Source organism: Candidatus Brachybacter algidus (assembly GCF_016707225.1).
GTDB classification, from domain to species: domain Bacteria; phylum Bacteroidota; class Bacteroidia; order Chitinophagales; family Saprospiraceae; genus Parvibacillus; species Parvibacillus algidus.
The window spans coordinates 1-42,356 of record NZ_JADJID010000012.1 but is presented as its reverse complement, the minus strand read 5'-3'; the positions used below and the strand labels follow the sequence as shown (position 1 = coordinate 42,356).

The following is a 42,356-nucleotide window of genomic DNA, read 5'->3' as shown; positions in this document are numbered from 1 at the left end:
GGTAGAAGAATAAATGGATATTCAGGATATGGCCGGCTGATAGATCGGCTTTGCATGCGAGCATTATTTTACGGCCATACTCGGTTACCAAAAACCCAATGTTGATCATATAATAGTTAGGGATGCGCAAATATGCAGATGCTAATGTGTCGAAAAGCATGTTGTATAAAAGTCCATTTTGAAGGAGCGTGTTTGTGCCTGACATGCGTCTATTGGTGCAGCAATGGACCCAATATCGACTGATATGAAAGATTGTGCTTATTCTTTTGGCAGGTCGGTAGCGATAGAACCATTGATCAAAAGTAGGTGACAATCATTCAAATAGGGTTTCCTCCAGGCTTTGATTCCAAATTATTGACTATGCACTTAGTATAGGAGAGGAGATGTTTGTTTTTAAATTCAAAACCCAAATGTAAAATGAAATATATGCATACTATAATTGCTATTATGATTTTGGTTGCTATGCGCATGGACAAAGCGACAGGATGAAGATAGATGATGAAGAATTTATGATAAATATTTGGAAATCAGACGATGTCATAAAGATATCTATCGATGATAAACAAGATTTAACAATGAATGGAAAAAGTGGAAATGTATGAGCGAAAGAGAGGAGATGGCTATGAGTATTGCATGATTGAAGTCGATCGGGACAATATTCGCTCCATGAGCTGCAATGGGTGCTGCAATGCTATAATAGGAGTGACAAATGGAAAGCCTCCTTCATTTTCTTTACAGTTATCGGAAGGATTCGATTGGAGGAGATCCACTCTGATATCTTGAAGCCATTTGAGATGCATGTTCGCCTTCCTTGGACAAATTTGAGGTGGATCAATGATACTGAATTTATAAATCTAAAATAAAAATACAGAAGGCAGTTATCGATTCAAAGGAGATAGTAAAATGTTTAATATCCGATCGCTGACTCCTTCGGATTCAAGGTGGTATAAAATCAAAGCGCCAGGCAGGTTAAAAGCCAAGCAAATACAGACCCAATAAGCACGTCAGGAACTGGGTTAAAATCCTGAATATTTCGGCGTTTATACAGAAGTAAGGGTAACTATTATCGAATTCCTCCTTCAACAATGCCCTTAAAGATTATTTGCTTACTAATATGAAGAAAGTCATTTAATTAAACTCCATGTCAACTTGCCTGTGGACGTGGGAAAACAAGTTCAAAAAAAACATCTTTTTGGCTGTTGATAGCCTCCTAGGAAGTTTTATGAAGTAGATAGAAACCAGGTAACATTCTTATTGGAATGGATCAGGCTGATCAGATAAATGTCGCAGGGCTTATGTATTCGCTGCCCCATTGGTAACAAACAATAATACGCCGGCATTTATGGTATCAACCCCAGGGGCTGGTACTACCCATACACAACCCGGAAGGTTATCGTGCTTCCCGGCCCATTAGAAATGGTTCAGCCGTCCGGTGGTAAGACACTTAGCACAAGCTCAATAAAAGTACAATATCCTCCCCTTAAGGGGCAGGTTGGTACGGGCCAATTTCGGTGGGCAAATGGTATATTGTACATGCTATCCAGCCGTATAATGCAATTTGATTTTGAGTGTATAAACAAAAGAATTATTCCTTAAAGTACTTAGTTTTTTCGCAGCAAGGGAGTCGAAATTATTAACAAGACAACCTATACATTTAGGAGGAGAAACAAATATTTGCTGTGGCGATGGTGTCGGTGGGAGTGCAGATGGGTTTCTTGCGAGCAATATGGTTGTAAATAGTCTCCAAAGCCAATATCCGGGGGCATGCGACTCTCCACGACAAAGACTCCACAGGAGATTATTTATTTGATGTGTTGGGCGCATTTCGACATGACCAATTTGAGAGAAATAGAGAGTGACAATGACCTTTTTGACCATTGTTGGGTCAACTGCTTTTTTTATACCATGTTAAGATTCAAGGATATTTTACATCAGCCGTCCCAGCAAGTGGTATGTGACGAAAGATCACTCCTTACGTTGAAGAACTTTTCGAAGCGGGAACATTCTTACTTCCGAAAATGAAATAAGAACACACCCCCTATGAGAAACAGAATTACCAAAGTCATTTCTAATACAAATCCCTTCACAACAAGATATAGAAATAGAAAACAATCCATGATGTATTGCCAGGCGACATGTCTCCATGTGCTCCGACGGTATTGGAAAGTTTTTCCAATGAAGATTTGGTTATCCTTTTCTGACAACCATATACCATTAGACCTGCAGGAACTCACTTTCAAGAAATTTGTGCTCAAAATTCGAAAGATAACAACACAATCTTAGTAAGCATATGAGTAAGATAATGATTACGCTTTTGATATTTGCCTCTTTGGACCATTGATGGAAAGTGTTTTATATTGATCGAAGAGGGAATTTGTTATAAATTGTCATTGAATCAAATTATTTTAGCAAGTTATTTCAACTTTCTTTGGAGCCATTACCTTCTGCCACTTTCTGCAGCTGCCCAATGCTCCCATCCTGACTATGACGCCCTTATTGAATTATACGACTCTACCGATGGACCACATTGTATGATCCAAGTCAAAACAGGCGCAAAGAGGTAAGGCGGGGACCAGAATTGTGATCCGTGTACTCAGAGTTTGGAGTAAAGTGCAATGGAGATGGAAGGGTAGAATCATTGGATCTAACAACAGGCGCTCAAAGGGCCATTGATCGATATCAATCTACCGAGCTTAAAATCTTAAAAACTAGCAGGGGAAATTTCTCTTCCCCATTTTCAGATTTTCAAATATGCCTGAATTGACCTATCTCGAATTGTGGGTGTGCAACTTAAGTGGCTCATTCCGGATTTTTCAAATTTAGGGAAATGACCTTTATGGATCTTAGGAGAAATAATCTTGGAGGAAATTGCCCTAATTTTAGTAATCTCAAAAGCTTAATTACTCTTGCTTTGGAAGGAAACTTTCTTTCTGGTCCAATACCTTCTTTTGACAATTGTCGAATCTTAATACACTACGATTTGGGACATAATCTCTTTCAAGGACTAATTCCAGACCATAATCACCTTGACAAGTTGCAGTATGCTGATTTTAACAATAAACTTACAGGTTTAATTCTGATTTGGAGTGGAATGAAAAGTCTAATCGGCTGGTATGTACAAAACAATAATTTGTCTGGGTTGTTATCCAGACTTTATTTGTGATGTATATCTTTTCAATTCAACGAACAATCCTCCTTCCTGGGAAAGGTGACCATATCCATTCTGCAATGGTGAATCCCAAGTCGGGGCAGACAGTGATGAAATTCAATGACTACAGCTGATAGTATTAGTGTTGATTGTAAATGTGTGAAACCTTGTTTTGACTTCTGCTCAGCAGGTCTCCATCTCTAATGGCAGTTATTTATCCATCGGTGATCACATATGTGATGCGCCCGGAATCTACACTGATACTTTATCCACTGCTAGTGGTGAGGACAGCATAGTAATCACTACACTTACAGTATTAAATAAGCTTTGAACTCAGTCCTGAAAAGCTACATGTCCGGCGATACTTTTTAATATTGGCCAATGTCGATTACTTTGCTCCTGCAAGTTTTTCAACCACACAAAGTCAAGTTAATGGATGTGATAGCATTTAAACTATTCAATCACTTATAATTCGGATATCATATGTGGGGTTTAGATTGTAATGTTTTTATACCAAATGTATTCACTCCAAACGGGAGTTTAATGAATATTTTTCCTGTTTTCTCACCTACATTTAAAGTCTCTGAATTATTAGTTTATGATCGAAAGTCTTCATTGATCTTCAGAGGTGATAAGACGTCAAATCATGGACGGTACATTTCGGAAATAAATTAATGCCATCTGGGGTCTATATTTATTTTTTTAAAAGGAAGCTGTGGTAATGGAGAGATTAAGTCTTTAAAGGGGATGTGACATTGGTGAGGTAATTTTAATGAACTCAACTACTAAAATGAAATTAATTTTATTCTTATTCTTTGCGGTATCAGTGCACAATATGATATCTGCCCAGTGCCGCCTGCAGGCTAAGGTTATGCCTGGCAGAAAAACGCAGATGATGAAAGTGAAATAATAATCATGGGGTTTTTAGTGGGGCTCCTCAGATCCAATTCCTACGAAAGACCGTTTTGGAAATGATAATAGCCCTATGAATTTGGTGGATTCTATAATAAAAATTGGATCCGTATACCTCATAGTGGTATTTTCAATTCGATAAGACATTCCCGACTTTCTTTTGGTTTAAGCAATGTTCATTTGCAGGAATGGATGGAAATGGAGTGTTTAGTCCCAATGGTTAGTTTCATCACTATTGCTAAAAACGGAGATGGTATATCAGCCTCACCGGGATTATGGTTTTTTTTTAACATACAGACGTAAACAATCAATTAAATTTAAGTTTTAGCAATGCAAACTGGTTCAGCCTTTACAAATCTAAATTTTCTGAAGGTGATAATTTTGATTGTTTTGATCCATGCGAATGGGCTCACTGTGTTGTCGTTATTAATGATACCTTATGGCAAATGCAAATCAATGGTCAATTAAGAAAGCAGGTAATAATAAAATCAGCCGATTTTAGCGTAGCGAATACACAAGATTTATTAATAGGCAAAATGGATAATGGAGATTGGTACCTTTTCAATGGCATCATAGATGACATAGACATTTATAATTGTGCACTAACATCCGCTGAGGTTGAGAATTTATTTGATGGATATGTTGATCCCTTGTCCTCTAATAATTCAATAAATTTAGATAGCATCAAAATTACAAACCCTGATTGCAGAAGCAATGGAACTATTGCGCTATTTCCAGATGACAAAACAACAATTATCAATTTTCTCAAGATTCAGGCATAACGTATCAATCAAGTAACATTTTTTCTAATCTTCCTGCCGCCAACATTTAATAAGGATAAAAACAGATTGTACATTTAGAGATACATTAATTACCATTTTAGATCCGAAATTAATTATTGATAATAAAGTTTCCATCTGTGAAGGTCAAAATTATTTTGCTGGAGGAACATATCAGAATCAACCCGGCATCTATTCCGACACCCTCACACCACTTCAGGTTGTGACAGTATCATAATCACAACCCTTACCATAAAGACCAAGACCTATTTCATAATATATTAGTAATTGAATCTAATCCAAGTGATACACTACCTAAAGGAAGTAAGGTTGTCTTGACGATCACCAATGCAGAACCTGATGCTGAATATAGATGGTATAAAAACAATATACCTAATTGGTCCGTCCGAACATCAATAGAAGTGGAAGTCGATTTAGGAAAGATGTTTATTCGGCAGAAATGGTCTCCCCAACAGAAATGTTTTGTTCAGGAGATGGATCAATTGAAATCGTTGGAATAATCCCTAAATTAATAATGCCGAATGCCTTCACTCCAAATAATGATGGAGTAAATGATAGGTTTAGGGCAGTAATAGATCCAGGGGTAGAAATAGTTAAACTAACAGTTGTTAGTCGCTGGGGTCAAACAATGTATAGCGAAGCAGGTAATGATGGATGGGACGGAAAATACAGTGGTAAAGATGCCCCTTCAGATACATATATATACAGCATCAGCTACCGATTTTTGGCTCGGAAGAATTCCTCACACAAGAGGGAGAAGCATTACTTTTGAGGTAAAAAGAGGGAGGAAATAGGAAAGATGTAGGCGCCTTGGCTAAAAATGAATATGGAAGGAATTTCATTTTTGAAATCAACGAAATTGGTTTGATCATATTAAAAAAGTTTTACTGAAAAATTGAAAAAACTGAGAGAGAGCAGACTAATTCTAATAATCTAATTTCTTTAGCCACGAATTGCACGAATTTGCACGAATAAATTCGTGTTAGATGCTAAGCATCTTTCGTGCAATTTGTGGTTAGAATTTTTTTGGTGAATGCACAAAAGAGTGTCTAAAATTTAGAGCTGAATAACTTTTGTATATTCCATAGATCAAACTAGGAGAAATTCAATACATTTTATGTTTTCGGCTTTTTTTATTGTGAAAATAAAAAGATATTGAGCATTTAGGATTCAAAACTAAAATTCGCTTAGAATCGTTATCTTTACTTAATTGTAACTATAATGGAAGAAATAATATTTGTCATTAAAGAATCCCCTGAGGGTGGCTATGAAGCAGCGGTATTGAATCACTCAATATTCACCGAGGCTGATGATTGGGATCAATTAAAGTTAAATATAAAAGAAGCCGTAAGTTGTCATTTTGAAGAATAAAAGAGCTAATGACGACCAAAATCACTTAGGAATTATTGGCCTTTAATTGATGAGGACCCCTTATTAAAAATTTCTCCTGATTAATATTAATTAACAAGCAGCGCTGGCGCGAGTTTTTAACTCGTGACATTCCACAAGAAAAACTTTTTAATACTGCCTGAGTTATCCTAAAAATATTATTCCCATCGAACTCAAGATCTACCTCGACTCTCTCGTCACCAAATACAATCACAACGGCTTCATACCCGATGATCCCATCTCAATTCCCAAGAGATTTAGCTTAAAAAAAGATATTGAAATCACTGCATTTTGGACAGCTATGTTGGCTTGGGGCAGACGGGCGACGATCATCAATAAGGCGACTGAACTCATAGATCTTATGGACGGAGCACCGTATGATTTCATTTTAAATCACACAGAACAAGACAGGGCAAAGTTTCTGAAATTTAAGCATCGAACTTTTCAAGCAGATGACACCATTTATTTTCTGCATTTTCTTCAGAATTACTACAAAAAAAAACGAATCACTTGAATCAGCTTTGTCGTTGAAAACAGCGAAAATAGGGTAGAGGCCGGGATTACTAACTTCCATAATTTATTTACAGGTGACGAGTTAATGCTGAGACGCACCGGGAAACATGTTTCCACACCTGCCAGAAATACCGCCTGCAAAAGATTGAATATGTTTCTTCGTTGGATGGTGCGTTCTGATGAACAACAAGTTGATTTTGGCCTCTGGAAACGATTGTCTATGGCTGATCTCATGATACCATTGGATGTGCACGTGAGCAGAGTGGCGCGCCAGTTGGGTCTACTTACACGTCCGCAGGATGACTGGAAGTCGGTGGTGGAATTAACTGAGAATCTGAGATTGTTGGATAAAGATGATCCGGTGAGGTATGATTATGCGCTGTTTTCGATCGGGGTGAACAATGGACAATGAATAATGAACAATGAACAAGGAACAATGAACAATGAACAGTGAACAATGAGAGCTAGCTGAATCTCACTGATTGGACTGAAGGCGAATATTGCAGGGATTTGGTGATCTGGTGATCAGGTGATTTGATGATTTGGTGATCGGGTAATGAATTCGTGGAATTTGAATTTATTATAAGATTAAAAGCTTCATTTTTTCAGGATTTTGATCAGGTATTCTTAATGGCCTTAATTCCTTAATGTTTCAAGTAAAATAATAAAAAAAAGAGAAGGCGAGATTGTGAAAAGATGTGAAAATGACAATTTATAATCTTGAAGTTTTCCCGAATCCGAATATATATTCTTAATGAACTTAATTCCTTAATGGTATAAAAGTATGAATCGGTAGGATTTTTGAACGCAGATTCTCATGATTGTCAAGATCCGGATATGATTTGCTTATTGACCATCATTCCTTAACGGTTTTATTTATCAAGTCAAATTAAAAATTTTAAAAGAAAGGTAGGTTAATTAGTAAATTCGTCAAAATTTAAACCACAACATCATGCTATCCAAAACCCTGAAAATTTATCTTACCATTTTTGCTTGTTTATTCATTCTTAGTTCTTTCAATCATTCAGTTCCTCCCGCTGAAACAAGGCAAGTCATCAGGGTGAATTATGCAGATGATCCTGACGGTATAAAAGCTTTTTCATACGATGAAGAATGTAATGTTATAATGTTTGTACAGTCAAAAGACACAACGATTTACACTTATTCTCCAAGGAAGATCTCCAAGAGATATTTAAATAATAAGGAACATTGGGACCGGGGTATTGACTTTGAGTTGGATAAATTTGGAAGAATTGCTTCAGCGAATGTACTTGGCAATGGTGATACCATTATCAGTACAAGTAATTACACATATAATGATGAAGGTTATCTGACTAAATCAAAAAGGGAAGTAATACAATCCAAAAATATTACAATTACTGAATATGAATACAAAGATGGCAATATGGTATTAAGGAAAGAATCCAATGGCGAGGGACAAATTCAGTACAACTTCTTTTGCGATTATTATTTGGACAAAAATCTTGACCTAAACCTTTTTGTGCAGTCATTTTCTGATGAAATCCTATCTAAAAACAGGTTCGGAAAGATGAGCAGGAATCTTGTTAAAACTTCCTGCAATATCTCGATGGAAGGAGATACGATGTCCCATTTGAGCTACAATTATGGTGATCTTACTGATAAAAGTCGATGAAGATGGTTGAGAAGGATGTGAATAATGATTTTGAAACGGAGATTACTTATCATTTTAAGTAGAGCAGTATTCCGGAGTTTCGCAAATAGAAGGGAGTTTCGGGAAGGTGTTGGGTGAAAAAGGTTGTATCACAAAGTTTTACAAAGTCCTAAGTTTCACAAAGATCAATTAGCAAGTATCACGGAGCTTCACAGAGAATACTCAGAGTTTCACAGAGTTGCAATAATTAATTTATAGTTAGTTACTGAAAGATCGGAGTAGCATTTGACTTTAGTCAAATCCCTTTGAGTACCTTAAAAACTGTAAAGCTGTGAAGTGAATCCAAAATTAAAGGAACTGTCGTATTGAAATGTCCTCAAAAACCTTTGTGTAACTCCGTGTTATCTCCTTTCTCGCGCGAAGCGCCTTACTTCCAGAAATCATAAAAATTATACCACTGATGTGGATATTTGCTGGCCTTATCTTCAAGATGCGTCACATAGTTGTCAAGTAGTTCCTGCGGTTTTTCACCCTGATGAGCCTCGCTGCAACTAAACTGATAGTGGTATTTCGAATCCTTCATAGCATACACAAAGGCGACTGGTGAACCAAGTCTTGAACCCATGTAAAAGGTCCGAAAGGGAAGGTAGCTTCCTCTCCAAATAATACTGTTTTCAATGTGCGCATTCCTTCCATATATCTATCTGCATGCATACACACGAAGCCTCCGTTATCCAGTGCTTCCTTGATCTTGATCACAAAAGTGATGTCATCTGAAATGGGGATTATAGAAAATGATTTGCCACTAGCATGTTTTTCCAACAAAGATTTGATCTGCTGTTGCTCATTATCGAGCATGACGATATGAATACTAGTGTCAATTCTGTAAAGCAATTGGCCCGCAATCTCCCAATTGCCCAGATGAGCACCCAAAAGTAAAGCGCCTTTGCCTGCGATCGCCAGTTCATGAAGTTTTTGCTCATTATCGAAGTCGAATGAGAGTTTTTTTCCAGCTCCCATGTAAGTTGCTAGTTTGTCGATCAGAGATTGCCCAAAGAGGTTGAAAGCCTTATATCTATTGCTTAAGGAGGCAGGTTGTGGTAATTTAATTTTAGAAAAAAAGTGGATCAGACCTTCATTAGCCCTCTTTGAGAAAAAAAGGTAATAAACGGCGACAAATTTCAATAGAATATACGCACTGGATAGTCCGGCCTTTCTGATAAGCCAGAGGAAGATCGAAAAACCAAGGGCATTTGCTTGTGATTTGCCGTTCCATTGGTCAGCCATAGTTCTTCAGAAAATTAGGCGCCTATTTTTTGCTGCATGTGGTCATAAACGAATCCATGAAAATCCTCAAAGGTTTTTAGTTTGGTAAATTCTTCACCAGCCATTTTAAAACCAAAGTTCCTTTCGATCAATACAACCAAATCTACAAAATCAAGGCTGTCAAGGCCCAAAGTTTCCTTAATACTAGCCTGAGGCGTTATAAGTGATTTATCAACTTCGAATTCTTCAGAAAGAAATGAATTGATTGAATCAATGATGTTAATCTTGTCCATGGGTCAAAGGTAAGTAATATTGTTTTATTCGTTATCAGAATATTTCTTTCAATAAAATAGTTGATTAAAGATAGCTCTAAAGCCCAACTTTAAATCAAAGAGTCGAGAACTCCTACTTCACCCTGTATGAGATATTGATTTGAATTGACCCCTGTTTCGAAAAAGGTTCGATGTTAATAATATGTGCTCTAATTTGAAAATGTACCAGTGACGAAATATTTTTTGCACTGATTACCCCGAATGGGGTTAAACAATATTAGCCCCAGTTGAAACCCGGGGTAGGAGTTAAGCTTCTTCCAACCCCGGATGAGATTGAATTTTACCAAAATTTATTCTAGATATTTTTTCAATATAAGCGACGAATTCGTTCCTCCAAAACCGAAGCTGTTGGTAAGCACGTGATTTAGCTCTGCTTTTCGCATTTCTGTTACCAGATTGAGCTTTTCAGAATGTTCATCAGGATTACTAAAATTGATATTGGGAGCGATGAATCCATTATTGATCATTAAAATCGAATAGATAGTCTCACTGCTTCCCGCCATCCAACATTCATGCCCGGTCATAGACTTTGTACTGCTGGTAGGAACAGAATTTGGTCCAAAGACATGAGCGATTGCTTCTGCTTCTGCTGTATCGCCTGCCGGGGTGCTCGTGGCATGTGCATTGATGTAATCTATGTCACTGGCTTTAAGTCCCGATTGGTCCAATGCCATCTGCAATGATCTCACTTGGCCATCTATGCTCGAACCGGAGATGTGTTCCCCATTGGATGAAAAGCCATATCCAACTATTTCTGCAAGGATATTTGCTCCTCTTGAGAGTGCACTATCTAATGTCTCCAGCACAAGTGCTGCAGCACCTCCTGCGGGTACAAGCCCATCCCTTTCTTTATCAAATGGACGGGAAGCTTTGGTTGGATCGTCTTCATTGATTGAAAATGTACCCAAGCCATCAAAGCTAGCGAATGCGTAAATATTAACTTCCTGTGCACCGCCAACAAGGACCATTTTCTGAAGACCTTGCTTGAGCAAAAGATATGCCATGCCAATGGAGTGCGACCCACTGGCACAGGCTGCACTTATTGTAAAATTAACACCGGTCAAAGCGAAAATGGTAGAAAGGTTCATATTCACCGTGCTGTTCATGGACTGAAAGATCGCGCCTGAACCAAGTAGAGTTGTGTCTTTTTTTTGTTTGACCAGCTCGATAGATTCATATACCGGTTTGACTGTGCTGTCATTGCCAAAGATGATGCCGCATTGCAATTCTTTGATTTGTTCGGTTGTTACTTGGGCTTGTGCAAATGCCTCTTTGGCAGCGACATATGCGAATTCTCCTTCCTCAGGCAACATGATGCGTGCCCTTCTATCCAATTGGGTTTTAAGATCAGGTCTGGGCACCAGTCCAACTAAACCCGATCTGTAACCAAAATCTTTTCTTTCTTGATCAAATACGATGCCACTACGGCCATTCATCAAAGAATCTAATACAGCCTCCTTATTCAGACCGATACAGGAATAAACCCCATACCTGTTATTACCACCCGATTCATATGTATTTCGATTTTGACAAATTTAGTAAAATATTGAATTTAATTTATTGCTTTTCAAGCATTTTTGCCTCATTCCATAGTGCGTCCATCGCCTCCAAACTCATTTCGGCCAAAGGTTGTGTTGCTTTTTCTTCAATGTATTCAAATCTGCTCTTGAACTTATTGTTTACTTTCTGAAGTGCTTGTTCCGGGTCTATGTTATTAAACCTGGCATAATTGATCAACGAAAACATGACATCACCAAATTCTTCAATCTTCCTATCCTGAGGAGCCTTAGGATCTTCCATCACTTCATGAAGCTCATCCATTTCCTCCTGAACCTTCATCCACACATCTTCTGATTTCTCCCATTCAAAGCCGACCTGAGCTGCTTTGTCCTGCATTCGATATGCTTTGATGACGGCGGTCAATGACTTTGGAACGCCACCCAGCACTGATTTTTTTCCTTCTGAGAGTTTTATCTGCTCCCAGTTGCGTTTTACCTCTGCTTCATCCGCTACTTTCAGTTCTCCATATATATGAGGATGACGTCGCTTCAATTTTTCGATTTGGGTGGACATCATATCTGAAAGCGTAAATTTGCCTTTTTCTGAAGCAATTTTTGCATAAAAAAGAATGTGCAATAACACATCACCAAGTTCTTCTTTTAAATTGTCCCAATCTTCCAGCGCAATGGCTTCTGTAAGTTCGTACACTTCTTCCACGGTAAGATTACTCAGGGTCTGGATCGTCTGCTTTTTATCCCAGGGACATTCTGCGCGGAGCGTGTCCATGACAATGACCAGATCATTAAATATTTCTTTGTGTTCCAAGTGTTGAGGTATTTATATGTTTTAGCTACAAAATTAGAAATTAGAATTTTAAAATTAGAAGTTAGAAGTCAGAAATTAGAATGATTTCCGCATTGATGAAAGTTTCTATTGAAATTTCTCAACCGAAACACTCTGTTATCCGTTTGTTTTTCACGATCTATAAGTAATGAGTAATGGGTAATAAGTAATATTGTTTGCAAGTATATTCTTGGAATATCATCTTATCCTCAACGCTGGCGCGAGATTTCAACTCATGTTCTTCTCCACTCAAATCAAATGCCCCATCAGATCACGTTTGATATCTAGATAATCTTTATTTTGAGGTAAGGCTGGAATAATCAATGGTATGCGTTTGACGATATCAATACCAGCATTCGTAAGGTAATCAAGTTTAAGTGGATTGTTAGTAATGAGATTGACCTTAGTGATGTTAAGTAGTGATAGGACAGCTACTGCCGAACTATATTCCCTTTCATCACCTTTAAACCCAAGGTGAAGATTGGCCTCGAGGGTATTCATCCCTTTATCTTGAAGTGCATATGCTTTTATTTTATTAATCAAACCTATCCCTCTTCCTTCCTGACGAAGATATAGTAAATGACCTCCTTTTTTCGATATCATTTCGAGAGCACGTTGTAATTGGGATCCACAATCACACTTTTTCGAACCGAAAACTTCCCCCGTAAGACATTCTGAATGGAGCCGGACAAATGGTATTTGCTCTTCAAACACTTCTTTGCTTAAGACAACAAGAGGAATTGGATCTTCATAGCTATCGGAGAAGGTAGATATAATAAAATCTCCGTAGGAAGTTGGTAGTAAAGCTTGTGATTGTAATTTTATCAACGATATAAAATTATTATATTTCGAAATAAAAGATAATTCGTTGAAATGAACAATGGACTAAAATAAAAGTTGCCCCATTACTTCCGTCGGACCGCGACTTTAGTTCTTTGGGTGATAATTCCTCCTACCAATAAGGCACCTGCTGCCACGAATATGATTAACATGCTGTTTCTTGATTATGAAACAAAAATAATGTATTGTTTTATCATTATTTTAACAATATTACAAAATTATATTATGTTCAATAATCGTAATATTTGATTAATTCTTTAATTTTTAATTATTGAGACTCAAATGAAAGTAATTTGATAGGAAATAAAAATTTATGATCTATATATTAGTAATTGAAAAAATTTAATTTTTTTTTAACCTTTGGTTTTTATGTTCCGGAAAATGTATTAGTGTTCAAATAACATAACATTCAAGCTATTCATTCGTTTAATGTCGTTATTGCATATTTATTTTTCTAGTCATTTCTGACTACCTTTGATTTTTTAATAATACTTTCCGTGAGCGAAAAAGAAGAAAAACCAAAAATAAAATTCGATAAATCTACCTGGTCTAATGTTCTTAAGATTATGAAGTACATGCGACCTTATCGCTGGTACTTCATCTTTGGTATGTTGTGTCTTTCCCTGTCCAGTGTTATGTTCATGCTATTTCCCGCAGCAGCAGGCGAAATGGCCAATACTGCAGCAGGTAAAAGTAAGTACAACTATACAATCAATCAATACGGTCTATTCTTCATCGTCCTCCTCGTAGCTCAAGGTATATTGTCATATGGTAGATCGATTGCGCTAGCCGTCGTAAGCGAAAGAGGTGTCTCACAAGTTAGACAAGACCTATATGCAGCAATGATTACACAACCTGTTTCTTTTTTTGAAAGCAATAAAGTTGGCGAATTAACCAGCAGAATTACAGGTGATGTAGAGCAATTGCAAAATGTGTTTTCGGTAACATTAGCTGAATTTATAAGGCAACTCATTACTTTGGTAGTTGGGATAGCGATTCTCGCTTATGTGACACCAAAACTCAGCCTCATCATGTTGGCTACGTTTCCTGTCATCGTTCTACTAGCTATATTTTTTGGAAGATATATCAGAAAGTTAAGCAAAGAACGTCAAGCAGAGGTAGCAATTAGCAATTCCATCGCCGAAGAATCCCTGCATTCATTTAATGTAGTCAAAGCATTTACGAATGAGCTATTTGAAATGAAACGCTATAATAATGTCCTTGATAAAGTTGTTAAGATCTCACTTGATTTCGCACGAGTAAAAGGTCTTTTCTTTATTTTCATCATTACCGTATTGTTTGGAGGTATCTTCTTTATTTTATGGCAAGGTGCATTGCTTGTTCAATCTGGTCAAATGGCTATCGGGGATCTATTCTCCTTTATTATCTATACAGGGATCATAGGTGGCGCCATCGCCAGTCTAGGGACGTTCTATACCCAACTTGCCGGAGCACTGGGAGCAACAGATAGGATCCTCGAGATCATGGAAAGTACGCCTGAACTGAATCATCAGACGAATTCAATTGAAAGTCCGGCGGCAGTATTACACGGAGATATTGAACTGAAAAATGTCCAATTCCATTACCCAAGTCGTCCCGAAAATGGTGTCTTGAATGGGATTAATATGCATATAGAAAAAGGCTCTAAGGTAGCTTTGGTAGGAGCTAGTGGCGCCGGTAAATCGACGATTGTCTCCATGTTGATGAGATTTCACGATCCGATATCCGGAGAGATTACAATTGGTGGCGTGAACATCAAAGATTATGACTTACATGCCTTCCGGAAGAATTTCGCAACCGTGCCACAAGACGTTATCCTCTTTGGAGGAACCATTCGTGAGAATATAGCTTATGGAAAACCAGAGGCCTCTGACGCTGAGATCATGGAAGCGGCTGAAAAAGCAAATGCCATGCAATTTATTTCCTCTTTCCATGAAGGTTTAGACACAGTGGTCGGAGATCGTGGTATCAGATTGAGTGGTGGTCAAAAACAAAGAATTGCCATCGCCAGAGCTATCCTCAGAGATCCTAAATTTTTGATCCTTGATGAAGCAACTTCTTCATTAGATGCTGAGTCAGAACATTTGGTCCAGGATGCCTTAAATACTTTGATGGAAGGTAGAACTTCACTTATAATCGCACACAGACTGGCGACTATCGTCAATGTAGATAAAATATATGTACTCAATGATGGACAGGTCATAGAGGAGGGAACACATAATGAATTGATGTCGGTCGAGGATGGCTGGTATCGCTATCTTGCATCAATGCAGATGACTAAAAGCGCCTTGGTTTAACTAATTATAACTAAATTAAGATTCAGTAGTTAAGAAATGAAGGTAGATGTTGATGTTAGATGTTAGATGCTTGCCCGACTAGCGAAAGTGACGGCGGGGCGTTTAGTCAATTGATTCATATTTTTTCATTTATAGTTTTAATAGAAAAAATATACATGTGATTGATGGATTCCGCAGTTGTGGAACTAAAATCTACCTTTTAACATCTAACATTCTTATTTTAATACAATTATGATTTAAAAAGAAACAAATATGACTACCTAAACTTGAGTAATTAACCGAAATATAAAAAATGAATATACCTTTAACCAGAGATCTTTGCTTTTTTGACTTGGAAACGACAGGCCTTAATGTGATCCGCGACAGAATCATCCAGATCGCCATCGTCAAGATCAGCAAAACTGATCATACCAGAACTGAATATTATAGAATGCTCAACCCAGGACCAGTATTCATTAGTGAAGAAGCTGCTGCTGTGCATGGTATCACAAATGATATGGTCAAAAATAAACCGACATTTGATCAACTGGCAAAGGAGATCTTTGATTTTATAGGCGATGCGGATCTGGGTGGATACAACTCCAATAGATTTGACGTGCCACTATTGATGGAAGAATTTTCAAGAGTTGGCATCGATTTTAAAATCGAAAATAGACGCACTGTAGATGTTCAGCAGATCTTTTACAAAATGGAACCTCGCACTCTGAAGGCCGCCTACAGATATTATTGTCAAAAAGAAATGGTCGATGCACATGATGCGCTGGCGGACGTCAATGCCACTATTGAAGTATTTGAGAGTCAGCTGGACCATTATGAAGGCAAAGATTTGATAGATGAAAATGGAGATCTTACTAAGAATCCAATTATCAGAGATATTGAAGCACTCCACGCCTTTACGACCAATCTTAAGACTTTGGATGCTACGCAAAGACTTAAATTGAATGGAGAGGGTATAATCGTATTTAATTTTGGGAAATATGTCGATCAACCTGTAGTTGAGATCTTTAAAAAAGAACGTGGATATTTTGCTTGGATGATGTCTAAAGACTTTTCACAACAGGTCAAAAATATCATTACAAAAATTCACAATGAAGAGATCCTGGGTAAAAAATAGTGATCTGATGAAGTTGATTTCAATTTTAACCAAAGGGACATTATTGCTATTTGTTGTAATACTCTTTTCATGTGGCACAAAGAATGAGGGTTGCACGGATGCTAATGCTTCCAATTTCGATGTCTCAGCAGATGCTAATTGTTGCTGTATTTACCCACAACTTGGTGTTCAATTTATTTATTACAACGGTTTAAAAATAGTGGGTGCGAATGACACTTTTATAGATGCAGACAACAATCGCTTCATTGTTGATAAAGTGAAGTTTTATGTTTCAGGCATCAATTATATCCTTGAAAGTGGGGAGGTATTAAGATCTGACAAGCGGGTATGGCTGTATCTCACTCCCGGCAATGGCAATGACAGCACCAGAAGTATTGATGATTATGCTTTAATAGACCGCACTCAGAATACTTTAAGGTCTCTGACACTGACCGGAAATACTAAAATTCAACGGTTGGAATTTCTGATGGGAGTGGTAGATTCTGCATTGACAAATCAGCCTGTGTTTATGAAGAACCTGGATCATGCCCTCGCGCCCAACAGAGATAGTATGTACAACGTCACTGGTTCAAAGTACATGACGATGAAGATCATATATAGAGGAGCTAATGATGCCACCATCCACGATACATTGTATTTGGAAGGGCTGGATGCCAGAGTGCCAGTTGGACTAAACGTTTTCGTTGAAAATAAAGTTGGTTTTGATGCCTTGATACCAATTAAAGTCCGTTTAGATAAATTATTCGAAGGAGTAAGATTGAAAGAAGACAATCACGATGAACTGATAACCCGTATTAAAGCCAATTCCAAAAACATTTTTGAAAAATAAACTGTTCAAATATTAATGATCAATTTATCATAAATAATACCATTTTTTTTGCGTTGAGAAACGTTAGAGTATAGTTAGTTAAAAATTAAAACACATATAATGAATCGTTTGCTTCTTTTTTTAATCGGATTTTCAGTTTTATTTGCTTCATGTGATAAAGAAAATCCTACGCCCACAGAAAGTACACTTAATGTTAGATTTTTGCTTAATTACGGTGGTCAACCATTAGTATTTAATCAGAATCAAGTCTATGCTAATGGTGATTTTATAAAATTGAGCACCTTCCATTTTTTCCTTTCTGGCCTTAACATCAGGAATGGTGCAGACTCAGTGAAATTAGCAGACCTTGTTATGTTGATTTTGGACAATCAAATACTACTTTAGGTGGGGCTACCGGAGGTTTGCAACTGTCCATTCCTAAAGTTAAAACTGGAGATTATACTTCCTTGGAGTTTGGAATAGGACTTCCTGCTGCTGTGAATGCTACTAAACCTGCAGACTATCCTAGCAACCATCCTTTGGCAGATGCAGGCAATTATTGGGCAGGTTGGAATGGGTATATATTTAGTAAAATGGAAGGTAAAGTTGATTCCGTAGCGAATGGTGTATTTGCATCAGGTTTTACATTTCATACAGGTCTAGACCCATATTATAGAGTGGTTAAATTAAAGCTTCCTTTTGAAGTGGATGGTTTAAAAGCTGCTAATACAGTAACGGTTTCTTTGGATCTGAAAAAACTATTCGTTCTTGGTGGTCAACCGATCGACTTATTTGAAATCAGTCAGGCACATGGGCCAGCCAATGAAGCCGTGATCTCAGGTCTTGTAAATAACTATCAGTCTGCATTCAGCATACAATTGTAGGATCGTGAAATATCATTTTTTCCTGTTTATCTTTTTCATCTTCTTTTATGTCGGATGTACTGATGAAGGTCCGGAAGATCTGAAGGGAGATCTAGAGGATATTGCATATGCTCCTACTTCATACACCTACAAAAATCCTCCCGGTTACCCAAAGATGGAATTTCCGGCAAATAATGCGCCTACCGCAGAAGGCATTGATTTGGGGCGCAGACTTTTTTATGATCCTATTTTGTCCCGAGATAGCTCAATGGGTTGTTTTTCTTGTCACAAACAGGAGTTTGCATTTACAGATGGAGGTGCGACCAGCATTGGTGTTGATGGTAAGTTCGGTACTCGAAGTTCGATGTCGATTGTCGATGTGGGATATAATTATAAAGGCTTATTTTGGGATGGCAGGGCCGCTAATCTCGAGGATCAGGCATTATTGCCTGTTGAAGATCCGGTAGAATTGCATAGTAGTTGGCCGGAGGTAGAAGTTAAACTGCGCAGGAGTAAATTCTACCCCGAATTATTCAGAAAGGCTTTTGGAATTAAAGACAAGAAGGAGATTACTAAAGCCCTTGCAGCTAAGGCAATTGCTCAATTCGAACGAACCATAGTTACATCTGGAAAATCAAAATATGATCAATTTGTAAATCAGGGAATAGGATTTCTGACAAGTGAAGAATCCGACGGGCTTGATATGTTTTTTGACAAAGCTATCGGAGTATTGCCGGATGCACAATGTGGTCACTGTCATAATGATCCTATGTTTTCTACAAATGATTTTTTTGATAATGGAATAAGTGGCATCAGCGATCCTAATATGTTTATAGATAAAGGTAAAGGAGGATTTACAAAGAATGTGGTCGATATAGGGAAATTCAGGGCGCCATCTCTCAGAAACATTATGCTTACAGCACCTTACATGCATGATGGCAGCTTAAAAACAATTGAAGATGTCCTGGAGCATTATACTGTGGGTGGTAAGCCCTCCGGTAGAAGGGATCCACTTATTAGTCAAATTCATGTAAGTCAGGAACAGAAGGATCAGTTGCTTGCATTTCTGAAGACATTGTCTGATCCGGAAATTGTAAAAGATACCACTTTTTCTAACCCCTTCAAATAGTGATGAGTGGATGCTGCTATTTATAATGCTTGTAAATCAGAATTAATATCCATCGTAGGTGTCCAATATGTGTTGTCATCAGTAGATGAATTGGCTATTTATCTAACTGAAGAAACAGGGACATATACAGGAAAAGCATCTCTTGTCGTATTCCCTCAGAATAAAGAACAAGTCTCGGCCATCATGAGATATTGCAATCAGCATAGCATATCCGTCACACCTCGCGGTGCCGGAACGAGTCTGGCCGGCAATGCTATTTCGCTCAATGATGGCATCATAATGATCCTTTCATCTATGGATAAGATTCTTGAAATAGATATTGAGAATCATTTAATTACAGTTCAACCTGGGTGCATTGTTGATTCTTTGAAAAATTATGTTGATTCTCATGGACTTTATTATCCAGTTGATCCAGCCAGTAGCGGCACCAGTATGATCGGAGGTCACGTGATGACGAATGCAGCCGGTCCAAGATCTTATAAATATGGCAGTACGAAAAATTATGTCAGAGCATTGGAATTGGTATTGTCAGATGGGACGATCATTCAAACTGGCACACTTACCGAAAAAAACTCTACGGGTTACAACCTAACACAATTGATCGTCGGAAGTGAGGGCAGTTTGGGTATTGTTACTTCTATTACACTTGGCTTGGTCAAAAAACCACCTTACAACAACACGGTTCTCATGTCTTTCGAATCTCTGGAAGACGCATTGAATACCATCCTCTTACTGAGAAATTCAGCAGTGGATATATCCGCTATTGAATTTATAGAGCGAGAGGCACTCGATCTTGTTGCCAGATATGAAGGTCAAGCAGCTATTGTTATTGAAGAAAATTGTGCAGCGCATTTATTAATTGAATTGGAAAGCAGCAGTGCAGCGGCGATGGACCAGCAATTGTCTATGCTGGCGGAAATAATGGAGTCTGCAACTTACTTAAATATTATAGTAGCGGATGGCAGTGAGCAAAAGGAATTGTTGTGGCGCATGAGGAAACTTATAGGGCATGCTGTGCGGCATTACTCTGTTTATAGAGAAGTTGATACGGTTGTCCCTGCTAATAAAATGGTTTCACTGATACAACATGTAAAATCAATTGGTTTTAAATTTGGTTTTAAATCTGTGTGTTATGGGCATGCAGGAAATGGCAATATCCATGTGAATATTTTAAAAGATAATATTGACGAAGCCCAATGGCATAATATATTGAAAAATGCGGTCGGTGAGATCTTTGATGAAGTGATCCGACTGGGAGGATCCTTGTCGGGTGAACATGGCATTGGCATTCTTAATAAGGAATTCATGTCGAAACAGTTTACGGAAGTAGAATTAGGTTTGATGCGGGGAATTAAGAAGGTTTTTGATCCTAAGAGTATAATGAATCCGGGGAAGATATTTCCTGAATATTGATGACATTGATATGAGATTTTGGTTGGTTAATGCTAGAGTGTGATTCCGGTAGTTTGCGGATGTTTAATGCTGGTTGGCGCGAGTTTTCAACTCGTGACCTTTCGAAGCCAAAATCCTTTTCCTCTGGCTAAAGCCAAACATTTCTTTTCTACCAAATAAGCAAATCAAATAGAAATTTAATTTTTTAAATTGCTCCCATTTCTATATAAATTATGGGGACTAAAATCATTCAAACTAACATATACTGTCCGTTGGCTAAAGCCAACGGCAAATTAATAATAAGCTGGCGCCAGTATTTAACTCTTGACCTTATCAGGGTTACAGTTCCATAATTTGCTATCTGTTATCTATCATCTAGTGTCTAGCATCTGACATCTAGCATCTGACATTCTTATTTTCTTTTTATACATTTACACGATTTTTTTAAAAAGTATACTATGGAAGGAAATATTGAAGCAAAGTCAATGCCCGTTTTTTTTGAAAATGATAATAAATCAGCTCTGGAAGCCATTACTGAAGCTCAAAGAATTGCTTTTGCACCGGTAGTTTTTCAAGCAGTGAGATTACTAAGGGATAAGGGGATTTTACAATATTTACTTGATAGAAGAGAGGAAGGTGCTACTGAATCAGAGGTCGTGAGTGCAGTCAATCTTTCAGCATATGGTGTAAAAGTATTGCTGGAATCAGGTCTTGGTGCAGGTGTTTGCCTTCTTAGAGATGGAAAGTTTTATCTTAGTAAGGTCGGCGTATTCATCTTGAATGATAAGATGACACGTGTGAATATGGACTTCTCACAAGATATTTGCTACAAAGCAATGTGGCACCTTGAAGAAGCGATAGAAAAAGGTACACCTGCAGGTTTGAAAGAACTTGGCCCATGGGAGACAATCTATCAGGGTCTTAGCATTCTTCCTGAACCAGCTTTCTCATCCTGGTTTAATTTTGATCACTTTTATTCTGATCAGGTCTTTACTAAGATCATGCCCATCATCTTTAGCGAATCACCACAAAAGATATTTGATATAGGTGGAAATACCGGTAAGTTTTCGATCGCTTGTTGCGATTATAACAAAGAAGTAACCATCACGATATGTGATCTGGCTGTGCAGTTGGATCATGCACAGGATTACCTCACAAAACTTGGTTATGCTGATAGAATCAAACGCCATCAAATTAATGTACTACATGATAATTTACAGTTTCCCGGGAAGGCCGATGTCATTATGATGAGTCAGTTTCTTGATTGTTTTTCAAAAGAAGAAATCGTTCATATTCTTAAGGAAGCAAAAAATGGATTAGCACCAGGTGGAAGTATATTTATTCTGGAGACTTATTGGGACAGACAGAAGTTTGAAATTTCTGCATTTTGCCTCCAGCAAACCAGTCTTTATTTCACCGCTATCGCCAATGGAAATAGCAAGATGTATCATTCTGACGAGATGAAGGAATGTATTGATAAAGCAGGCTTGAAAGTAGATCTTGAAATGGACAATCTTGGCATAAGCCACACTTTATTCAGGTGTAGATTAGCTTAAAACAAAAGATATGAAAACGGAACAAACAGATGTATTGATCATTGGTGCCGGCCCTGCAGGTAGTGTAGCGGCAGGAATTCTAGACAAAAAAGGAATAAAGACAATCGTCGTTGAAAAAGAAATATTTCCCCGTTTTGTAATAGGCGAGAGCTTGTTGCCAAGATGCATGGAGGCATTCGATGAGGCTGGCTTTATGGAGGATCTTCAAAGCCAGGGCTTTCAAACCAAAGCAGGAGCATTATTTTTGAAAGGTGATGAGCGTTGTGATTTTAGCTTTGATTCACAATTTACAGAAGGTTGGAACTGGACATTTCAGATGCCCAGAAGTAAGTTTGATACAGTTTTGACCGATAATTTACTTAAGAGAGGTGTCGATCTAAGATTTCAGACAACAGTCACCGGAATAGAATTTAAAGGGACTGATTCTACGACGACTATACAGGATAAAGAAGGTAATATCGTCGAGATAAATGCGAAGTTTATTATTGATGCAAGTGGATATGGGCGGGTCATCCCAAGATTATTCAACCTGGATCGACCTTCACAATTACCACCGAAACAAACAATGCTTGTTCACTCATCGGATAGCAACCGCTCTAATTATCAGGAATCAGATCGCATCCATGCTATTGTACAGAATGAAAAAACATGGATTTGGGTCATACCATTTTCAGATGGAAGCACTTCTGTTGGATTTGTGAGTGATCCTTCATACTTTGAGGGCCTAGAGGGATCCATGGAAGATAAGATGAGGACATTGCTGTCAAAAGAGCCTTATCTGCTTGAAAGATTTAAAGACGAAACATTCAAATGGGAGCCTAAGACATTAGGTGGATGGAGTGTGACGACCGACAAGTTTTATGGCGATGGATTTGTATTAACAGGGAACGTAACTGAATTTTTGGACCCTATATTCTCGAGTGGAGTAACACTGGCATCTGTTTCCTCGGCTCAGGCAGCCAATCTTGTTGCCAGGACCTTAGAAGGTGAAACTATCGATTGGGAGAAAGATTATATGGCTAAAGTGCGAGAAGGTGTTGCTGTATTCAAGACTTACGTCATGGCATGGTACGATGGATCTCTACACAAAGTTTTCTTCTCTAAGACCATCGATGAGACCATTAAATCGCAGATTTGTTCGGTGCTAGCCGGATATGTATGGGATTATAAAAATCCATATGTCAGAAAACATAAAGAAAGATTGGAACATCTGGTCCAAATGATAGAATTGGGCTCTGCAAAATGATGAGCATTATCGAAATGATTTATCTGATTATTGTTGGAGCTATCTCCTTTGATCTTCAGAACATTCCCAAATGGATTAAAAAAAGTTAAGTTATTTGGAATCATTTGTCAAAAAGCTATTCACCAACCTGACCTTTTATGTATTATTGGCGATCCTTGCCGGGGGTGCTGTTAGGGCACTTCTATCCTTCTACCGGAGTTGAAATGAAAGTGCTTGGTGATTACTTTATCAAATTGATCAAAATTTTCATCGGACCTATCATCTTTCTAACTATCGTTCTTGGCATTAGTGGAATGGGTGACCTTAAAAAAGTGGGCCGTATTGGACTTAAATCATTAATTTACTTTGAAGTAGTCACCACATTTGCACTCGTTATAGGCGTTGCATTTGCTTATCTGATCAAACCTGGTAACGTCGATCGGGCAGGTTTGGACATTCAGGATGCAGGGATGTATACTAAAAGTGCCGGTAAGAGCATGGATTGGGTTCAATTCCTGATGGATAATTTTACATTACAGGTGCTTGTTGTAGCTATTCTATCCGGAATTATTATCAGCTATATCAAGGGAAATGAGAAGATAGTAGGTTCACTTTATAAACTATCCAATATTGTATTCAAGGGTTTGAAATATGTCATGTACCTAGCTCCGTTAGGAGCTTTTGGAGGTATGGCATTTACAATTGGAAAGTTTGGATTGCATACTTTGGTGCCACTCGGCAAACTTATGTTGACTGTTTATGCAACAATGTTAGTATTTATCTTTGGTGTCTTGGGACTGATTCTTCGCTACTATAAAGTAAGTATATTTAAATTTTTGAGACATATTCAAGCAGAGTTGTTGCTGGTATTGGGCACCTCGTCTTCTGAATCTGCATTGCCCGGTCTCATGCGCAAACTTGAAGACATGGGTTGTAGTAAATCCGTTGTAGGTCTCGTAGTTCCTACAGGTTATTCTTTTAATTTGGACGGAACATCAATCTACCTTTCTATGGCTGTGATTTTTTTAGCTCAATTGTACAATGTCCATTTGTCATTCATAGAAATATTATCCATCATTGGTTTACTAATGATTACTTCCAAAGGCGCGGCAGCTGTAACAGGAAGTGGATTTATTGTCCTCGCTTCCACATTGACTGCCATTCACAAGATACCGGTCGAAGGTCTTGCCTTTTTGCTTGGCGTCGATAAATTCATGAGTGAAGCACGCGCCATTACGAATTGTTTGGGCAATGGAGTGGCAGCAATCGTGATCTCCAAGAATGAGGAAGGGTATTTGCCGGAATTGGAGGTAACGGCAGATTGATGATTGTTCGCGCCATCCGACGGTTTAAGTAGATTTCGTCATGTCATCTGGCGGCTTCAAGACTGCTGATGGCTAATCTAGCAGCGCTAATTAGAAATTTTTATATTTTTTTTTGCTTTTCTAAACAAATGCTGCAAGAAAATTAAGCAAGGGTTAATTTGTGTATAGTCGTCAGATGTCCTTCAGAAAACAGAAGGTAATTCGTAGCTTAACTTTTGCGCGCTAAATGACATATCTGTCCGGTCATATTTCTCGACTCTAAAACCTTTCAACACTAATTTCTTGCATCGTCGGATGTTTTCTTTAAATTTGAAAAAATAAGCGTATTCCTATGAATAAAATGGCTAGCCTTTGTGGCCTAATAGTGCTTTGCATGACGGCGTTTTCTGAGATTAATGGACAAGTTATTTCCGGATTGGAGAGGCTTGTCGCTGATAACGCCAAACTCACCAAAGTTTCCGATCAATTTATCTTTACTGAAGGGCCAACTACGGATAAAGCAGGCAATGTATATTTCACTGATCAGCCAAATAACAAGATATGGAAGTATGATACCAATGGACAGTTGACTGTGTTTATGGATGAAGCAGGAAGAGCCAATGGTCTCTATTTTGATAATGACGGCTACCTTATCGCCTGTGCGGATAGAGACAATGAAATGTGGCGAATCGATGCTGAAGGTAAGAAGGAAATTATTTTGAAAGGCCAGAATAATCAGCCATTTAATGGACCCAATGATGTGTGGGTTGCACCAAATGGGAATTTCTATTTCACTGATCCTTATTATCATAGACCTTATTGGAACCGAATTGAAAAGAAACCGGCACAACAAAATGTCTATTTGATGATAAATGGAAAAGGCACGGCTACCAAACTCGATAGCACATTGCTCCAGCCGAATGGCATTATTGGTAGTGCGGATGGCAAATGTCTTTACGTGGCGGACATTGTCGGCGATAAAACTTATAAATACAAAATAGGAAAAGGTGGAAAATTGACTGAACGTAAACTCTTTGTCAATCAAGGCTCAGATGGTATGATACTCGACAAATCCGGCAATCTATATCTCACAGGAAATGGGGTGACTATATATAATCAAGAAGGTAAAAAAATAGGGCACATCGATATTCCTTCCAATTGGACAGGAAATATTTGCTTCAGTGGAAAAGATCACAAAACGTTGTTTATCACTGCCTCAGAATCCATTTATACGTTGAAGATGAAAGTGTCTGGTCAATAGGCAAAAACGCTGAAAATGTTGCTCCTGTTTTTCATCAGAAAATTATACCTTTGCGCCATCGAATCGTAAAATAACCTCTGTGTTAGAATTATTCAGAAAGGATCAGCCCCTTGGCTACATTCTCTTGTTTTTTTATTGTGTGCTATTAAGGATACCATCCTTCATAGGGGAGACCAACTGGACGCCGTTGTCCAGCTCAGCATTTAGTGATATTGTTTATAATGCTATCGGTTATACGAGCATGGTGGCGCAGATCACCGGCACATTGTTGATATTTATTCAGGCCATCCTCATCAATGTGATGGTCAATAATAACAGAATTACCAGAGAGAGTAGTTTGTTTCCGGGATTATTCTACATTTTTATTTGTACCATGTTTCCGGATTTCAATTATCTATCGCCTGCTTTGATGGCCAATACTTTTGTTATTCTTGCATTGTTTAATGTTTTTAGTTCATATAAAAAATCAGGTCAAAGCGGGGACGTTTTCAATGCCGGGCTATTCGTCAGCACAGCTATGCTTTTCGATTTTAGTTACTGTATTTTTTTTATTTCATGCTTTGTTGGTTTTCTGATAGTAAGATCGTTCAGATTTATTGAGAGGGTGCAATACTTCTTAGGATTTGTGATACCTATATTTTTAGGTGGTACATATTATTTTTGGATGGGTCGACTGCCTGATTTTCTGATGAAATTTCCGGAGAATATTAAATGGCTTGATTGGGCGGCCAATGTCAATTATATTCTTTACATTAAATTGGCCATCCTGGTGTTTTTATTATTATTGACTGTATTAAATTACAGCAATTATGGTCGAAAGAATAATGTACATGCCATGCGTAAGGTGGACGTACTTCTTTGGTTCATGCTATTGCCCCTTATCACTTTTAGCTTCCAGTCCGGTATCAGGTTGGACCATTTTCTGATCATAGCGGTTCCGATGGGTATTTTGCTTGGATACTCTATGTTATTGATTTCAAATAAGCTGATCGCAGATATGATGCATCTCATATTAATTAGCATCTCATTTTTATTTCAATATATTTTACTTTAAAAATTTATAATTTTAATTTATATGAAGGCAGGTGTTGTAGTTTTTCCAGGTTCTAATTGTGATCATGACATGATTCATGCACTCAGCAATGTGATGGGAATAGAGACGAGAGAGATCTGGCATAAGGATGTAATACCGGAAGATTTTACTAAAGAGGATTGGATTGTTTTGCCGGGAGGTTTTTCCTATGGCGATTATCTGAGGTGTGGCGCGATCGCAAGATTTTCTAATGTAATGGCTTCAGTGATAGATTTTGCAAATGCTGGTGGTAAAGTACTTGGCGTTTGCAATGGTTTTCAGATACTCTGCGAATCACACTTATTACCAGGTGTACTTTTGAGAAATAAAGATCAAAAATTTATTTGTAAAAACATTCACCTAAGAACAGAAACAGGCAACACTATTCTGACTGGTCGATTAAATGAAGGAGATGTATTGAAAATACCAATTGCACACGCAGAAGGGCGCTTTCACGCTTCAGATGAGACTCTTCAGGAATTAATCGCCAACGATCAGATCCTTTTCAAATATTGTGATGAAAATGGCAATATCAACGAAGAGAGCAACTTCAACGGAGCTCTACATAACATAGCAGGAATATGTAATTCAGGACGTAACGTGTTTGGCATGATGCCGCATCCTGAGCGTGCTGCAGAAGATATTCTTGGCAATAGTGACGGATTGAGAATATTGGAAGGGCTGATGGCGGGAGTGGGAGTTTGAGTGATCGGGTGATCGGGTGATAGGGTGATGTGTGATCAGGTGATGGGTAATGAGTAATAGGTAATGAGTAATAGGGTGATGAGTAATGAATGGAATAATAGTATAAATCTCGGCCTCATTCTAACTTCTAAGTTGTAAATCACAAAATCATCTTAGAGTTACCTAATCCGTGTAATCATCCAAATCCTTTTAAATCCGTGATTCAGAAAAAGGGTAATGAGTAATCAGTAATATGCTTCGTCCTTTCTTACCAAATATAGAGGCCTGAAAGGTCGTTTCCCTTCAGCAAATTGCGAAAGCTGTTTGCTAAATGCCCAAATTTCCAAATTCCCAAATTTTACGATTGACCAGATCATTTAGATTGTGTATCATCCGTGTAATCATCCAAATCCTTTTAAAATCTGTGATTCTGAAAAAGGGTAATGAGTAATTGGCATTAAATTGTAATAAGAACGGAACCATAATCCCAACCACGGCATTTCATTCTAATTTCTAATTTCTAATTTCTAATTTCTAATTTCTAATTTCTAATTTCTAATTTCTCAAAAAAAAAAGCCGCTGAAACATCTTCAACGGCCTCTAAATCTTCGATCTACTCGATCTATATACTTGTTTCTGACATTTGTACCAAATTATTATTGATAAAATTCGTCAGATCAGCTCCAGTCAACATTTGCTGGCTCAATCTTGCAAGGTCATATAAGTTTTTCGCCATGTTTTCCTGTGCAGCATTGTCTTCCATTTTCAATAACTTATTAGCTATCAGTGGATGGTTAGAGTTGATGACAATGGTGTACATCTCCGGCATCTTTCCCATTGAATGACCCTGCAACATTTGCATTTCAGTCATCCTTCTCATAAACTCAGGTTTAACGATCTGTACAGGCTGTACATCAGAAGAAAGTGGCTTGACTTCTATCTTATTCATACTGTCCTTCAATACATTTTTGTACAATTCCTCTATCGACTTGATCTCAGATTCTGATAATAGTTCAGGAATTGTCTCGTCAGAAGAAATCAGGTGATCAGTAACATCGGAGTCAATTCTTTTGAATACAAAATCCCCTTTTTTGTACTCCAAATGCTGGATAAAGTGATTGTCGATGACTTGGTCCATTTCAAGGACATCATATCCTTTAGTTTTGGCAGCCTGAATATATGAATGGTGGTCGTTCAACACATTGCTGTAGAGGACAGTGATTTTACCATCTTTATCAGTTTGATTGTCCTTGATCTTTTCTTTATATTCATCGATGGTGAAGTATTGGCCATCTGTGTTTTTTAATAGAATTGATCCGCTTACTTTCTCCTCAAATTTATCATCAGACAAGTAACCATATTTAATGAAGGTTCCGATATCTGGCCATTTAGCCTCAAAGCCTGCACGATCTTGCTTGAATAAGTCATTCAACTTCTCAGCCACCTTTTTAGTTATGTAACCTGAGATCTTTCTCACATGACTATCTGCCTGAAGATAAGATCTGGAAACATTCAACGGAATATCAGGAGAATCTATCACTCCATGTAGCAACATCAGAAACTCAGGAACAATCTCCTTGACATCATCCGTCACAAATACTTGATTGGAATAAAGGTGGATCTTGTTTTTCTGAATGTCAAAATTGGTCTCGATCTTAGGAAAATATAGTACTCCTGTCAGGTTGAACGGGTAGTCAATATTGAGGTGGATCCAGAAAAGTGGATCACTGCTGTATGGATATAGTTCTTTGTAGAAGTTGATATAATCTTGCTCTGAAAGCTCAGAAGGTGATTTTTTCCAAAGTGGATTTGTATTGTTTATAATATTTGCAACTTCAATCTCGCGATCGGTTTTTTCTTCTCCTTCTCCTTCAGAAATTGTTTTCTTCTTCATGCCCAATTTAATTGGCACCGGAAGGAATTTGCAATATTTGTTTAGCAATTCTTGCAACTTATCATCTTCGGCATATTGCATTGCATCATCACTCAAGTGCAGGATGATTTCTGTGCCACGATCAGTTTTTTCTGAAGCGTTGATTTCGAAATTTGTATCACCTGTACATGACCAAATGACAGGTTCAGCATCTTCCTGATAAGATAATGTGTTGACTTCAACTTTGTCAGCTACCATAAATGCTGAGTAAAACCCAAGACCAAAATGCCCAATGATGTTTGCATCGTCTTTATATTTCTCAAGAAATTCCTGAGCACTTGAAAATGCTACTTGGTTAAGATATTTCTTTGTTTCTTCTGAGGTCAGCCCTATCCCTTTGTCCTTTATAGTAAGTGTTCTGGCTTCTTTGTTAGGGATGATTTCGATAGTCAGATCTCCTAACTCTCCTTTCGCAACTCCTTTGGAAGAGAGCGTTTTTAGTTTGGATGTTGCATCTACTGCATTTGAAATTAGTTCACGTAAGAATATCTCCTGTTCGGAGTATAAAAACTGTTTTATTATCGGGAAGATGTTTTCGGTATTAACCGTTATTTGTCCTTTTTCCATTATTACATTTGTTTGATTACTCTTCCTTTGTCAAATATTGTTCCAATACGGAGGAAGTGACAAAATGGCAAGGTATGAGGGAATTGAAAATTGAAAATTGAAAATGAGGCGAATAATGAGGATTTGCGAATGTTTTTGGGTTTAGCTTATTACTTATTACGTATTACATATTACTGATTACTTATTGCTGATGGCCAATGGCTTATGGCTAATGGCTCATTTGTGGAAACGGACTTCGTTTTTCAAAATAAGGAATAAAGAATGTTATAATTATCTCAGAGAAGGAACTCTGCTTGCAAAGGTGGACTTTTTGATTACTGATTACTGATTACTGATTACTGATTACTGATTACTGATTACTGATTACTGATTACTGATTACTGATTACTGATTACTGATATTTTAACTACTTTTACCACAATTACATTTATGTTCAGACTCGAAGATATACAAGGATTAGATGCTTTGAAGAGCGAAGTGATGACGATGGTTCACAACGATCATTTTCCTCATGCTACCTTATTCTTAGGAAACGAAGGCAATGAGAAATTACACTTTGCTTACGTCGTAGCCAGAATGCTAATGTGCGAGAATAGAGAAACTGAAGGGCTTTGCAATGTGTGTAATTCCTGTAAAAGTCAATGACATTTACACATCCGGATATTTTGTTCTCCTTTCCATTTGTGAAATCAGGTACGGGGGATTTCCAGGCAGATGATTTTCTAATGGATTGGAAGAAAACCTTCAAGGCCAACCCATACATGAACGTTTATGAATGGTCACAAGCGCAGGATGCCGGAGGAAAGCAACCCAATATTAATGCTTTTGAGTGTCTGCAGATCACCAGGAAACTTCAGATGAAACCATTCGAATCGGATCGTAAAGTATTACTTTTGTGGATGCCTGAATACCTTGGCAAGGAAAGTAACAGGTTATTGAAGATACTGGAAGAGCCACCTGCAGATACTTACATTATCCTTGTGGCAGAAGATACCGAACGATTGTTACCGACGATCATGTCCAGATGTCAACTTTTTAAAATTAAAGAAATGGATCAGGAAGGCGTTAAAACTGTTCTGACTTCTTTTTTTCACAAAAATAATGAGGAAGCTCAGATGGCATCTTACCTCGCCAATGGTAATATGATTGAAGCGCTGTCACTTTTTAATGAAAATAATCTTGAAAAAAATGACATCTTCGTAGAGTGGTTGAGGCTATGTTATTCCTTCCAACACATAGAAATAATCAAATGGGTTGACCACTTTGCCACATATACAAGGGAAGTTCAGAAATATATTCTTAAATTTGGCATTCATTTCGTAAAAGAGATGATAAAAATTAAATATAATTTTGGAAAAAATGAGATCAATCTACCTGAAAAAATGGTTGATATCGCTTCCAAACTTTGTCCACTGTTGAGTTTTGAAAGTATTGAGGAGTTGATACAGATCCTGGACAGAGAAATTTACTTAACTGAAAGAAATTGCAATGCGAAAATGCAACTCATGTACACCTCTGGACATATCCACAGGTTGTTTCAGGGAAAGCGGTTTTTAGCATAGATTTCTCTAAATAAAAACAAAATGGCTTGCACAAGTTGCGGTACAGACGGAGACAAATCCAAAGGATGCAGATCCAATGGAGGTTGTGACTCCGGAGGATGTAATAAATTAAATACTTACGACTGGCTTTCAACCATGGAGCTTGAGGATCCATCGGAGGTAAATCTTGTCGAAGTAAGCTTTAGAAATGGCGCCCACAAAGCTTTCTTTAAACTTCAGAACATGCTACAAGCCGAGACTGGTGATACTGTTGTGGTTGAGGCAGATGGAGGTTATGATGTGGGTGAGATATCACTCAAAGGCGCTCTGGTGCCACTACAGATGAAGAAAAAGTCTGTGGATATTAATACTGCAGTAAGATCAGTCATGAGAGTCGCTTCTCAACAGGATGTAGACAAATTGGTACAAGCAAGAAGTAATGACCGGGACACAATGGTCAGAGCAAGAGCCATATCGGCCATGTTAGGTATAGATATGAAGATCGGTGATGTTGAGTTTCGAGCAGATATGAAGAAAGCTACTTTCTTTTATACAGCTGACGGAAGAGTGGATTTCCGGGAGCTCATCAGACATTTTGCAAAAGAATTTCGTGTTAAGATAGAAATGCGCCAGATAGGATCACGACAGGAATCATCCAGAATAGGTGGTTTAGGGTCGTGTGGTCGTGAATTATGCTGCTCCACATGGCTTACAGATTATAAATCAGTGACTACCAATGCAGCGAGGTATCAAAACCTTTCAATCAATCAGGCAAAATTATCCGGTCAATGTGGTCGCCTAAAATGTTGCCTGAATTATGAGTTGGATGTCTATATGGAAGCATTGGAAGATTTTCCTACTAATGCGGACAATCTTCAATACGCAGGTGGGTATGCTAAACTGATCAAAACAGATATTTTTAAGAAATTGATGTTCTACATCAAAAAAGATAAAAAAGGTCGCGAAGCTTTCATCACTATGACGGTAGATGAAGTAGTAGCAATGCAAAAGGATATATCAAGAGGAAAGATACCTGAAGATATTGTATCTACAAGAGTAGAATATCTGGAAGATATCGATCACATGAAGTCAGAGGATCTTACAGGTCATATTGAATTGCCGGAAGAGAGAAGAAAAGCTAAGAAAAAAAATAAAGGCCGAGGTGAAGGAAGCGGCAGAACGGAAGGTCAGCCAAGACCTGATAGACAGGCTAGACCTGAAGGCAATACGCGCAATCAGCGTGATGGAGAACGCAAGGAAAACGGCCCACGAAAAGATGAAAACAAAAGGCCACAGAATCAGCAAAGATCTAATCAAAATAGACCGGAACGCCGGCCGGATGGCCCTCGTCCTGAAAGAGGCCCTGACGATAAAAGACCTGATGCAAGACCAAGTGGTCCACGTCCTGACAGAAGTCCCAAAGAAAATGGTCCTGATAAATGGCCTGAAGGAAAGAGACCTGAAAGAGGACCTAATGAAAAGCGACCAGATAGAAAACATGAAGGTTCACGGCCTGAAAATCGTTCCGAGAATAAACCTGAAGCAAATAAAAATGTTATATTCCCGTTATCCGGAGGGCAAACTCCTCCAGTTAATGAAAACAATGGCGGAATAGAAAATGCTTCGCAAGGTCCGCGTCCCGAGAATCCTAATAAAAAGAGGAATAACAATAGACGCAATAATCGACCTAACAGGCCTGCTAAACCTGGTGGAGGGGAGAATGATCCTACAACACCTAAAGATTAATTAAATTAAAAAAACGTTTTTTATGTCTTACGACGTCGTAGTGATTGGCTCTGGCCCAGGTGGTTATATTTGTGCTATTCGATGTGCACAGCTTGGTTTAAAGACAGCTATTGTAGAAAAATATAAGTCATTGGGAGGCACTTGCCTCAACGTTGGATGCATTCCTTCTAAAGCATTGCTTGACTCATCTGAGCATTATTTTAATGCAGTTCATCATTTCATGGATCATGGTATTTCTACCGGAGAAGTGAATATGGATGCAGCTAAAATGTTTGAAAGGAAGAAAGGTGTCGTTGATACTGTTGCAAAAGGTGTTTCCTACCTGATGTCTAAAAATAAAATTGAAGTACTTCAGGGTATTGGTAGCTTTATCAATGCGAACTCCATTAATGTAGTGAATGACGCAGGTGAAAATCTAATGCTCGAGAGTAAATATTTTGTAATCGCAACAGGTTCTAAACCTATCACTCCAGCAGCATTCAATTACGACAAAAAAAGAGTAATCACATCTACAGAAGCTTTATCATTGGGTGAGATACCGAAATCAATGGTTGTCATTGGTGCTGGTGTCATAGGCCTTGAACTGGGCTCAGTATATGCAAGATTAGGTACCAAAGTCGATGTGGTAGAATTTACAGATAAGTGTATCGGAACCATGGACATGGACTGTGGAAAAGAACTACAAAAAGTTTTGAAGAAAGAGGGATTCACCTTCCATTTAAATCATGCGGTTACAACAGTCAAATCAACTAAAAATAAGGTTACCGTAGAATTCAAGCAAAATGGTCAGGAAGAAGTCAAGAAGATCGATGCTGATTATTGTTTAGTAGCCATTGGCAGAAGACCTTATACTGATGGGTTGCATGCTGAAGCAGCAGGAGTTCTTGTGGATGAAAAAGGCAGAATAGACGTAGATGGTCATTTAAGGACGACTGTTCCGAATATATTCGCCGTTGGAGATGTTGTAAAAGGTGCTATGTTGGCTCACAAAGCTGAAGAAGAAGGCGTATTTGTGGCTGAAACTATAGCGGGCCAGCGTCCGCATATTAATTACAATCTTATTCCTGGCGTAGTATATACCTGGCCTGAAGTAGCTGCAGTTGGCGAAACAGAGGCTCAATTAAAGGATCGTGGAGTAGAATATAAAGTTGGTAAATTTCCATTTAAAGCCCTTGGCAGAGCTAAAGCAAGTGGCGATGAGGCCGGTTTCGTTAAAGTGCTTGCCGATAAAACTACAGATGAAATACTCGGTGTTCATATGATAGGACCACGTGCGGCTGATTTGATAGCAGAAGCGGTGGTGGCAATGGAATATAGGGCATCAGCAGAGGATATTGGAATTATATCGCATGCGCATCCTACATACTCCGAAGCATTCAAAGAAGCGGCATTAGACGCTACGGGAAAAAGAGCGCTGAATATTTAACTCAGAAATCAGAAATCAGAAATCAGAAATCAGAGGTCAAGTCAGAAGTCAGAGGTCAGAAATCAGAATCTCGCCCGACACAGTGTTACGGAGGCGGGGAAACTCCGATGATTGTGTTCGGTAAAAAGGACAATTCAGAAAATACTAAAGCGATCTGGCCTTTTTATAATCAAGGATATAAAATACTTTCAACCTTTAGTATTTAACAAAAGGAATATTTAAAGTTTTGTTCAGCTGATAACTCAGCTGAATCTCTCAAAATATTTATTGGGCATTACCGTTATTATTGATGAAATCAAATAATAATTGATGTTATTCTTCCAACTATTTATTTCCTTCTTTTTGCTTAGTAAGCAAAATGCACATGTTGAGCTGTCTGCGCTATCAGGAACTCAATGGCGTTTGGTTCAATGTAATTATGACAATAAATTGCGTACTGTTAATCATAGAGCAACATTGACATTCGCAGATGATCTTTCAGAAATGATTGGAAACGATGGTTGTTCAGACATTAATTGTCAAATAGTAGTCGGCTACAATAAAATTACCATCAAAAGTATTACTTCACCCGGTAAGAAAAGTTGTGTTGGAAAAGAAAAACTCACAGTCGCAAAAAACTTTATCTCAACGCTTAGAAATCATACATCCTACAAAATATCTGGTAATTATCTTACTTTTTATAATGGTTCTATAGCCCGACTGGTCTTTGCAAAAATTATTTCTGACGGGGAGGAGTCTACTATTATTAAAAGGTCTTATAAAGTTGATCCTGTTTATTACAACAAGGGAGGGCGGAAGTATCTTAAACTGCATGATTTTGTCTCGCAAACCAATATTTATATTGAAAAAATTGCAGGTTTTAGTTTTGTCCCTGGATATATTTACAACATTGAAATGAAGACGACAATACTAGGAGAAGGTACTTCAAAGAAAACAAATTATGAACTGATAAGGGTTGTCTCTAAAGTTGAAAAGTGAATAACTTCTTATAGCTTATTTCAGCCAGCTTTGAACTCTGATCATGAACGAATAGATCCTTTGATTTTAAGTTTTGTGAATTCGTCAGTACAATATCATAAATAAAAAAAGAGGCCGATTTTTATATCAAGCCTCTCTTTTTATACCAATCAAAGACATATTGTCTTATTATTTACCGTCTAGTCAATTTTAACAATTCTTCCACTATAAACTTCCTTTTCGGATTTTATCAGAATACCATATATTCCGGAACTTAGAGAACTTACATCAAGTTGCTTTTTATCTTGATTTGTAAATTTATCTGTCTTAACAATTTGTCCCAATGCATTTACAATAGTGATCTCTCCATTAATTGTCTTTCCAGTGGACAAAGTAATCAAACTATTGGTCGGATTGGGTGCTATGTTGATTTGATGGGTTTTTATCCTTCCGGTAGCGAGTGGTAGATTTTCTAAGTTTATAGTGTCAGAAACGAACAAACAACCATTGCCATCAATAACTTCATAGAAATACATGCCTGCTCCAATATTTAACAACGCTGATTCATTGCCTGGAAATAGTGCGCCATCTTTATACCATCTATAAATATATGTTGGGATTCCTCCGGCATTTACTACACTTATTGAACCATTGTTTTCACCAAAATCCGGTTTGATTAGATTTGCATTTACTTGTCTTATTGCAGAAGGTTGTTTAATCGTGAACGTATCAAGACTTTGACAACCGGCTTCATCAGAAAGGTGCACATTATATTTACCTGCAGAAAGGTTTAATCTGCAAAGTTCACTGGATTCATCATCCCAAAATATAGAATATGCGCCAGTAGCATTCTGAACACTAAGGCAGATGGCACCATCAGTGTCTCCATAGCATTTTACATCCTGGATCACCAGGTTGCCCGGTCTGAGCAGACATCCTTCTACATTTATTATAAAAAATTCTGAAAAATTACACCCGTTAGCATCTGTCACTGAATAACTGTGCAATCCATTGAATAAATTATCAAATGTTACTATACCCGTGTAAGAGGAAATAGTATCAGCCACATCAAATATCAAGGTATACGGAGGCACTCCTCCAGAAAATATAAATTTAACTTCCCCATCCACAAAATCAGGATTAGTCACATCAGTCACATTTAATATTTTCTTAAATGGAGGTGGTTGATTGATATTGAAATATCCATGCGTCACACATCCGGCATTATCGGTAATAGTAACGGTATATTTTCCGGATTTAACATTATTTAAGTCTTGATCTTGATTGCCATTTGACCATGAATATACATAAGGAGCTGTTCCTCCTGATACATCTAGTGCGATACTTCCGGAATTGTCACCATTGCAATCAATATTTTCAATCAGCGCATCATTTACCACAAGTGTGCAATTGTATGGATAGATATATAATGAAGTCAATGCATTGCAGCCTTTGACATCAGTAATAGTGATCGTGTAATATCCCGGCTTAAGATTACTCCTGTCTTTGCTCACCGGGCCATCGGACCAGGTAAAGGTATAAGGAGCTGTTCCCCCGGTTGCGATAATATTTGCTTTTCCATTATTAAGACCCGGGCCACTTTCATTGAGAAAATCGATATCTGCAGCAATAGGATCAGGCTCTGAAAGTGTAAGTGTATCTGCGACAGTGCACCCAAATGCATCTGTCACAGTGACTGAGTAATCACCTGCTATCAGAGAACTTATCGTCTTCAAAGTAGTACCATTCTCCCATTCATATGTATATGGAGGTACTCCTCCATCTGCGAAAATACTTAATAAGCCATTGTAGCTTCCCTGACAGCTTGGTTGATTGACAACATTCGTACTCACTTTTATATTCGTTGGTTCCAGGATAGTGGCTGTGGCTCTGGCTTCGCAACCATCGACATCGGACACGGTCACACTATATTCTCCGGCACTAAGTCCAACGACTGTGGCTGTGCCTGCACCATTAGACCAAAGATAAGATGTCGGAAAAGGAATGGAAGTGATCACGGTAGCTGCTCCTGTGCTTCCTCCATTGCATTTGACATTGTCAATATTCGTAGTTGAGGCGGTAAAATCACCTTTCTTTATGATTGAGGTGGATGCTACATAAGTGCATAGATTTGCATCTGTAATAGTCACGAATTTCTGTCCCGGAGAATCAAATGATGCTGTGTTGCCAGTTTGGTCGTTTGACCATAGAAAAGTATAAGGAGGCACCCCGGAACTTGGCACGACAATAGCCTCAGCAGACACAGTTGAATTGCAAGGTATATCAGTCTTTATGATCGTACCGAATACAGGAAATGGTTGATTCACAGTGACGTTATTATAAAAAGTATCAATGCCGTCATCAGTGATTGTCAGGCCATATGATCCTGCTTTCAATCCTTCTATATTTTTTGTGGTATCTCCTGTATTCCATCTATATTTATATGGAGCTCTGCCGCCAACTACAGTGACATTGACATAACCGTCATTTCCGCCACTGCAGGTCACAGGACTAGAACTGAAAGAAGCACCAATTTTTGTGTAAGGAGATTTAAAATAATAAGTTTTGAAAGTACCAATTGCTACATCTCCCGTGATGCTGGAATCTGCATTTCCGAGTAATCCTGTAGAATATATTTTAATATTTTGGCTAAAGGCTTCTTCTTCTTTAGGTGAATGCCAGTTGATAGACCATTCTACAACATTATTTGCAGGGAAAATTGCGGCCGGCCTATGTTCAAAATAATCTCTATAATTTTGGACAGAGACTGCTGAACCTGGAGATGGATTGCTGAATGTGCCCATTTTTTCAAGTCGCTCATTGATGAGTGTCATCTGAAAGCCGGCCTGCGAAGCTGTGCCGAAAGTCTTAGTCATTCTGATTGTAATCGGATAGTCCGTATCAGGGCTCAAGGTATCAGGCAATCCAACTATTTCTATCAGACCTGTCGATGCATTGCTCGTTGGTGCTATGTGACATGATCCACAAGTGAGTTCCCCGGGAGCTCCGGTATGATAATTAGGTGGATCGTCTACCCATGCAGTTAGGGATGCTATGATGAGCGCTATGGCGGATAGTACGTAGAATTTTTTTGTAAATAGGTTCATATACTGTTGGGATTTAGTTTTATCCAAGGGAACAAATATAAAAACAATTATTCGACTGATTTTCATTCTTGCGAAAATATAACATTTACAAGGGACGTTTTACAAGTCATTGTGAATTAACATTTTGAATAAAGAAAATTATTATTACTTTTGCTAGCAAATTTTAACACTATAATCCATTTTCTTGATGCGTAACCTTTTACAATTCTCAGGCCAATTCTTTATATTATTGTTGATTTCCCTTATTTTTAGCCAATGCGTGAAAGAAGAAGGTGACTTAAACATAAAGCCCTTATTCGAAAACCCAACTAATTACAGCAACGAAATTGCACTTTCCTGGAATGCACAAATGCAGGACTTGGAGCGATATACGCCAGGTTACAAGTCTCCCATCGCTGCCAGAACATTAGCATATACTAACCTTGCCGCATACGAATCTATTGTTCAGGCCATGCCGAATGAATTTAATTCTATAGCTGACAAATATCTTCAGATCTTAATGCCTAAAATTCAACCTAAAGAATCATATTTCTGGCCGGTAGTGATGAACAGTGCATATAAATTTTCTATACAACATTATTACAAGACGGCTCCAATCGAGCAGCAGTTGCAAGTAATACAATTGTATGACAAATTACACAAAGAATATTCAGCTCAGATCGATCCATCTATCATAGCAAGATCTATAGAATTTGGCCAATCAATAGCGAGTACTATATATGAATGGTCCAAAACGGATGTTGTAGGAAGCGAAGCATACAGAAATATAACGGATCCTAATTATGTACTACCGTTAGGTGAAGGATTTTATAAACCTACCTATCCTGACTTTTCGGCTCCCATATTACCTAATTGGGGAAATGTAAGAAATTTTGTTTCTAAGGAGCTTCCTTAGATATACCCGCTCCTTTCGAGTATAGCACCGATCCTGAATCACCGATGTACAAGCAGGCTAAATATGTACGTGAATTAACTGAGAGTATTAGAAACAATAAGCAATCTGAAGACTATTGGATGGCTGAATTCTGGAGTGATGATTTTTCTACAGTTACATTTACTCCTGCCGGAAGATGGGCTGCTATCGCCGGTCAGGTGATCAAACAAGAGAATTCAAACATGGCTGATGCAGCTATGATTTATGCCAAAGTTTCAATTGCACTTTGTGATGCCGGTATTGGAGCATGGCAAAATAAATACAAGTACAATGTTCTAAGACCGGTTGATTATATCCGTGAGAATATTGATGCTAACTGGAACACTATACTTACTCCGGATCTCCTCGGCAAATATTATACACCTCAGGATCCATCTTACCCATCAGAGCACGCTACCTATGGCGCTGCTACAGCAGGGGTTTTAGCTGAAATATTTGGAGATCAATACACGCTCACTGACAGATGTCATGAAGGCAGACTGGAATTCAGAAGTGATCCGAGAACTTTTTACAGCTTTAGTTCAATGGCAAAGGAAGTTGCTTATTCGAGGATGCCGCTAGGCGTTCATTTGCAAGAGGATGGCGATGCCGGATTACTTCTTGGGGCTCAAATAGCTGTGGAGGTGAACAAGATGCAATTTAAGAAGTAGGATATTAGCGCATTAATGCATTATCACTTTAGCGCTTTGGCACATTAAAAAGTCGACTGTTCACCTAAAACAACTATAATTGTGTATTATCAAATTGGCTTACAGATAATTTTTTACAATTTGATATTAGAAGGGCGCATTTTGATTTTTAGCAAGTTATACACATGAAACGAACACATATGTCATAATTGCCCAAAATTTGATAAAACCTGAGAACTGAAAGTCGTTGTCCAAACTTTATTTGCATATTACAGAATTGCAAAATTCGTAATTATTTGTAAAGAAACTAGTCAAATGTATACCTTTTGTACATTATTTGTACAAATACACACAACTTAACTATATTTTACTCTCAAAAGAAGGACAAGGGCAAGACCTTATCCCTGCTAAACTCTATAATACTCCTTTTAATACTATATACGGTCATACTATTCTACTTCTTCTTCGGTACCGGATCAAAACCATATCCACCCCATGGATGACAGCTGAAACATGCGTTTTAATGCAAGCCAACCTCCTTGAAAATTCCCCATTCTCTAAGAGCGTCGATGGCATAATGCGAACAAGTTGGTTGATAACGGCACTTATTGGCGCCGAGGAGTGGGCTCAGTGTTAGTTGGTAGAGCCTGATGGGCAGTATCAATATTTTTACCAATATCTTTCCGATTGCATTCATATACTTTCTACCAACAACCTAATTTTAAAAATAGTTTTTCCTAAAAGGAAGTCCGATCTGAAGCATTTAGAATACAATGGTTAAAATTCATATTTTTACGACAAATTATCATGTTGAATAAAGTAATTGTCCTCATACCTGTTTACAAAACAATATCTTCAGAGGAGGAAAAAGGTCAATGGTACAGACTTTAAAGATTCCTGGGAATCATCCGATACGTATCATTGGCCCTGGAAAATATTGACTACTGAGAGTACCAGGAATTGGGTTTAAAGAAGAGCAGATCATTGAGAATGCATGCCGAACACTTTAAGGGCATTGCAGCTTACAATAAAATGCTTTGTGCCAAATGGTTTTACAGAACATTCGAGGACTTTGAATATATCTTCATCATGCAGAATGACGCATGGGTATTCAGAGATGAATTGGATATGTGGTGTAGTAAGGGTTATGATTATATCGGTTCACCTTGGCTCTGGAAGCCGGAACAAACGAAGGCGAAGGTATGGATAGAACTTTTCCCGATCATGAAAGGAGAAATAGGGAATGGCGGAGTGAGTCTGCGGCGGACGAAGACATTTATCAAATTAAGTAATGTTGCATCTTTGATTTATGCGCTGATCAAAAAAAATGAAGACTTTATATGGCTATTGGTCGCCAAACTTCCTTTTGTAAAAATAAAAAAGCCAGGGATTAAAGAAGCGTTGCGTTTCTGCATAGAAATGGAACCTGAGCAAGCGATAGAAATGATCGGAGGGGAGATCCCATTCACAGTGCATGCTTATGAAAGGTATGGCATGGAATTTTGGAGGAAATATATGGAATAGATAATTAAGAAAGAATATATAAGAGGCCCAAATGTTATTGTGCAAATAACTTCAAAACAACTTAAATAAACATACATATCAGCACTCAAGTATTTTAGTAAAATCGGTCAA

General features: G+C 38.0%; 34 protein-coding genes and 4 pseudogenes. 28 read left to right on the top strand and 10 right to left on the bottom strand.

Annotated features, from left to right (window positions below):
- Nucleotides 1-205 (bottom strand): hypothetical protein (locus IPI15_RS19540; RefSeq protein ID WP_287421854.1); only part of this gene is annotated, 205 nt, incomplete at its 3' end.
- A gap of 374 nt (nt 206-579) precedes the next feature.
- Here IPI15_RS19540 and IPI15_RS19535 point away from each other — a divergent pair.
- The 7 genes and pseudogenes from IPI15_RS19535 to IPI15_RS19505 all read left to right on the top strand — a co-directional run bounded on the left by IPI15_RS19535 (nt 580) and on the right by IPI15_RS19505 (nt 8,416).
- Entirely contained in the window at nt 580-783 is a 204-nt protein-coding gene (locus IPI15_RS19535) for a hypothetical protein (RefSeq protein WP_287421853.1), read from the top strand.
- 2,044 nt (nt 784-2,827) lie between these two features.
- Nucleotides 2,828-3,163 (top strand): hypothetical protein, encoded by a 336-nt coding sequence (locus IPI15_RS19530; protein WP_287421852.1) that lies wholly within the window; start codon nt 2,828-2,830, stop codon nt 3,161-3,163.
- A 1,298-nt stretch (nt 3,164-4,461) separates the two neighbouring features.
- Nucleotides 4,462-4,842, top strand: a pseudogene (locus tag IPI15_RS19525) (LamG-like jellyroll fold domain-containing protein); the annotation flags it as partial.
- Between the two features lie 394 nt (nt 4,843-5,236).
- Nucleotides 5,237-5,632 carry a T9SS type B sorting domain-containing protein gene (locus IPI15_RS19520; RefSeq protein ID WP_287421851.1) on the top strand — a complete coding sequence of 132 codons (396 nt, stop codon included), beginning with the start codon at nt 5,237-5,239 and terminating at the stop codon, nt 5,630-5,632.
- 449 nt (nt 5,633-6,081) lie between these two features.
- Entirely contained in the window at nt 6,082-6,231 is a 150-nt protein-coding gene (locus IPI15_RS19515) for a hypothetical protein (RefSeq protein WP_287421850.1), read from the top strand.
- Nucleotides 6,232-6,388: 157 nt separating this feature from the next.
- A pseudogene (locus IPI15_RS19510) lies at nt 6,389-7,174 on the top strand (TIGR02757 family protein).
- Between the two features lie 540 nt (nt 7,175-7,714).
- Entirely contained in the window at nt 7,715-8,416 is a 702-nt protein-coding gene (locus tag IPI15_RS19505) for a hypothetical protein (RefSeq protein ID WP_287421849.1), read from the top strand.
- Between the two features lie 406 nt (nt 8,417-8,822).
- Here the strand turns inward: IPI15_RS19505 and IPI15_RS19500 are convergent, their stop codons facing one another.
- The 6 genes from IPI15_RS19500 to ribA all read right to left on the bottom strand — a co-directional run bounded on the left by IPI15_RS19500 (nt 8,823) and on the right by ribA (nt 13,164).
- On the bottom strand, nt 8,823-8,978 hold the full coding sequence (locus IPI15_RS19500) for a hypothetical protein (protein WP_287421848.1): 156 nt from the start codon (nt 8,976-8,978) through the stop codon (nt 8,823-8,825).
- Entirely contained in the window at nt 8,975-9,682 is a 708-nt protein-coding gene (locus tag IPI15_RS19495; RefSeq protein WP_287421847.1) for an LpxL/LpxP family acyltransferase, read from the bottom strand. Before IPI15_RS19495 ends, IPI15_RS19500 begins: the two co-directional genes overlap by 4 nt.
- 14 nt (nt 9,683-9,696) lie before the next feature.
- Nucleotides 9,697-9,954 (bottom strand): acyl carrier protein, encoded by a 258-nt coding sequence (locus IPI15_RS19490; RefSeq protein WP_287421846.1) that lies wholly within the window; start codon nt 9,952-9,954, stop codon nt 9,697-9,699.
- A gap of 329 nt (nt 9,955-10,283) precedes the next feature.
- Nucleotides 10,284-11,429, bottom strand: coding sequence for a beta-ketoacyl-[acyl-carrier-protein] synthase family protein (locus IPI15_RS19485; protein ID WP_353845341.1), 1,146 nt, complete (start codon nt 11,427-11,429; stop codon nt 10,284-10,286).
- Between the two features lie 121 nt (nt 11,430-11,550).
- On the bottom strand, nt 11,551-12,318 hold the full coding sequence (mazG, locus tag IPI15_RS19480) for a nucleoside triphosphate pyrophosphohydrolase (protein WP_287421845.1): 768 nt from the start codon (nt 12,316-12,318) through the stop codon (nt 11,551-11,553).
- Between the two features lie 267 nt (nt 12,319-12,585).
- The gene (ribA, locus tag IPI15_RS19475; RefSeq protein WP_287421844.1) at nt 12,586-13,164 is read right to left on the bottom strand and encodes a GTP cyclohydrolase II; all 579 of its coding nucleotides are present in this window, start codon (nt 13,162-13,164) and stop codon (nt 12,586-12,588) included.
- 509 nt (nt 13,165-13,673) lie between these two features.
- Here ribA and IPI15_RS19470 point away from each other — a divergent pair.
- The 13 genes and pseudogenes from IPI15_RS19470 to purQ all read left to right on the top strand — a co-directional run bounded on the left by IPI15_RS19470 (nt 13,674) and on the right by purQ (nt 27,902).
- Nucleotides 13,674-15,473: an ABC transporter ATP-binding protein gene (locus IPI15_RS19470; RefSeq protein ID WP_287421843.1), complete on the top strand. Its 1,800-nt coding sequence runs from the start codon at nt 13,674-13,676 to the stop codon at nt 15,471-15,473.
- A 292-nt stretch (nt 15,474-15,765) separates the two neighbouring features.
- A complete protein-coding gene (locus tag IPI15_RS19465) occupies nt 15,766-16,587 on the top strand; it encodes a 3'-5' exonuclease (protein WP_287402135.1) in 822 nt (273 codons plus the stop codon).
- On the top strand, nt 16,562-17,416 hold the full coding sequence (locus IPI15_RS19460) for an MbnP family protein (RefSeq protein ID WP_287421842.1): 855 nt from the start codon (nt 16,562-16,564) through the stop codon (nt 17,414-17,416). The genes IPI15_RS19465 and IPI15_RS19460 overlap by 26 nt, the downstream gene beginning before the upstream one ends.
- A gap of 99 nt (nt 17,417-17,515) precedes the next feature.
- Complete coding sequence (locus tag IPI15_RS19455; RefSeq protein WP_287421841.1) at nt 17,516-17,800, top strand: hypothetical protein; 285 nt, start codon at nt 17,516-17,518, stop codon at nt 17,798-17,800.
- Nucleotides 17,801-17,817: 17 nt separating this feature from the next.
- Entirely contained in the window at nt 17,818-18,279 is a 462-nt protein-coding gene (locus IPI15_RS19450; RefSeq protein WP_287421840.1) for an MbnP family protein, read from the top strand.
- Between the two features lie 4 nt (nt 18,280-18,283).
- The gene (locus IPI15_RS19445) at nt 18,284-19,387 is read left to right on the top strand and encodes a cytochrome-c peroxidase (protein WP_287421839.1); all 1,104 of its coding nucleotides are present in this window, start codon (nt 18,284-18,286) and stop codon (nt 19,385-19,387) included.
- Nucleotides 19,388-19,393: 6 nt separating this feature from the next.
- Complete coding sequence (locus IPI15_RS19440; protein ID WP_287421838.1) at nt 19,394-20,800, top strand: FAD-binding oxidoreductase; 1,407 nt, start codon at nt 19,394-19,396, stop codon at nt 20,798-20,800.
- A 437-nt stretch (nt 20,801-21,237) separates the two neighbouring features.
- A complete protein-coding gene (locus IPI15_RS19435) occupies nt 21,238-22,335 on the top strand; it encodes a class I SAM-dependent methyltransferase (protein ID WP_287421837.1) in 1,098 nt (365 codons plus the stop codon).
- A gap of 10 nt (nt 22,336-22,345) precedes the next feature.
- Entirely contained in the window at nt 22,346-23,581 is a 1,236-nt protein-coding gene (locus IPI15_RS19430) for an NAD(P)/FAD-dependent oxidoreductase (protein WP_287402146.1), read from the top strand.
- A gap of 94 nt (nt 23,582-23,675) precedes the next feature.
- Nucleotides 23,676-24,885: pseudogene (locus tag IPI15_RS19425) on the top strand (cation:dicarboxylate symporter family transporter).
- A gap of 373 nt (nt 24,886-25,258) precedes the next feature.
- Nucleotides 25,259-26,125, top strand: coding sequence for an SMP-30/gluconolactonase/LRE family protein (locus IPI15_RS19420; protein WP_287402150.1), 867 nt, complete (start codon nt 25,259-25,261; stop codon nt 26,123-26,125).
- A 79-nt stretch (nt 26,126-26,204) separates the two neighbouring features.
- Nucleotides 26,205-27,179, top strand: coding sequence for a DUF6427 family protein (locus IPI15_RS19415; protein ID WP_287421835.1), 975 nt, complete (start codon nt 26,205-26,207; stop codon nt 27,177-27,179).
- A gap of 21 nt (nt 27,180-27,200) precedes the next feature.
- Nucleotides 27,201-27,902: a phosphoribosylformylglycinamidine synthase subunit PurQ gene (purQ, locus tag IPI15_RS19410; protein WP_287402154.1), complete on the top strand. Its 702-nt coding sequence runs from the start codon at nt 27,201-27,203 to the stop codon at nt 27,900-27,902.
- 601 nt (nt 27,903-28,503) lie between these two features.
- Here purQ and htpG read toward each other — a convergent pair.
- Nucleotides 28,504-30,381, bottom strand: coding sequence for a molecular chaperone HtpG (gene htpG / locus IPI15_RS19405; RefSeq protein ID WP_287421834.1), 1,878 nt, complete (start codon nt 30,379-30,381; stop codon nt 28,504-28,506).
- A 429-nt stretch (nt 30,382-30,810) separates the two neighbouring features.
- Here htpG and IPI15_RS19400 point away from each other — a divergent pair, with 429 nt between their 5' ends.
- The 5 genes from IPI15_RS19400 (at nt 30,811) to IPI15_RS19380 (ending at nt 36,072) form a co-directional block, all read left to right on the top strand.
- Entirely contained in the window at nt 30,811-31,026 is a 216-nt protein-coding gene (locus tag IPI15_RS19400; protein ID WP_287421833.1) for a DNA polymerase III delta subunit-related protein, read from the top strand.
- Entirely contained in the window at nt 31,023-31,943 is a 921-nt protein-coding gene (locus IPI15_RS19395; protein ID WP_287421832.1) for a DNA polymerase III subunit, read from the top strand. The genes IPI15_RS19400 and IPI15_RS19395 overlap by 4 nt, the downstream gene beginning before the upstream one ends.
- 21 nt (nt 31,944-31,964) lie before the next feature.
- Nucleotides 31,965-33,668: a PSP1 domain-containing protein gene (locus tag IPI15_RS19390; protein ID WP_287402158.1), complete on the top strand. Its 1,704-nt coding sequence runs from the start codon at nt 31,965-31,967 to the stop codon at nt 33,666-33,668.
- Nucleotides 33,669-33,690: 22 nt separating this feature from the next.
- Nucleotides 33,691-35,094 carry a dihydrolipoyl dehydrogenase gene (lpdA, locus tag IPI15_RS19385; protein WP_287402160.1) on the top strand — a complete coding sequence of 468 codons (1,404 nt, stop codon included), beginning with the start codon at nt 33,691-33,693 and terminating at the stop codon, nt 35,092-35,094.
- Between the two features lie 309 nt (nt 35,095-35,403).
- On the top strand, nt 35,404-36,072 hold the full coding sequence (locus IPI15_RS19380; RefSeq protein ID WP_287421831.1) for an META domain-containing protein: 669 nt from the start codon (nt 35,404-35,406) through the stop codon (nt 36,070-36,072).
- 179 nt (nt 36,073-36,251) lie between these two features.
- Here the strand turns inward: IPI15_RS19380 and IPI15_RS19375 are convergent, their stop codons facing one another.
- Nucleotides 36,252-39,158, bottom strand: coding sequence for a T9SS type A sorting domain-containing protein (locus IPI15_RS19375; RefSeq protein ID WP_287421830.1), 2,907 nt, complete (start codon nt 39,156-39,158; stop codon nt 36,252-36,254).
- A gap of 187 nt (nt 39,159-39,345) precedes the next feature.
- Between IPI15_RS19375 and IPI15_RS19370 the strand changes: the two genes are divergently transcribed.
- Together IPI15_RS19370 and IPI15_RS19365 are read left to right on the top strand one after the other, a co-directional pair.
- A complete protein-coding gene (locus IPI15_RS19370; protein WP_287421829.1) occupies nt 39,346-40,053 on the top strand; it encodes a hypothetical protein in 708 nt (235 codons plus the stop codon).
- Between the two features lie 44 nt (nt 40,054-40,097).
- Nucleotides 40,098-40,742: a vanadium-dependent haloperoxidase gene (locus IPI15_RS19365; RefSeq protein WP_287421828.1), complete on the top strand. Its 645-nt coding sequence runs from the start codon at nt 40,098-40,100 to the stop codon at nt 40,740-40,742.
- A gap of 433 nt (nt 40,743-41,175) precedes the next feature.
- On the opposite strand, the pseudogene yidD reads toward IPI15_RS19365, so the two are convergent.
- Nucleotides 41,176-41,418: pseudogene (yidD, locus tag IPI15_RS19360) on the bottom strand (membrane protein insertion efficiency factor YidD).
- 293 nt (nt 41,419-41,711) lie between these two features.
- Between yidD and IPI15_RS19355 the strand changes: the two are divergent.
- Nucleotides 41,712-42,245, top strand: coding sequence for a DUF5672 family protein (locus IPI15_RS19355; protein ID WP_287421826.1), 534 nt, complete (start codon nt 41,712-41,714; stop codon nt 42,243-42,245).
- The last annotated feature ends 111 nt before the right edge of the window (nt 42,246-42,356 follow it).

What these genes read in the sequence shown, in the direction of transcription:
- IPI15_RS19535 (WP_287421853.1), top strand. Translation starts at nt 580, where the DNA reads ATGGAAAAAGTGGAAATGTATGAGCGAAAGAGAGGAGATGGCTATGAG.
- IPI15_RS19530 (WP_287421852.1), top strand. Translation starts at nt 2,828, where the DNA reads ATGACCTTTATGGATCTTAGGAGAAATAATCTTGGAGGAAATTGCCCT.
- IPI15_RS19515 (WP_287421850.1), top strand. Translation starts at nt 6,082, where the DNA reads ATGGAAGAAATAATATTTGTCATTAAAGAATCCCCTGAGGGTGGCTAT.
- IPI15_RS19505 (WP_287421849.1), top strand. Translation starts at nt 7,715, where the DNA reads ATGCTATCCAAAACCCTGAAAATTTATCTTACCATTTTTGCTTGTTTA.
- IPI15_RS19500 (WP_287421848.1), bottom strand. Translation starts at nt 8,978, where the DNA reads ATGAAGGATTCGAAATACCACTATCAGTTTAGTTGCAGCGAGGCTCAT.
- IPI15_RS19495 (WP_287421847.1), bottom strand. Translation starts at nt 9,682, where the DNA reads ATGGCTGACCAATGGAACGGCAAATCACAAGCAAATGCCCTTGGTTTT.
- IPI15_RS19490 (WP_287421846.1), bottom strand. Translation starts at nt 9,954, where the DNA reads ATGGACAAGATTAACATCATTGATTCAATCAATTCATTTCTTTCTGAA.
- IPI15_RS19485 (WP_353845341.1), bottom strand. Translation starts at nt 11,429, where the DNA reads ATGAATGGCCGTAGTGGCATCGTATTTGATCAAGAAAGAAAAGATTTT.
- IPI15_RS19465 (WP_287402135.1), top strand. Translation starts at nt 15,766, where the DNA reads ATGAATATACCTTTAACCAGAGATCTTTGCTTTTTTGACTTGGAAACG.
- IPI15_RS19460 (WP_287421842.1), top strand. Translation starts at nt 16,562, where the DNA reads ATGAAGAGATCCTGGGTAAAAAATAGTGATCTGATGAAGTTGATTTCA.
- IPI15_RS19455 (WP_287421841.1), top strand. Translation starts at nt 17,516, where the DNA reads ATGAATCGTTTGCTTCTTTTTTTAATCGGATTTTCAGTTTTATTTGCT.
- IPI15_RS19435 (WP_287421837.1), top strand. Translation starts at nt 21,238, where the DNA reads ATGGAAGGAAATATTGAAGCAAAGTCAATGCCCGTTTTTTTTGAAAAT.
- IPI15_RS19430 (WP_287402146.1), top strand. Translation starts at nt 22,346, where the DNA reads ATGAAAACGGAACAAACAGATGTATTGATCATTGGTGCCGGCCCTGCA.
- IPI15_RS19420 (WP_287402150.1), top strand. Translation starts at nt 25,259, where the DNA reads ATGACGGCGTTTTCTGAGATTAATGGACAAGTTATTTCCGGATTGGAG.
- purQ (WP_287402154.1), top strand. Translation starts at nt 27,201, where the DNA reads ATGAAGGCAGGTGTTGTAGTTTTTCCAGGTTCTAATTGTGATCATGAC.
- htpG (WP_287421834.1), bottom strand. Translation starts at nt 30,381, where the DNA reads ATGGAAAAAGGACAAATAACGGTTAATACCGAAAACATCTTCCCGATA.
- IPI15_RS19400 (WP_287421833.1), top strand. Translation starts at nt 30,811, where the DNA reads ATGTTCAGACTCGAAGATATACAAGGATTAGATGCTTTGAAGAGCGAA.
- IPI15_RS19395 (WP_287421832.1), top strand. Translation starts at nt 31,023, where the DNA reads ATGACATTTACACATCCGGATATTTTGTTCTCCTTTCCATTTGTGAAA.
- IPI15_RS19390 (WP_287402158.1), top strand. Translation starts at nt 31,965, where the DNA reads ATGGCTTGCACAAGTTGCGGTACAGACGGAGACAAATCCAAAGGATGC.
- lpdA (WP_287402160.1), top strand. Translation starts at nt 33,691, where the DNA reads ATGTCTTACGACGTCGTAGTGATTGGCTCTGGCCCAGGTGGTTATATT.
- IPI15_RS19380 (WP_287421831.1), top strand. Translation starts at nt 35,404, where the DNA reads ATGTTATTCTTCCAACTATTTATTTCCTTCTTTTTGCTTAGTAAGCAA.
- IPI15_RS19375 (WP_287421830.1), bottom strand. Translation starts at nt 39,158, where the DNA reads ATGAACCTATTTACAAAAAAATTCTACGTACTATCCGCCATAGCGCTC.
- IPI15_RS19370 (WP_287421829.1), top strand. Translation starts at nt 39,346, where the DNA reads ATGCGTAACCTTTTACAATTCTCAGGCCAATTCTTTATATTATTGTTG.
- IPI15_RS19365 (WP_287421828.1), top strand. Translation starts at nt 40,098, where the DNA reads ATGTACAAGCAGGCTAAATATGTACGTGAATTAACTGAGAGTATTAGA.
- IPI15_RS19355 (WP_287421826.1), top strand. Translation starts at nt 41,712, where the DNA reads ATGCATGCCGAACACTTTAAGGGCATTGCAGCTTACAATAAAATGCTT.